The following is a 57,671-nucleotide window of genomic DNA, read 5'->3' on the forward strand; positions in this document are numbered from 1 at the left end:
GCAATTCGTCTCCCGAAAACGCGATCCCGTTGTCTGGAAGGCTGTCGCAGTAGAACAGGCAGAGATCGAATGGCACCCGTTTCAGGTTCGGCGGTGTTTCAAGGGCTGTGACCGAAATGTCGATCTCCGGCAACTTCTCGCGTAGCTGCGGCAGTCTGGGGGCCAGCCAAAGCTGCGCCAGCGCCGGCAGGGCCGCGATGTGTATCCTGCCGGGTGCAGCATCACGCCTCAGGTCGCGCACCGCAGATCCTAGCTGGTCGAATGCGGCGACAAAACCCGGCAGTGCCCTCTGACCTGTGGCCGTCAGGCGGACCCCCTTGGCATGCCGCACGAACAGGGCCGCACCGACCTCCTGTTCCAGCGCCTTGATCTGCGCCGCCACGGCTCCGGGTGTAACCTGCAGTTCCGCCGCGGCCTGTGCAAACCCGCCGAGGCGCGCGGACGCTTCGAACGCTCTCAGTGCGTTCAGCGAAGGCAGTCTGGGAACAGGAGGAGCTACCGACATCTTTAAGGCCTATTTTTTCTAGCCCTTGAATTTCTAAAATCTGATTTGCGCGAACACAAGCGGAGATGGACACTTTGTCCAAATAGAACCGGAGTTCCGACATGACCGCGCAAGACAAATGCCCTTGGCTCCCCGCTGTGGCTGCCACCCGTATCGACGAGATCACCCAGGTAACTTCGCCTCTCGGATCCGAAGCAATTGCCGCGCGCATCGAAGCGCTGGCCGAGGCCAACAGGACCATCCACGAGAAAGACTGTTTCAACCTCAACCCCGCGACCAACGTGATGAACCCGCGCGCCGAAGCCTTGCTGGCAAGCGGCATGGGGTCCCGCCCCTCGCTCGGCTACCCGGGTGACAAACATGAGATGGGCCTCGAAGCCATCGAGGAAATCGAGGTGATTGCAGCTAACCTTGCCTGCGAGATCTTCCAGTCGGCTTATGCGGAAATCCGGGTCGCCTCGGGCGCGCTGGCAAATCTTTATGCGTTCATGGCGACCACAAGGCCGGGCGACGCCATCATCGCACCGCCCGCGTCCGTCGGTGGCCACGTCACTCACCATGCTCCTGGCTGTGCCGGTCTTTATGGCCTGGATATCCACGAAGCACCGGTCGATGCCGACGGCTACACGATCGATCTGGAAGGTCTGCGCGCCCTGGCCCTGAAGGTCCGGCCGAAGCTGATTACCATCGGCATGAGCCTCAACCTGTTCCCGCACCCGGTGAAAGAAATTCGGGCCATTGCCGATGAAGTCGGCGCCTTTGTCCTGTTCGATGCAGCCCATCAGTGCGGCATGATTGCCGGTGGCGTCTTTTCCGACCCGCTGTCGGAAGGCGCACATCTCATGACCATGAGCACCTACAAGAGCCTGGGTGGTCCCGCTGGCGGGCTGATCGTCAGCAATGATCAGGATCTTGCCCGCAAGCTCGACAAGATTGCCTTTCCGGGACTGACGGCCAATTTTGACGTTGCAAAGTCTGCAGCGCTCGCCATCACCCTTCTGGATTGGCGCGATTTCGGCAAGGCCTACGCTGCCGAAATGGCCGCCAGCGCCGGTGCGCTCGCCGCTGCTCTCGAAGCAGAGGGAATGCCGGTGTTCTCAACCGCCAAGGGAACAACCGCTTCACATCAGTTTGCCCTGGAAGCGGCAGCCCTCGGCGGCGGTCAGGCAGCTTCAAAGAAGCTTCGCCAGGCAGGGTTTCTGGCATGCGGAATCGGACTGCCGATAGCGCCCGTCGCCGGTGACATGAACGGCCTGAGGTTCGGAACACCGGAACTGGTCCGTTGGGGCATGACGACAGTCGACATGCCAGAACTGGCCACCCTGATAGCCGAAGCGCTGCGATCGAACGATCCGGCAGCGATGGCTGGACGCGTGGCCAAATGGCGCCAGAGTTTCAACACGCTCCACTTCATCCGCTCGTAACATAAGGGCTACAGCCTGCAGCGAGCCTCAACAGCCGGTCTCCTGTTCCCCTCAGGAACCGGCTGTTCCTTTGCCCCCGCTGACAATGTCAGCACGTGTCTCCTGACATAGAGGAAATCACTTCCTTCAGTTGCAATTTTGAGAACTTCCCGCACTTTCCAGACTGTTTTTCAGGTCTTCGGTTCAAGGGAATTTCCAATCATGCAGTTATCGCCATCCAATATTCATGCAGCGCTTCTTTGTGAACAAGACGGCAAGACGCTGGCGACAGGATGCATGCACTGCACCTTCTATTTTCGATATGCGCCCTATGAAGGTTTGAAAGACTTTATCGACCGGTCCCGGGAAGCGCTTGGAGACTTGTTGAGCCATTTGAGCTGGGGCGCGCGTTACACAAAAATCACCGCTCGAACCGAAACAAAGATCCAGCGGATGTTCGAGAACATTTCCTTCGAAAAGCACCCTACGCACTATTTCAGCATGCGGAGCCATAACCAGGACAAGGGGTGTTCCGCTGCGCGCTTAACACTCGTATTTAATCCTAAGGAAAACTGGGCAGTTACCGAACAAGATCGCGAACTGAGGCGGTCTCGTAGAATGGCGCTAGAAAAAACAGACATCGCCTTCTCGCCTCCAATCAGCATTGTAACGGCGACCTTTCCACTCGACCATCCCATTGCCAAACCGGCACGTTTCAAGGACTGGGTTCTCGGCCTTAAGTGTGTCCGCGACGGCTCTTTTGTCGGTGGGCATGCAGGGTACCGGCTGGAAACATATTCGGAAGTTTATGATTCCAGACACCAGAAAACGATGGAATGTCATGTAGCAAAGTTAATTCTCAACCACCCAGGTCTTGATTACGACGGCATCCCCGGTCTTGGAGTGCAACTGTTGTGCTACAGGCATGGCGACTACGACATGACCGCTATGATGAAGCGTGTCCAATGGCTGAATTTCTTGCGTGCAGACACATTGCAGCTTGCCGGCAACCGGGACGAAATCTGCGCGCGATTGGAAGCAGCCCCCCTGGTTAAGGTCTTGCCTGTCGGTGACGGGCTAATGGTTCAAGCCGGAAGATGTCCCGGCATTGGCAATGTTTCGGAAGGCGACATGCTGCCAGCTTACAGAGCTGCTGCGAAGATCCTCAGTGCTGCGCGTTTCCGGCACAGGCGCTCCAGAAACACCTTGTCGCCGCTGCAGACAGACTGGCTTGAAGCCCTGGATAGCTGAACAGGATCAGTTGCTTCGACGCCCCAGAACAAGTCCGGTGATGAAAGGCAGCAGCAGCACCATTCCGGTAAAGCGGGCGATCTGGTGCGCAGCCACAAAGGCCGGGTCGAGATCCAGCATGAATGCGAGCAGCGTCATCACCTCAAGTCCGCCCGGCGCATAGGCAAGCAGGGCCTGGCCAAAGGGAATATCCACCAGTTCGGCAACGATCCACGCCCCGGCGAGCGAGGTCAGGAACGCTGCCGCAAAGGCGGCCATCGATGCGCCGAGCACGCTGAGAAACTGGCGCAGTGTCATGGACGCAAAGCGGCAACCGATGTGAGCGCCCATCATGACAAAACACGGCAGCACGATGTAGCCCGGCAGCACAAGGACCAAGAGGCCGGACGCATTGAGGCCCGCACTCATGAAAAACGCACCCGTCAGGCCGCCCCCCGGCACTCTGACCTTGATGGCAAGCCAGCTTGCCGCGAGGCAGAGCGGTATCCCGATCAGGAAGTCCTTGAGACCGGAGACATAAATCGTGCCGCTGCCACCGCCCGCCGGTTCTGCGGAGGACACAACGGCGAATGGCAGCACCGCCACCAGAACGAACAGGCGCAAGGACTGGCTGGAAGCGATGCGGGGAAGGTCTGCCCCTCGTTCGGTGGCAAGGGCTATGACATAGGAAAGCGCACCGGGAATGGCGCCGAAATAGGCCGTTTCCCTCGACCATTTTGCCCCGTAGTGCAGAACCGCGTAGCCCGCGAACGTGACGGCCACCATGACAGCGATCAGCATGGCCATGGACACCGGCCACTCCGCCACCCGGTCAACGATATCGGGATGAACACCCGCCCCCATGGAGATGCCGATCATGACGAAGAGCGCGTCTCGCAGCGGGACCGGCATGAGCGTCGGCACTTGCGCCAGCGTCGCGATGGCAACAAAGACCATGGCGCCCGACAGCCAGGCCGCGGGAAGCCCGAACAGGTTGAATGTTGCTCCTCCGGCAGCGGCAATGAGAAGTGTGACCGCAAGTCTTCCGGCGGTAGATTGAAACGAATTGGCAGGCATCGGGAACCGTTGAGCTTGGAATGGCTCCTTGAGCTATAAATGGATTGATCGGCCAGCGCATGGTTGATTGCATGGATCAACATGTACGGCCTGTATTTTATCAGGCGGTTGTCCCCGGCAACTGAACAGGACGGGGCTCTGTGAAAGGTTTACCCTCAATTCCTTCCAGTTCACAGGCCCTGTGTATTGCCGGGCGCATTTCCAGCCGTTCGCACAGGGCGCGCAGGTGGGGCGTCGCCGCCAGGGACCACTTGCCCTCATTACGATAGATCTGCGCCCACCTGGCACAGGCAGCAAGATAGTGGTCGAGGATGGAAAGGTCCTGCCCCAGAAGAAATGGTCCGCTCCAACTGGCAAGTTCAGTTTCCAGATGTGCGAAACTGCCGGCAATCCGGCGGGTCAGTCCAGCGTGAAGGCTCAAGGCCGTCTCCGGTTCGCGAACATATCTTTCCGGCTTGAAGGAGATCCGAAGATCGGAATGCAGGGTGTTTGAGAGAAAAAACAGCCATTTCAGGAAGCGGCCGCGCTGTGGAGAGGCGGGCGTCGGAGCCAGACAGCCGTGCGCATCTGCCAGATGCAAGGCGATCGCGGCGGTTTCGAACATGGGGGCATCCTGACCCGGCACTTCCAGAACCGGGATCAAACCTTGGGGATTGAGCCGCCGATATGCTTCCGAATTCTGTTCGGAGATCAACCTGTCAACAGCCACGTAGTCATAGGGCAGGCCCAGTTCTTCCAGTATCATCCTGACAATGAAATTGGCGCTGTCAGGCGAACCGTGCAGGCGATAGCACTCCAGCCCCTCAGGTTTCCGGGTCGGTTCAGTTGCAACAAGCAAATCGGTCACCCCAAAGCTCTCCATCGAATTGCGTGCCTTTCAAACGGCTGGACTTGAGCGATATCAAGGCACGACCGGGCGAAGGACGGATAGATCGACACATGATGAAAGATCCGCTCTCCTACGCCATGCGCAACGTACCGCGTTATACAAGTTATCCGACAGCACCGCATTTTCATGACGGCGTAACGGCCGGAGTTTATGCGGACTGGCTCAAGGCGCTTTCGCCGCAGGATTCGCTTTCGCTGTACCTGCATGTCCCTTATTGCCGTGAGCTCTGCCATTATTGCGGCTGCCATACCAAGGCGACCCGTCAGGATGCGCCGCTCAAGGCCTATGCAGCGACACTCGGCCAGGAAATCAATCTGGTTGCCGGGCACATGCCGAATGCCGGTCCTGTCCGCCACATTCACTGGGGTGGCGGTACGCCCAGCCTTCTGCCACGGCAGAGCCTGATCGACCTCACCGGCCTGATGCGTGTCGCTTTCGACCTTGCACCGGACCTGGAACATGCCATCGAACTCGATCCGAGGCTTGTTACGGAACAGCTCGCCGAGACGCTGGCCATCATCGGAGTGAACCGGGCCAGCCTTGGCGTTCAGGACTTTGATCCCGACGTTCAAAAGGCCATCGGCCGTCTTCAGCCCTACAGGGTCGTCAAACAGGCCGTAGAGTTTCTGACAGCAGCCGGTGTCACCGCGCTCAATTTCGACCTGATGTACGGATTGCCCGGCCAGTCGCCGGAGACGATACTCGATACGGTGGAAAAAACGCTGTCGCTGGCGCCCGGGCGCATTGCCCTTTTCGGCTATGCCCATGTGCCCTGGATGCGCAAGCACCAGCGCCTGATTGACGAAAGCACCTTGCCGAACGCCGCCGAACGGCTGGCCCTTGCGGACCTCGCCCGCGCGGAACTGCTCAAGGCCGGTTATGTCGCCATCGGGCTTGATCATTTTGCCCGGCCGGACGACAGCATGGCCATCGCACTTTCGGACGGCTCCCTGAAGCGGAATTTCCAGGGTTATACGACGGACCAGGGCGAACAACTCGTTGGCTTCGGCGTCTCCTCCATCGGACGTCTGTCTGCCGGTTATGTTCAGAACATGTCTGATGTCGGCAACTGGCGCCGGGCAATCATGGCGAGCGAATTGCCGGTATCCAAAGGTTTGGCGCTTTCTGCCGACGACCGTTTGCGGGCGCGGATCATCGAAGAACTGATGACCAACTATGCCTGCGATCTCGTACCGGCCTGCCGCGCTTTCGGCCTGCCGACAAGCCACTTGAACGATGCCTTCGATGCCTTGCAGGATCTGGCCGCCGACGGCCTGGTCCATCTGGAAGTGGGCAATGAAACTGCAAGGGTTGAAGTGACTGAGGCCGGACGGCCTTACGTACGTCTCGCAGCGGCCGCCTTTGACGCCTACCTGGCGGCGAGCCAGGCAAGTGGCAAGGCCCGGCATTCTGCCGCGGTTTGAAGAAATTGCCCCGAGGCGAAACCTCGGATGGTTTTCCGTACTTGCCAAGTTACGGATCACCGAAGACCGACAACAAAAATGGGCCGCGAAAATCGCAGCCCTTTCCAGGTCGACTATCAAGCAACGGATCAGTGCATACCTGTCATCTGACAGAGGCTGCAGACCTTGTTGAGATGGATCTGGTCGGCGCGGTCGACGCGAATAACGCCCCGGCGTTTCAGATCGGACACAACGCGGCTGACAGTCTCGATGGTCAGACCCAGATAGTCGGCGATTTCCTGCCGGGTCATGTGCAGTCTCAAGTCGAAACCGTCGTTGCTGTCGTCAATCGGCCCAACGCAGCCGACACCACCCCGGTCCGGAACGAGATGCATCAGAAAGCTTGCAACCCGTTCGACGGCGGACTTGCGGCCAAGCAGAACCGCATGCTCGTGCAGCACGCGCATCTGGTTGGTCAGGCATCTGGTGAGCGTGCGCTGAAGCGCATCGGAACGTTCGACCTGCTTCAGATCGATTTCCTGAATTTCGGCATTGGTGAGCGTTTCGGCGGTGCAGTCATTCTCGTCACTGCCGGCAAGACCGAAAATGTCACCGGGACGAAGGACTTCGACAACCTGGCGGCGTCCGTCCGGCAGCAGCTTGTAAAGCATCACCGAGCCCTTCACCAACTCATAGAGCCGCTTTGCGGGATCGCCTTCGTAATAGATCACCGCATGGGTGTCGTATTGGACTGCCTTGCCGCCAAATTCCGAAAACGATGTCTTGCTGGGTGTGCAGATGGGAGCACCTGTCATTCTTGGTGCTGCGCCCTGGCCGGGGGTACCCGCGTCGAAATAAGCCATATGTCCCTCCTTCGTGCCTGTGGCACGGCCTTCATTTGCTACGTCAGCGGGTGATCTCCATTCCTTGGTGCTTCCATTTCCGCACCGCTCGAAAAATCGACCACTGCTTGCAGGTGTCCCGTCCGACACCCCGCAGCTTGCAGGATGCACTCTAAAACGCGGAGTGCACACAACGTAATTCGGTCGACTGCGTAAGATAAACTACATATGAGCCGTAACGACGCAGCCGACTAAGGTCTAATCAGGCAAGAACCGCATGCGCGTTTCGCGCGCGTGAAGCCAACGGCCGCCAAAATTGGCAGCGCCTCAATCTGGAACACTCAATTTTCTGAAATTGCTTCAGGGGGAGGAGAGATCAGACGATCGCCTTCTGAGCCATGGCCGCCGTCAGCATGTCTATCGACAGCGGTTTCCTCAGGATCTTGAGCCCCGGGAGCTCACGAATTTGCTGCAACAGGTTCACTCTAGACTTGCCGGAAATGGCAAGGATGCTCGGAGGCGTTGGCAGACCCATGAGTTCACGAACGACATCCGTACCGCATCTGTCGGGAAGGCCGATGTCCACGATCACCCAATCGTCCGACGAGGGGATTCCGCCGGCGAAAAAACTCTCAGCATCTTTGTATGTTATCGGATGATGATCGAGATCTTCGAGCGCAATCGCCAATGCATCGGCGACTGCTTCATCATCTTCAACAATGTGAACAACCACGAATGTAGATCCTCAAAGCCTGCCCCCAACGCAGACGATCAATCATACATACGCGATATTTTGCTTGCCGGATGTACGCAGAAATACGTTTCGGCATGCCGGTCATCCGGAAATGCATTCCAGCCGTTCACTTGAACCCGGTTTATCCCGAGGCGGAGTGGCCCAGAACAATGCGAACGAGATCCGCCGCATTGCGTGCACCCAGTTTTTCCATGATCCGCGCCCGGTGCACTTCCACCGTTCTCGGACTGATTCCAAGAGTGCGGCCGGCTTCCTTGTTGGAAGCTCCGTCGGTGATTTCCTTCAGGACTTCCAGCTCACGGCGGGTCAGCAGATCTGCTCCCTGGAAGGAGGCTGTGACGACCTCGTCCTGACGCTGCTTGGTGATGGCGATGCTTTCCTTCACCCGCTCCAGCACGGTTTCAGCGGAAAACGGTTTCTCCACGAAGTCAAAGGCGCCGTTGCGGATGGCTTCAACAGCCATCGGAATGTCGCCCTGGCCGGAAATGATGAAGATCGGCGCCGGATAGTGTTCGGCATTCAATGCCTTGAGAATCTCGATGCCGGAGCGCCCAGGCATATGGACATCCAGCATGACACAGGCAGGAACAGCCTTGCTTGCAGACTGCACGAAAGTGTCGCCATCCGAGAAGGTTTCGACCACATAGCCTTCCATATTGAAAAGCACCGACAGCGCGTCGCGCACCGCCGGATCATCATCAACGATGTATATGGCCTCCGCGTCAGCTTTCATGTCCATCACTTCCTCAGCTCATTTCTTTCGAACCGTTGGTGTCGGCTCTTTCTGCAAAATCTTCTTCGGGCGGGTCTATTGGCAAGGACAACACGAAGGAGGCGCCTCGTCCGTTTGCCCCCTTCTCCAAACGCAAATCACCACCGTGGTTTTGAGCAATCGAACGGGATATCGCCAAGCCCAGGCCAACACCCTTGTGCTTGGCACCCGTAAAGGCCCGGAACAGGTTGTCAACCAGCTCTTCGGGAACGCCCGGGCCGTTGTCCGTAACCCGAAATTCCAGTCGATCTCCATTCCGGCATACGGCCAGCACCACCTTGCGGTCGGCCTGTTCGCAGACCGCTTCGCGCGCATTGCGCAGCAGGTTGATGAGAATCTGCCGAATCTGCACCGGGTCGGCCATCAGTGGCGGCAGTCCTCTTGCGATCTCGGCCTTCATGATCGATCTGCCATTGCCGCTGCCGAGTTCCGCCATTTCCAGGCAGCTGGTGACAAAGTCCCGCACTTCGATCGTCTGGCGATTGGGTGTTTTCTTTTCCACCAGTTGACGCATGCGCTGGATGATTTCTCCCGCCCGCTCGGCTTCGCGTACCGCCTTGTCGATAACCTCGATGATGAAGGGATCCAGGGATTTGTCGGCACGGGTCTTGCGCGATACGGATTGCAGGTAGAGCAGTACTGCGGTCAGCGGCTGGTTGAGCTCATGCGCAATCGCCGCGCCCATTTCGTCCAGTGCGCTGATCCGCGTCATGTGAAGAAGCTGTGCCTGGGTCTTGGCCAACCGGTCTTCCATCTGTCTGCGCGAGCGCAGGTCGCGCAGGATGCCGATGAATTGTCGTCCGGCCGGTGTCCATGCCTCACCGACAGACAGCTCGATGGGAAAGACCGTGCCGTCCTTGTGGCGGGCCTGGACCTCGCGGCCGATACCGATGATCTTCTTATGACCGGTGGTGAGATAGTTGTTCACGTAGTGATCATGCGCGTTGGCATATTCCGCAGGCATGATCCTGTTGACATTGCGCCCCAGAAGGTCCGCGGCTTCATAGCCGAAAAGACGTTCGCAGGCCTTGTTGAAGGCCAGCACCTGCGCACGGTCATTGATCACGACAATGCCGTCGGCCGCGGTATCGAAAACACTGGCAAGACGCGCTTCCGTTACGGCTGCATTGTCATCATCGTGATCTAAAACGTCGTCGCCCACCGTCCCCGCACCCAAATGGAATTCTCGTCCCGTCTAGGTTTAAGGGTTTTCCCGTAGGCCAGCAACCCGTCAGGGCTCTAAATCTCTGGTATCCAAGTGCTAATTCGACGCACTGCTTCTTCCAGGTGATCCTCGCGCCGGGCATAGCATAACCTTAGGTGATGTTCACCGCCCTTGCCGAACGCAGTGCCCGGTGCAAGACCCACACCTGTCTGGCGAACAAGGTCCAGCGCAAAGTTGCGTGTGTCCGTGACGCCCTCAATGGAAAAGAAGAGATAGAACGCGCCGTCGGGCGGCAGCACCTTCACGCGGTTAAGACCCTGCAATCCCTTGAGAACACAGTCGCGCCCCTTGCGAGCACGTGCGACCTGCTCCTGCAGGAACGTGCGTCCTTCGGTCAGGGCGGCAACGGCGCCCCATTGCGAAAAGGACGGAACACCCGACGTGGAATACTGGATCAGGTTTTCAAACACCTGGCCGAGTTCCGGCGGTGCCGAGATCCAGCCGACCCGCCACCCGGTCATTGCCCAGTTCTTGGACATGGAATTCACGAAGATGATGCGGTCGTCTTCCTCGGCGATATCGTAGAAGGAGGGCGAGCGCTCCCCTTCCCCGTAATAGAACAGCGCATAGATTTCGTCCGCGATAATCCAAAGGTCATGCTTTCGCGCAAGCTCCAGAAAAGCCTTCAAGAGGTCTTCGCTTGCAACCCATCCGGTCGGATTGCAGGGCGAGTTCAGGAAGAGCGCGGTCGTCTTCGGCGTGATCGCTGCTTCGACGTCCTCAATTGCCAGTCGCCAGCCGTCGTCCTCCTCCCGCATCGGCACACTGACCGAACGCGCGCCGTGAATTTCGATGGCAGCCGATATGTTCGGCCAGGACGGCGTCGGCACGATCACTTCGCGCCCGGCTCCTGCAACCGCCTGCACGGCGAGCTGAATGGACTGCATGCCCGATCCGGTCACATAGAATCGTTCCGGCGAAAAAGGCTTGCCGTAAAGATCCTGATGATAGGCCGCCAGTGCCTCGCGCAGCTGCGGGATACCCCGCTGGTAGGTGTAGAACGTCTCGCCCCGGTCGAGTGACGCTTTTGCGGCTGTGCGGATGAACTCTGGCGTCGGCAGATCACCTTCGCCTGCCCAGAGCGGGATCAGATCTTTCCGGTCACGACCGGCATTGAAAACTTCGACGATACCGCTTTCAGGTGCGGTTCTGGCTTCCGGGCTCAATCGCTCGATCAGGCTGGTCACGTGGCAGGTCCTTCATTGTCAATTGGCGCCACCTTATCGGGTTTGCTTGCCAATGTTCCATGAAAGGATGTGAAGAAGACTTCACCGAAGGTGATCAATTCACATACCTTGGGAAAGCCTTGAAAGCAGATCAGTCGCAAGGCGAATAGACAGATCGATTTGGCTGTGGTCGGATCGGACAAGGCAGCGTAAGGGGTTGCCGGGAAACAGGTCCGAGCCGGCCCGACAAGAGGCCGACGGAACCCATGCCGCTCGGGAGGACGGTTACCAGATCATGCTGCATGGATGGCTCGTGATACTGGCCGCAACGGCCTACATCCTGTGCTTGTTCGCCATCGCCAGCTTCGGCGACCGGATGCCGCGCCGGTATTCGTCGCGTACGGGCGGCCGCCCCTTCATCTACGCCCTGTCGCTCTCGGTCTATTGTACTTCCTGGACCTTCTACGGCTCAGTCGGCAACGCCAGCCGGACGGGCATCGAATTCCTGACCATCTATATCGGCCCCTTGATTGTTTTCGCGCTCGGTTATCCGCTGCTGCAGCGGATTATCCAGATCTCCAAGACAGAAAGCATCACGTCGATCGCCGATTTCATCGGCGCACGATACGGCAAGAGCCAGTCGGTCGCAGCACTTGCCACGTTGATTGCGGTCATTGGCGTCATTCCCTACATCGCCCTGCAGCTGAAAGCGGTGTCGCTGTCGATCACCACCATGATCGGCCCGCTGATTTCCCCTGGTGACATCTTCACGCCGGTGTTCGATGACGTCACCCTGCTGATTGCCCTCGGCATGGCCATCTTCAGCTGGGCGTTCGGGACAAGACACATTGATGCGACGGAGCACCAGGAAGGGCTGATGCTGGCGATTGCAGCCGAGGCGGTGGTCAAGCTTATTGCCTTTCTCGCGGTCGGCTTCTGGGTCACCTACTCGCTTTTCGACGGCCCGGTCGACCTGATCCGTTCCATCTCGGAAGCGCCTGAAGTCGCGCAGATTTTCGAAAAACCGCTGAACATCGGCAACTGGCTCGTCATGTCGTGCCTGTCGGCCTTTGCGGTGCTGTTGTTGCCGCGCCAGTTCCACGTCACGGTGACGGAGAACAATTCAGACGCCGAGCTGCGCCGCGCGACCTGGATGTTTCCGCTCTATCTGGTGCTGATCAACCTGTTCGTGATCCCGATTGCGGCTGCCGGCCTGCTGCGCTTCGGCCAGGACGTCAATCCGGATACCTTCGTTCTGGCCCTGCCCATAGACGCCGGACACCCGTGGCTTGCCCTCTTCGCCTTCATCGGAGGCCTTTCGGCGGCAACGGCCATGGTCATCGTGGCGACGGTTGCGCTGGCCATCATGATTTCCAACGACATCGTTGTGCCGCTCCTGCTGCGCCGGCACAGCGAGGACGACATCGTCAACATCGGCGGCCAGGACATGAGCGACCGGCTGCTTACGATCCGCCGCCTCGCCATCTTCGGCATCCTGCTGCTGGCCTATGCCTACTACAAGGCGGCCGGCAATACCGCGGCGCTCGTCTCCATCGGGCTTCTGTCCTTCGCCGCAATCGCGCAATTCGCTCCCGCTTTCGTCGGCGCCCTCTTCTGGCGTCGGGCCACGTCTTTGGGCGCCATCGCCGGGCTGAGCGGCGGGTTTGTCTTCTGGGCCTATACACTGCTGCTACCGACCTTCGCCAAATCCGGCCTGATTTCCGACGGTTTCTTGGAAACCGGCCCGTTCGGCATTAGCGAACTGAACCCGCAAGCCCTGCTCGGGATCACCATGGATCCGTTCATCCATGGCACCCTGTGGAGCCTATTCGTCAACATCGTCCTGTTTGTAGGCGGCTCCTTCCTGAGAAAGCCTCTGCCCGCGGAAACCCTTCAGGCAAACGTCTTCGTACCGGCCGAGTTCGCGCCTTCCCCCAGCCTGCGTTACTGGCGTACGTCCGTTACCGCCGGAGACTTGCAGGCAACCGTCGCGCGCTATCTCGGCGAAGAACGTACGGCCCGTTCGTTCCGCCGTTTTGCGAGCGAACGAGGTATCGAACTCGATCCGAAAACACTGGCCGACGCCAACCTGCTGCGCTTTTCCGAGCAGCTTCTGGCAAGTGCCATTGGCGCGGCCTCGTCGCGCCTTGTGCTGACCTTGATGCTCAAGAGGCACGACCCGTCGACCAAGGGCGCAGTGAAGCTGCTCGACGACGCCTCCATCGCCATTCAGTACAACCGCGACCTGCTGCAGACGGCACTTGATCAGGTGCGTCAGGGCATCGGAGTGTTCGACCGGGATCTGCGTCTGATCTGTTGGAACAGGCAGTTCCGCGATCTCCTGGGCCTGCCTGCCGAATATGGTCAGGTCGGCACGACACTGGATGCGATCCTGCGTTTCAACGCGGAACGGGGCGAGCATGGCCCCGGACCTGTGGAGGCGATCGTCGCCGACCGGATCGAGAAGCTGGTGCTGATCCAGGAGACCTTTCAGGAAAAACTGGAATCAAGCGGAACGGTGTTCGAAGTCCGCATCAGTCCGATGCCCGACGGCGGCATCGTGACCACCTATACAGACATCACCGAGCGGGTTCTGGCGGAAGAAGCTCTCGCCCGCGCCAACGAAACACTGGAACGCCGGGTCAGGGAACGCACGGAAGAGCTCACCCACGTCAACGAACGGCTGGTGGAGGCCACGCACGCCGCGGAAGAAGCCAACATCGGCAAGACCCGTTTCCTGGCAGCGGCCGGTCATGACATTCTGCAGCCTCTGAATGCCGCCCGTCTTTACGCCTCGGTTCTGGTCGACAAGCTAAAGGACGGCGACGACGGCTCGCTGGTCCGCAATGTGGAAATGGCACTGGAATCGGTCGAGGACATTCTCGGCGCCGTCCTCGATATTTCCAGGCTCGACACCGGTGCCCTGAAACCGGAACCGACTGTCTTCCGGCTGGACGAACTGCTGCGCGGAATCGATCTCGATTTCCAGCCTGTCGCCAAGGAAAAGGGGTTGGAACTGCGGATCGTGCCGACGTCCCTTTCGGTGCGGACAGATAGACGCCTTATGCGGCGCCTGCTGCAGAACCTCGTTTCAAACGCCTTGAAATACACTCAGTCGGGCCGCGTCCTTGTGGGATGCCGCCGACGCGGCAATCGGGTGGTCGTGGAAATTCACGACACCGGCATGGGCATCCCGAAAGGCAAGCAGAAGGCGATTTTCCAGGAGTTTCACCGGCTGGATGACGGCATGCGCGTTGCCAAGGGATTGGGGCTCGGGTTGTCCATCGTCGAGCGCATCAGCCACGTTCTGAACCACCCGGTGCAACTCCGCTCGGAAGCCAACAAGGGCTCGTGCTTCTCGGTCGAATTGCCTCGTTCCGCAGACATGCCCGATCTCCTTCCCATTCCGCAGGCCCCAACCATGGCTGGCCAGCTGGATGGTCTTTGCGTTGTGGCCATCGACAACGAGCCGGACATCCTGAGCGGCATGCGCCACCTGCTGACGAACTGGAACTGCAAGGTGATTGCAGCTGCCGATGACGTGGAAGCAGCGAACGAGCTCAGCAAAGCCGGCCTGACGCCGGACGTCATACTGGCGGACTATCACCTCGACAATGGCACCGGCATCGAGGCGATCTTGAAACTGAGATGGAAATTCGGTCGCCAGATCCCTGCGATCCTGATCACCGCGGACCGGAGCCGGCCTGTGCGCACGGAAGCCGAGGAAAAGGACATCGCCTTCTTCAACAAGCCCCTGAAACCGGCTGCCCTGCGTGCCCATCTGGCCCGCTGCCAGGCAGGCCAGGCGGCCGAATAAGCCGGCTTGGAGCCGAGGTCCGGACGTTGTCAGCATCAATGCATCAGGAAACTGAGCGTAGCGCTCCAGGGTTCTTAGGCGCGGTGCTTGGCGAACGATCCTGCCAGTCTTCCCTGCGGATCTGGGCGACCCGCATCGGATTGGGATCCGGCTTGCCGAAGTAATAGCCTTGCATGGTGTCGCAGCCGAGCGTGCGCAAAGCATCCACCTGAAACTGCCGTTCCACGCCTTCTGCCGTGACTTCCAGACCAAGGTTATGCGCAAGCGCAATGACTGCGGAGATGATCGCCAGACCGTCGCTGCGTTCGCCGATTTCATCGACGAAGGATTTGTCGATCTTGATCTTGTCGAACTTGTAGTGCCGCAGATACGAAAGAGACGAATAGCCCGTGCCAAAGTCGTCCAGCGCGATGCGGATACCAAGGTCTCGCAGTTTCTGAAGCTTGATCGATGCTGTGCCGAAGTCGCGCAGGAACACGGATTCGGTGATTTCCAGGACAAGGCGTTCCGGCGGGAACCCCGTTTCCTGCAGCACGGTCAGGATCTGTTCCACCAGATTCGGATCCATGAACTGGATCGGCGACAGGTTGACCGCAACGCTCTCCAGTTCGGGACATTGGGCTGCCGCTGCACAGGCTTTCCTCAGAACCCAACTGCCGAGCGGCAGTATCAGACCGGCGTGTTCGGCAATCGGAATGAACACGTCCGGCGGCACCTCACCGCGCTCGGGATGCAGCCAGCGGAGCAGGACCTCACTGGACACCACCTTGCCGGACCGGGCATCCACGATCGGCTGAAAATCGACATTGAGCTTGCCGTATTCGAATGCTTCGCGCAGATCCGATTCCAGTTCGCGGCGCTCGCGGACCTCACGCTCCATGTCCTGCTCGAAGGCGAGCGACCGTCCCCGGCCGCCTTCCTTTGCCTTGTAAAGCGCAATGTCAGCCTTGCGCATCAGATCGTCGACAGTGTCCTTGCTGTCGCACAGACGGGTGAACCCGACGGTGGCGCCAATGGCGAAGTCGCGACGGCCAATCCGGAAAGGCTTGCGTGTCACGGCAACCAGTTCCTCGGCAAATGCAAGAGCCGCCTGATCGCTGACGAAACGGCCGAGCGCCGCGAATTCGTCGCCACCGAAACGCGCAAGCATCGTTCTGCCTTCGCCAAGGGCGGTAAACCGGCTTGCGACCTGCCTCAGAAGTTCATCCCCTGCCGGGTGGCCGCTGGTGTCGTTCACGACCTTGAAATTATCGAGGTCAATGAGGAAGAGCGTCAGCGTGTTCTGACCATTCTGGTTTTGCTCTTCCAGTTGCGCCTCGGCCTGTTTCAGGAACCAGCTCCGATTGCCGATCCCCGTCAGGGAATCGTGCTCGGCCAGGTGAGAAACAAGGACGCTTGCCCTGCGGGCTTCGGTGATGTCGGACGCAACACCGCGGTAACCGGTAAAGGAACCATGGTCGTCGTAGACCGGACGTGCTGCCAGGGACCACCAGCGTTCCTCGCCGTTCACGTCCACCCCGATGACGATTTCGCGGAAGGCCTGCTGACGCTTCATGGCGTTTTCCAACCTGGTTACGGCAGACCGCGCATCGTTCTCGTCAAGCGAATAGGCCAGATCGACCATACGCATGGTTTCCAGTTCCGCCCGGTCCCGGCCACTGGCATGTAAGAACCGGTCGGAAATGGAATGCAGATTACCGTGGCTATCCGATTTCCAGAGCCAGTCGCTGGACTTTTCCTCGAACTCGTTCAGCAGCAGGGCGATCAGTTCACCACGCTGTTCCAGCTCGGCTTCGGCAAGGAAATGGGAGGCAAACAGCCAGCCTGCCGAAGCAACGCTGCCGACCACCACCAGCGTGTAGCTGCTCAACAGGAAGACCAGCGGCCACAGCTCCGCGCTGCGTCCGATTGCGAAGGACACGAGCGATGCAAGGAAAAGGATCGCGACCCAGCGAAAGGCTGCCTGCGGCACGGTTGCCAGAGTAAAACCGCCACCGCACAGCATGCCGGTGGTGACGCAGGAGGCAATCCAGATGCCGTCCGGATCGCCATAACCGAATGCGGCAATTGGAACGACCGCCCAAAGACCACTGAAAATCGTCGCGTGCAAGACCGCCTTGTTCAGAGATCGCCGCGAGGCAAGATGAATTGGCGACCTGTTCGCTTTCAGCCACTTGTACAGGGTGTAGGCAAGAAAAGCTCCAATGGCCGCAATCCAGACGGCAATGAAGCTGAACGGCATGAAGTTCTGAAACGCGAGCGTAATGACGATTACGTTGACGACGTTTGCCAGCACGATAAAGGGTGTCAGGCGCGCGATGCTTGCGATCTGCGCTGCTCGTACCTTGCGGGCCAGGAGCTCGTCGACCACCGGGTGTCCGAACGCGAGCATGAAGGCGCGAACAGGATTGCTTTCCTGCTGTCCGGTTTGCGTGTCCGCGTCAGACTGGAAGTCCACCTTGAGCTGACGACCGGGCAACACGAAGGCCATGCCGATCGTCTTGAAGATCAGTCGCCAATTGAAGCTGGACCGCATTTTCTCTCCGGGTGGCTACTCGCACTCTGCGTGGCAGCGCCCCGCAGCAATGAGGGTTACAGCCATTCCCTGAAATTACGGTAAAAACGTTGGTCTGGATTTCGCTATGTTTTTGCAATCCTGACTGGAAAGCTCACCCTGAAGGCCTACAGAAATTGCATTCGGGCAGGTCGATTTCAGCACGCAAAGCAGAAAACGGTCTCCTGCATTGGAGACCGTTTCCAAGTGGAGCAGCCAGAAAGTAACGTCGCGCGTGTGCTTGGCGTCACTGTGCCTGGGCAGCCTCGGCGGTTTCGCCGCCAACCTGCCATTGCCCGGCCTCGATCTTGGACGCTGCAATAACGGCCTGGGTTCTGCTTTCCACGCCAAGCTTTTGCAGGATCGCGGAAACATGAGCCTTTACGGTCGCTTCCGAAACGGACAGTTCGTAGGCAATCTGCTTGTTCAGAAGACCTTCGGACAGCATCATCAGAACACGAACCTGCTGGGGGGTAAGCGTTGCAAGGCGCTGCACCAGATCGCCGCTGCCGTCGTCGGCGGCAAGGTCGACATCCGGCGGGGTCCACATGTTGCCGGACATGACCTCCGAAATCGCCTCGCGAATGACATCGATCCCGTGAGACTTCGGAATGAAGCCGGAAGCTCCGAATTCAACCGCGCGCCGGATGGCCTGCGGATCTTCATTGGCCGAGACCACCACCACCGGAACGCCGGAATATTGGGCCCGCAGGTACATCAGGCCGGAAAAACCGCGCATGCCGGGCATGGACAGATCAAGCAGGATGAGATCGACTTCGCCATCCTGTTCCAGCTTGGCCGTAACGTCCTCCAACGCACCGGCTTCCTCGATCACAGCATCGGGGTATTGTGTTTCGAGCGTTTGACGCAGAGCACCCCGGAACAGGGGATGATCATCCGCGATGATGAACCGATACGATGTCGCCGACACGTTGTTATTCCTCCCTCAACGGTCCGTTTGGCCCGCAGGTTCCGCCAGAGCCATGCGTCGCAGTCATCCTGCACCCGCTCGCTTCTTGATTTTATGGCGAAGCCCCGTTGTTGCGGCCATTGTGAAGTATGTTTGCAACATGGGTTACGCGCAAGTCAAACCATGCTTTTGACCAACACGCCATGTTCACGCGATGCGCATTCGCTGCTGTCATGGCAAATAGGCTGCCTTCAGGCGCAAGAAAAATAGTTAAGTTAGAGCCACCAACAAAAACAACCTAAAGTTTAAATCACCTCGCCGCAGTTGATCTTTTCATTTTACCGGCTTCCTCAACGTTGCCTGAACTAATTTTCCAGAATCTACATTTCTTGTTGATAATCAATGCAAAGACAGCAACAAATGACCTGTCCAATACACATCACATAATCAAAAATCACTGAGTGCACGAAGCAATTATGACAATTCAGGCAACGCTGTTTTCATTTGTGAACCGTTGGGAATGTGACGAAAACGATCATCTGAACGTCCAGTTCTACTTCAGCCGCTTCGAGGAAGCAGATCGCCAGTTCCGGCTGATGACCGGCTTGAGCGAAACCGTCGTGGGGGCTCGCCGGGTGCGCCACGTGCGCTACCACAAGGAGATGCGCACGGGAGACCTGATCACGGTTCACTCCAGCATCGCCTTCGACGGCCCGCATATGCTCACCGTCATTCATGAAATGCGGGACGCCGCCACCGGAACGCTATCGGCAACAGCTCTCGACGGATATGAGCCAAGCGCCAGCGCCGCGAAGACCTTGCGCCAGCGCTTCCGCGACTTCCAGACGCCAATGATTGCAGAGGCCGGACCAAGGGGGATTTCCGCCGGACCGGCAAATGCACGTGCGACGCTTGCGGCCCTGCAGTCTAAAGGCGCCCAGATCGTCTACCGGGGAACCGTTTTGCCACGCGATATCGGTCCGGACGGCAAGGCCGACGACAGATTTGCCCTGTCCTGCTGCACGGACGGCGTAGCCCATGTCTGGCAGCGTACGCCAATGACACACGCCTATCTGACGGAAAACGGTTTCGGCCGGGTGGCCGTTGAAATGAAGCTGACCTGGATCACACCGCTGAAGACCGGCGACGCAATGCTGGTGATTTCCGGCTTTACCGGCGTCAATCCAAAGACCTTCTCGATGCGCCATCACCTGTTTGAAACACGGACGAACCGTCTCGCCGCCGTTCTGGATGTTGTCGCACTGACGATGGATCTGACCAGGCGTGTTGCCGTGGAACAGCCGGATGAAGCCTATCAAAGCATCAACAAGATGCTGATCGACTGACCAATCCCCGGACAAGAAGCATTGCCGGACACAGCGTGCCCCTGGCAGGGACACGCTGTTTTTTCATCTGACTTCAGGCGATCAGTTGGCCTCGCCCTCGAAGTCCTTCTGCAGATCGCGAACCATGCCAAAGAACCGGCGCATGGCGCTTTCTGTGAAAGTCAGAACCTTTTCCAGTTCCTCATCTTCCTCGGTTGTCGATGGGCTGCGTCCGCCCTGACTGGAGCCGGGTGCCTTTGGGCGATCAAGTGCGGAACCGGGCGGCAATTGCTTGTCGGACTTTACGCCATTGCCTTCCAGCTCTTCCACACGGGCGGTCAGGCGATCCACTTCACCGGCCAGCTCGTTGATTTCTGCAAGATAGGCATCTTCTGCCAGCGGCACCGGATTGCAGCGCCAGGCGTCGCTCTGCTCCTTGCAAATGGAGACGGTCCCGTTCTGCCGGTCCACCCTGAGGATATCCTCATCCACCCTGACCAGGGAAAAGCGGTCTGCCTGTCCCTTTGTCACTGCGTCTGCGGTTTCAGGGGCGACACTGTCCTGGGCGACAGCTGCCGGAGCCAGAAGAACGGCCACGGCCAGCCCGCGGAACATAGGAGCCAGATATTTGTTGCGGATCGTCATATTGCCTCTCCGGTTGCCGGCCTCGCGCTATTGGCCCCAAGCATTTCAGTTGAAACAGGGGTACAAGCGTCTGGCCGTTTGTATCTTGTCATGGGTGCCATATTTCCATGGCCAAAGCACGACTTAAGGGCGGGTTTTCAAAAGCGAGTTGTCGAACACCGAATTACCCTTCTTCGCCTGGCAACATTGCCTGAAGCGTTTCCAGCCTGTCGGCTTCGGCTGCCGGCTTGTCCCAGCGCAGTCTGGAAATGCGAGGAAAGCGCATGGCTACACCGGACTTGTGCCGGGTGGACCGGTTGAGCCCTTCAAAGGCGACCTCCAGCACAAGCCCCTTTTCAGCGCCGTGAACAACTTCCCTCACCGGTCCGAACCGGTTGATGGTGTTGTTGCGCACATAGCGGTCGATTTCACGCAATTCCTCATCGGTAAAGCCGAAATATGCCTTGCCGACCGGAACCAGCTCGGCTCCCGCCTCCCCGTCACGCCAGACACCGAAGGTATAGTCGGAATAAAAGGATGAGCGTTTTCCATGGCCGCGCTGCGCATACATCAGCACGGCATCGATCAGGTAGGGTTCCCGTTTCCACTTGAACCACAATCCCTTCGGCCGGCCGGTGACATAGGGCGCATCCCACCGCTTCAGCATCAAGCCTTCAACGGCATCGGCGTCGGCAGGAGGCAGATGGGCATGGGGATCGGCGCGCGCGGAGGTGATTTCCTCCCATCCGGTTACCTTCACCATGGGCGACAGATCGATACTGCCCTCCGGCAATCCGGTGATAAAGGTTTCAAGCGCCTTGCGCCGTTCTGCAAACGGCAGCTCCCTCAAATCGGTTCCGCCGACACTGAGCAGGTCGTAGGCACGGATCGCTGCCGGGAATTCGCGGATCAGCTTTGGCCCGGTGGTCTTGCGGTTGAGGCGTTTTTGCAGATCTGCAAAAGGACGCACCTGACCGTCCGACACCACCAGCAATTCGCCATCAATGCAGGCATCGAATGTCAGCAAATCCAGAATATCGGGAAAGGCCCTGGATATGTCTTCACCGGTCCGGCTGAACAGGCGGCGTACGCGGTCGCCACGCTCTGTCAGACCGGCTGCCGCCTGAACGCGAATGCCGTCCCACTTCCACTCGACCGCAAAGTCCTCCGCGTTCAGCAGCTCCGTGTCCTTGTCCTCGTCCAGGGAGTGCGCCAGCATTACCGGCCGGAATGGTGCGGGATCGGATGTTTGCGGTTGTCCGCTCAGTCCTTCTGCCCAGGCGAACAATGCTTCATAGGGTGGCTCCAGCCCGTGCCAGACCTCCTCCACTGAAGCAACATCCAGTCCACCGAGCTTCGCCACGGCCGTTTTCGCAAGGCGCGCAGATACCCCGACGCGCAAACCACCCGTCACCAGTTTCAAAAGGGCCCATCTGCCGGTCTCATCCAGCGTGTCCAGCCAGTCGGTCAGCAAACCGGGCACTTCGCTCTTTCCGGCCCCTTCCAGCCGCTTGACCACTTCGGACAGGCTGGGGGCAGCTTCTTTCAGGGCAACCTCTCCGTTTGCAGCCTGCGGCCACATCAGCGCAATGGTCTCGGACAGGTCACCAACAAAATCATAGGAAAGCGCGAACAGCTCCTGGTCCGTCCGCTCGCCGATCAAAGCCCTGAGCAGGGCCGGTTTGGCGTGTTTGAAACTCAGCCCGCCAGTCAGTGCGGCCAGGGCAAATCCCCGATCCGGATCCGCGACCTCCTGGAAATAACGGATCAGGAGCGCTTCCTTGGCGAGGCGCCTGGGTTCCAGCGAAAGCCGGTCGAGCAGATGGGAAAAAGCCAGCATAAGCGCTATACGAACCGCGAAAGCGCCCGGACTGCAAGCCCTTACGTCATAGACAAAAAATTCAGCTCACCATCTCAATGCGGGCTGAAAGCTAACACCGGCTCTAGGCCGAGTTCATTTCAGCTACGGCAGAAGAGAATTGGTCAACGCCCCACAAGATGACCGGGTACGAGGAACAATAGTTTGCTTGTGTCATCGCTCGGGACCTAGCGCAATGTGTAAAATCACTGCAGTTTTTGCCAGTGCACCACTTTCACGCCTGAAAAATGCGGGATGGACGGCAAGGCAAAATGCCTGTATAAGCCGCGGCCATCCATGGGCCGATGACTGGATGGCCCTATCCGGTAGACTGCTGACTGGCATGCAGAAGATCCGGAGCAGTTGAAAGATTTCTATGACCGATTTGACTTCTCTCGCCCCGGCGCTGAAGGCCGCGCTGGCGAAACGTGGCTATGAAAACCTCACCTCCGTGCAGGAAAGCGTTCTAAGCGACGCTCCGCCGGAAGCCGACCTTCTGGTGTCAGCGCAGACCGGGTCCGGCAAGACCGTTGCCTTTGGCCTCGCACTCGCCCCGACGCTGCTTGACGGCCAGGACAGTCTCGGCCAGGCAGGCGCTCCCATTGCGCTGGCCATTGCCCCGACCCGCGAACTTGCCCTTCAGGTGAAGGAAGAACTGACCTGGCTTTATAATGAAGCCGGCGCCGTAACGGCCTCTTGTGTCGGCGGCATGGACCCGCGCACCGAACGGCGGACACTGGAACGCGGTGTTCATATTGTCGTGGGAACGCCTGGCCGCCTGCGCGATCATATCGAACGTGGCGCACTGGACCTGTCGGAAATCAAGGCTGTCGTGCTCGACGAAGCCGACGAGATGCTCGACATGGGCTTCCGCGAAGACCTGGAATTCATTCTGGATACCGCGCCGCAGGACCGGCGCACGCTGATGTTCTCAGCAACGGTTCCAAAGCCGATTGCAGAACTCGCCAAGCGCTTCCAGAAGGATGCCGTTCGCCTGTCGACCATCAACGCTCGCGAACAGCACGGCGATATCGACTACGTCGCGCATCCGGTTGCCCCGAACGAGCGCGAAAACGCCATCATCAACGTGCTGCGCCAGCATGAAGCGGAAAAGGCAATCGTCTTCTGCTCGACGCGTGAAGCCGTCAGCCGGCTGACATCGCGCCTTGCGAACCGCGGTTTCTCCATCGTGTCCCTTTCCGGCGAACTCAGCCAGGAGCAGCGCTCCAGCGCACTGGCCGCGATGAAGGACGGCCGCGCCCGTGTGTGTGTGGCAACCGACGTTGCCGCACGCGGTATCGACCTGCCGAACCTCGATCTGGTGATCCACGCCGACCTGCCGACAGGCAAGGCCGCCCTGCTGCACCGCTCCGGCCGTACGGGCCGTGCCGGCCGCAAGGGCACCTGTGTGCTCATGGTTCCCTTCCCGCGCCGCCGCCAGGCAGAGCGCGTGCTGCATTTTGCCGGCATCACGGCGACCTGGAAGGGGGCTCCGACCGCAGACGACATCCGAGCCAAGGACAAGGAACGGCTTCTGGCCGATCCCGCACTCAAGGTGGAACTGGAAGAAGAAGAACTGGCGATCGCGAACGAGCTGCTTGCGCTTCACAGCCCGGAACAGCTTGCAGCCGCCTTCGTCAAGCTGCGTCAGTCGCGTCTGCCCGCTCCGGAAGAAGTCTCCGATCTCGATGAGACGTCGCTCCGAGGCAGGGATGCCGGCTCGCGCGGTGGCCGCAATGCGGAAATCACCGGCAAGTTCGATGACGGCATCTGGTTCTCGCTGTCGCTCGGCCACCGCCAGCGCGCAGAACCGCGCTGGATCCTTCCGATGATCTGTCGTGCCGGTCACGTCACCAAGAAGGAAGTCGGCGCGATCAAGATCTTCCAGAACGAGCTCTACTTCGAAATCGCCGGCAGTCATGGCCAGCGCTTCGCCGATGTGGTCAAGCGCGAAGGCACGGGCGAGGAAAATGCCACCATCACACTGCTTGATGCACGTGGCGGCAAGATCCCTGCCCCGCCGAAGGAAGACGGCTTCCGCCGTGACCGGTCCGACCGTTCCGGCCCGCCCAAGCGCCGTCCGCGTGGTGCAGATGCACCGGACTATGAAAGCCTCGGTGCCGAAGACAGCATGAAATCCGGCCGGCCGAAGCGCGAAGGCAGAGGCAAGTTCGACGGTCCCAAAGGCAAATTCGACGGGCCGCGCGGCAAGTTTGACGGACCTCGTGGCAAATCCCGCCGCCGGTCCGGTGACGACGATTTTGTGCCGCACCACCCTGCCTACGAGCCTCTGAACACCAAGGAACTGGCTCGCGACCTCGACGGCGGCGACCGCGCTCCCAAGCGCAAGGAACGTGCCGCTGATGGCCCGGACGGCGATCGGCGCAAGCCGCGGACCCGGTCTGCCGCCAACTCCGCGCCGCCCAAGAAAAAGGCCGCAAAGAAAAACAAGCCGTCGCGCGCCGAGCGCAAGGCCTCGAAAACAAAGCCCTGACAGAAAGCCGGTAACCTGTGTCACCGGCAAAGACGATGAACCAGACTTGCCTCGCCTGTCGTCATCCCGGCCAAGCGTAGCGCGAGCCGGGACCGGGGAGGCGCAAGCCTTTCTGTTTTCAGGTTTTTCTTAAAGTCATCGGTACCCCGATCCCGGATCCTCGCTTCGCTGCGTCCGGGATGACAAACAGAAGGGCCTGTGAACAACAACAGCCGGTGACCCGTGTTACCGGCTTTTTTCATTTGAACCGGTCTAGGTCTGTCCCGTCTTGCAGGTATCCGGCGCAGGCACGGATGAACCAACATCGGGCTGGACGATGACAGTGTCCGTGTGCTCGTCATCGGCCAGAAAGCTGTTCTGCAGGAAGCTTCGCGACGAGGGCGAGGCATTCTTGTTGCCTTCTATCACTGTTCCCTCTATCGGCCGGTTCAGCATTTTTGCCCGGAACGGACTGCCGAGATAAAGGTATTCGAAGTCTCCCACAAACAGATTGTCCCGGACCGTGTTGCCGTCGTCCTCGATCCGGATGCCCGTGACAAGGTTCTCGAAGCAGTTGTCCTGGTACGTGTTGTCTTCGGCGAAATCCTCGTAAAGGTGCAGCTCCATCGGAAACGGCCATCTGGGAGCAAGCGCGTTCTTGTCGACAAAACCGGCGATGAGTTCCGGGTTGAAGTGATATCCCAGAAAACTGTCGGACTGCCCCCATGGGCGGTCACCCATCATCGGGGCCAGTGAAACCGGACTGTCGTAAGGGCTCTTGTCGCCGCAGTCCCACATCACCAGATCGCGCGCCTGGCGCGAGGCAACCCAGATGCCGATGTCCATGTTCCGAAAGACGTTGCCGCGGATGACATTGCCGTCCGATCCTTGCAGGCGCGGTCGGCTTTCCGGGTTGGTGGTGTGGAACTCCCAACAGTTCTTGTAGTGAAAGATGCCGCCGAAAGCGTTGCTGTCGAAGATGTTGTTTTCGATCAGGTTGTACGCGGATCCATCCACGGACAGGCCTTCTCGGCGGGTCGGGCCGATGCGCCGGATGCCCTTGTTGGTGAAGAGGCCATTGTTGCGGATCAGATTGCCGGAAACGACGTTCTTCTGCGACCCATGCTCCAGATAGATGCCAACATGATGACCATCGGCAACGATGGAATTACGGATCGTTGCGCCGACAACGTAGTGATCGACAAAGACACCTGTCATGTAGGACTTGGTGATGGTCAGATGGTCGAGCACGACCCCTTGGGACGAATTTGCCCGCGCCTCGTCCCGCGCCGCCGCGTCATCCGACGGCGTTTGACCTTCAATCAGGATGCCGCCGGTATCGTCGAGGCGACAATCGCGAATGGTGATGTTTTTCAGGCCTGGCCGAATGGTAATGCCGCGCCGGTGCATGCCCGTGATCGTGCCACCGCGGCAATCCAGCAGGATGTTGTCGGCAGAAATTACGACCGGTTCCGTATAACGGCAATCGGTCTCCAGCAACACCTTGCCAGGCGTCATCTCCGGAAGTGTGCAGGCTCGCAAGGTTTCCGATGCTGGCGTCAATGCCCCATAGATAGCCTGCGTTTCGCCCGCTGCGGTTCCCGACAGGACCGAAAGCAGGCAAAGGATCGGCAGGGCAAGGCACCCTGCCCTCCGGCCTGTCGTTCTATTCATTGACGATGCAGGCAATAACCCAATCCGCTCCGTCCTGGATAAGCTGATAATGGCAGGTGAACTCGAACACGGCTTCGCCGTCCGCCGTTTCCTGGCTCCAGTCGAGGGTCACCAGTGCGACCGAGCCGCTCACGTGGCTGGATACGACGTGAAAGTCCGAATGGGACACGCCTTCCTTTTCCAATGCCTGAAGGAGCGCTTCGATGTTCTCGATCAACTCCTCGTCGTCGTTGAAGACATGCCCCTTCTCGTGCTGCCAGATGATGGTCGGCAGGGCGAAGCAGTCGCAGATCCTGTCGATGTCATAATCGTTGAAGCCGGCCTGATAGTCGTCAAAGAGCTGTGCAATCGCCTCTTCGGCTTCGCCGTTGGCACCAGCCCCGGCGCCGTTTGTCTGGCCGTTGCCGGCACCTGCAAATTCACCGTCGTCCGCCATGACTGCCTCTCCCCAAAAGGAAATAAATGCCGCAATTTCGCGTGAGCCGGATCAGCCTTGTGCGGCCCGCGCAACGTCGGCGTCCTCGCCGTCGTCATAGCCTATCATATTGAGCGGGCGGGCGTTTCGTCCATTCAATTCGCACCAGTGGACAAGTGCCTCCTCCGCGCCATGGGTCACCCAGATCTGCTCGGCACCCGTTTCCAGAATGGTGCGGCAAAGGTCGTCCCAGTCGGCATGGTCGGACAGGATCAGAGGCAACTCTGCCCCTCTTTGACGCGCCCGCGCCCGAACACGCATCCACCCCGAGGCCATCGCCGCGACCGGATCACCGAACCGGCGGGACCAACGGTCCGAAAGCTGGCCGGGCGGACACATGACGATTTCACCGGCAAGCTCCTTGCCGCGCTGGCCGACAGGTTCGACATCGCCAAGTTCGATCCCCTGGCTTCGGTAATAGGCCGTCAGCTTCTCCAATGCGCCGTGAAGGTAGACCGTCTTTTCGTAACCGGCCGCCCGCAATTCTGCGAGAACACGTTGCGCCTTGCCGAGCGCATAGGCACCGACCAGATGGGTCTGCTCCGGAAACAGCTCCAGCGACGACAGCAGCTTGGCAATCTCCTCTCGCGCCGGGGGATGACGAAACACCGGCAGGCCGAAGGTCGCCTCGGTAACGAAGGTATCGCAGGGCACCACTTCGAAAGGCGCGCAGGTCGGGTCTGCCTGCCGTTTGTAGTCTCCCGATACGACGGTTCGCCGCCCGGCAGATGACAGCAGAACCTGTGCAGAGCCAAGTACATGACCTGCAGGGTGCAGTGAGATCTCGACATCCCGAAGCTTCAATGCCTCGCCATATCCGATCGCCTGTGCCGATCCGCAGAAGTTCTCGCCATAGCGGATTGCCATGATGTCGAGCGTCTGGCCCGTTGCCAGCACCGCGCCATGGCCCGAACGCGCATGATCTGCGTGGCCATGCGTGATGACTGCCCTTTCGACCGGGCGGACGGGGTCGATATGTACACCTGCTTCAGGACAATAAAGGCCTTCGGGTGTCAGCGTCAGTAGATCGGACATCCGTCGCTAGATAGGTCTGATTTGCGGATGTGCCATGGCCATGCGTCGAAAAGGTCGCATGGCCATGGCGTCGTGGTTCACTAGCAAGTGGCTCACTGGCAATAGGAATACTCGATACGGCAGCCGCTTGCGCCGCTGTTCGAGCACCAGCCCATGGCAAAGTTCATCGCTGCCTGCTCGCTGTCGCCAGCGCCAATACCGTTGCTGGAAGGCGAAACAGCCAATGCATGGCACCTTGCCTGGGTGGCGTCCGCAATCCGGCATTGATTGTTGCCGCAATATTGCATGGCGAATTGTTCCGCGGCTGCCCTGGTGGGGGCAGCACCATGACCAAAGGCTCCGCCAGGAGCCAGGGCAAACGCCATCCAGCCACCACCGAGTTGCTGAGCCACTTTCGTGGCCGGCTGCGCAGACGCCTGCGCACCACAAGCTTGATAGACACCGGCAATCTTCGAGCCGTTGGAGCACATGATCCCGCCCCACTGGAAACCGCGCAATCCGCTGTCGGTCACGACTTCAAACCAGTCGTAGCCGTCCATTCGAACACCACTGTTTTTCAGGATGGTGACCCAGTTCCCCTCCGAAAGGCTGCCGACCTGCGCGAAATTCGTTCCCGGACCTGCGCGCAACTTGCCCCCTCGAGATTGGCCCTGGAGATTCAATTGCGTTTCATTCTTTCCAACAGCGTTGCTTGCCTGGCTCTGGCCGATGGAATCTGACGCCGCTATTTCGCAGTTATGCGACACGTCTCCAAGCCAGAGTTCAGGAACGGCTTTAGCCCGCTCAAAAGAGATTTCCTCGTCATCGTTGAAGTAACCACCCCGCCCGTCCGGCACCAGGATTGTCTTGCCGTTGATATCCTCGAGAATTGCGCGCCCCTCTTCCGGGATCGTTTCAATGAAGACGAACTGATTGCCGAGCTTGCAACGGTAATTGAGGCTTTCCGAAGCATTTGCGCTTCCACCTGCACAAAGAACGGTTACTGACAAAAGTCCCATAAATACCAATGTTTTCAAAAGAACCTCCCCTAGGTCATATTCGCGCAGAATTGACCATAGGTCACCTGAACACAAGCTGAACAATCAAGGAACATTCCCCCTCGCCTTTCACCCATCCCTGGCCTAAAACCAAAGCCATGGACGTGCAGTTGCTACCAAACAGATTCCAAAGCTGGTTTGCCTCGCGGGGATGGGCTCCAAGGCCCCATCAGCTGCAACTGATCGATCATCTGCAACAGGGCCATTCCACCCTGCTGATTGCGCCAACGGGCGCCGGGAAGACCCTGGCCGGGTTCCTGCCAAGCCTGGTGGAACTGGAAGCACAGGGCAAAAGAAAACCCGGTTCCGCGGGCAATGGCATCCACACACTTTACATCTCGCCGCTGAAGGCACTTGCGGTCGATATTGCCCGCAACCTGGAGGCTCCGGTTTCGGAAATGGATCTTGCCGTCCGGCTGGAAACCCGCACCGGTGACACGCCCTCTCACAAGCGCCAGCGGCAAAAGCTCAATCCACCGGACATTCTGCTGACCACGCCGGAACAGATTGCCCTGCTTCTGTCGGATCCTGCCTCGGCACGGATGTTTGCCTCGCTTCGAACCGTTATTCTGGACGAGTTGCATGCGCTGGTGACCTCCAAGCGTGGCGACCTCTTGGCACTTGGCCTGGCACGGCTGAGGCGTCTTGCCCCGAACCTCAGGACCATAGGCCTGTCGGCAACTGTCGCCGAACCGGATGACCTGCGCGCCTATCTTGTCGATCAGCCCGACCCGAATGGCCGGGCGCTGTCTCATGTCGTTGAGGTTGCCGGTGGCGCCAAGCCCGACATCTCGATCCTGGAGAGCGAAGAACGCGTTCCCTGGTCCGGCCACTCGTCGCGCTATGCCATTGCCGACATCTACAAGCTGATCAAGGCGCACAACGTATCGCTGCTGTTCGTCAACACGCGCAGCCAGGCCGAAATGGTGTTTCAGGAACTCTGGCGCATAAACGAAGACACGCTGCCGATCGCGCTGCATCATGGCTCTCTTGATGTCGGCCAGCGGCGGAAAGTCGAAACGGCCATGGCCTCCGGTGCGCTGAAGGCCGTGGTTGCCACCTCCTCGCTGGATATGGGCATCGACTGGGGCGATATCGATCTGGTGGTCAACATCGGTGCGCCAAAAGGGGCCAGCCGCCTTGCCCAGCGGATCGGCCGTGCCAACCACCGCATGGACGAACCGTCGAAGGCGATCCTCATCCCCTCCAACCGGTTCGAGGTGCTCGAGTGTCAGGCGGCCCTTGCCGCGTCGATGCGCGGCGATCAGGACACGCCGCCGCTGCGCCAGGGCGCGCTGGACGTGCTTGCCCAACATCTGCTCGGCCTTGCCTGCGCAGACCCGTTGGATGCGTTGGATGTCTTTAATGAAATACGGTCCTCTGAAACCTACAGGCATCTCGACTGGGAGACGTTCGAGCGGGTGCTCGATTTCGTCGCTACCGGCGGCTACGCACTCAAAAGCTACGATCAATATGCCAAGCTGCGGAAAGGCCAGGACGGGCTTTGGCGGATTTCCCACCCGAAGATCGCACAGCAATACCGGCTGAACGTCGGCACCATTGTCGAAGCCCCGATGCTGAAGGTGCGGCTGGTGCGCTCCAAGGCCGCGGGGCGAAGAACACCCGTCGGCCGCGGCGGGCGTGTTCTGGGTGAGATGGAAGAGTATTTTCTGGAGCAGATGGCGCCGGGCGACACGTTTCTTTTCGGCGGCGAGGTGGTGCGTTTCGAGGGCATCCGCGAAAACGAGGCCTATGTTTCGCGCACCACATCGGACAATCCGATGATCCCGTCCTACATGGGCGGAAAGTTTCCGCTCTCCACCTATCTCGCTGAAGGCGTCCGCACGATGCTGGCGACACCCGAGAGCTGGAAGGCGCTGCCCGAACAGGTGCGCGACTGGCTGAACATCCAGAGGGAGAAATCCGTCCTGCCTGCAAGGGACGGCTTGCTGGTGGAGACGTTTCCGCGCGCCAACAAGCACTACATGGTCTGTTATCCGTTCGAGGGACGACTGGCACACCAGACACTTGGCATGCTGCTGACCAAGCGTCTGGAGCGGCTGGGTGCGAACCCGCTCGGCTTCGTCGCCAACGACTATGCCCTTGCCGTCTGGGGCCTCGGAGACCTGTCTCTGCTGTTTTCTTCCGGCAGAATTCCTCTCGACCGATTGTTCGAGGAAGACATCCTCGGCGACGATCTGGATGCCTGGCTCGCCGAATCCAGCCTCATGAAACGTACGTTTCGTAATTGTGCCGTCATTGCCGGTCTGATCGAACGCCGCCATCCGGGGCTGGAGAAGTCGGGCCGGCAGGTAACCGTATCCTCGGACCTGATCTATGACGTGCTGCGAGCCCATGAACCAGACCACATATTACTCAAGGCAACCTGGAACGACGCCGCCGAAGGACTTTTGGATATCTCGCGTTTGGGGGAACTTCTTGCCCGGATCCGAGGACGAATCACGCATACTGAACTCCCGCACGTCTCTCCCCTCGCCGTGCCAATTCTCCTGGAAATAGGGAAGGAACCGGTCTACGGGGAGGCCATGGACACGCTGTTGGCAGAGGCAGCCGAAGAACTCGTACTGGAGGCTATGGAATGAGTGCCCTGACATCCCATTTGCGCAAATATGCTGCTGCGCCGGTATGTCATGACATTCAGATCAATGGCCAGCTGGTCGGTCTGCACGACAGCGGGATCTTGTGGTGGCCGGACGAGTCCACCCTGATCGTCGCGGATCTCCATCTTGAAAAAGGGTCCAGCTACGCCCGGCGCGGCGTGATGCTTCCGCCCTATGACACCGGAGCAACGCTGGAGAAGCTTGCCGGCGTAATCGATGCCTTCGATCCGGCTTGCGTCATTTGCCTTGGCGACAGTTTCCACGATCCCGACGGCTCCGACCGGTTGCCAGCCCCCTATCGCGCGATGCTGACGACCCTTCAGCTCGGCCGTGAATGGATCTGGGTCACGGGAAACCACGATCCGATTGCACCGGTACGCCTGTGCGGTGTAACGGTCGACGAAATCACCATCGGCCCGCTGACCTTCCGGCACGAACCAATCGAGAAGGTCGGTTCCACGTCGACCGCAGGAGAAATCTGCGGACATCTGCATCCGGCCGCCCGCGTGCGCCGCTTCGGCCGCTCGATCCGGCGGGCCTGCTTCGTTACCGACGGCACCCGTCTTGTCCTGCCCGCCTTTGGCGCGTTGACCGGCGGGCTCAATGTCACAGATGAAGCCTATGGCATGCTCTTCCGGCGACGGCAGTTTTCCGTTTTCATGCTTGGTAATGACCGCCTGTTCCCCTTCACTGCCAGCCGTCTGGTCGGGGACTGACGCTTCATCTGCCGCTTGTGCTCATGGCTGCCGTTGGCTAAGCCAGAGCTATGCTGACGAATTCTCCCGTACAAGCTTGCCACTCCGTCTATACCGACAGTGCTTCACCAGCAATCGCTGCACTGAGTGATGCCGTTCGGAAGTTTGCGAAAACGGAAGGGGTCACTCCGTCCCCTCTCGGCTCCGTCTGGGCTCTGAAACTGTCGGAATGCCTTCCCTATCACCGTGGCCGGAACAAGGGACTTTCCGTCGCCGTTGCCGTCTCCGGGCTGAAACGCGTTTGCCTGGGTGACGAGCAGATCGTCAATGACCCTAGCCAGGTTATCGCGTTTCATGGTGACGCTTCTTACAGCGCAGTTGTCGAGGGCACACCGGCAAAGCCCTATCTGGCCCTCAAACTGCAATTGTCACCTGAGCTGATTGCTCAAACACTGGTTCGCCTTGCCGAAACCGATGCCCATGCGTCTTCCCCGGCCAAAGGCGCGCTTATCTCCTGTGAACCACTGGACGATGAACTTGCCGGTTCGCTGCTGCGCCTCGTCACCTCTTTTCGGGATCCAGCCGACTGCCATGTGCTGGCACCGCTGTGCCTGCAGGAAATCTGTTACCGGATCCTGCGGTCCGACGCCTTTGGCGTCTTGAGGACCCTGGTCAGTGCAAGGGATGAAAGGCTGGTCAAGGCCTTGCGCTATATCGAGACCCACGCGGCACGTCCGGACCTGACGATTGCCGAAATCGCAGCCGAAGTTGCCATGAGCCCCTCCCATTTCGCACATGGTTTCACTGCTCTGTTCGGTCAGTCGCCGCTTCAATACCGCAAGCAGGTACGCCTCGACCGCGCCCGGCAACACCTACTGACGTCAAACGCCAGCGTGGCCCGTGCAGCCGAGGCTGCCGGCTATGCAAGCACGTCCCAGTTCACGCGCGATTTCAAATCCTCTTTCGGCATGGCTCCGCGCCAATATGCCGAAACGCTGGCCCCACCTCGCCAGAACGATACTTGAGGAAAGTTCCGCAGGATCGGGCAGCCGTTCAGCAGGAATGGATCTGCCGCCAGCTGTCTTGGCTGTTTATCCCATTCCGGCAACATACAGCCGACGCGGAAAGGATCCCCCATGGCCATAAAAGTTGTCGTTCAATTCAAGGCGCTCAAGGACCGGCAAGAGGCGTTTGAAGCCATCATGCACTCGGTTTCGGCCGATCTTCCGCGCGTGTCCGGATGTCAGGGTGTCGAGGTTCTGAAAGACATGGATGATGCATGCCGCTTCACGCTTGTCGAAAGCTGGGAAAACAAAGCAATCCACAAGGCACATATCGACGGACTGATTGCTGACGGAACCTGGGCCATGATTTCCGGCCATCTCGCCGAAGATCCGGTAAGTGGCTATTTTCAGACGCTCTAGCGATCGGGCAAGGTCGTCGCTTCAGGCGGCCTTTTCTCGCCTGCCTTCACCCAAGCAATGGTCAGTTCGTAGAACACCGCCAGGATGACAGGTCCGAGGAAGAGACCGATCAAGCCATAGGCAATGGTGCCGCCGAGAACGCCGATCAGGATCACCAGCATCGGCACGTTGAGGCCACGGGACATCAGAATTGGCCGCAGGACATTGTCGATGAGCATCACCGGAACCATCAGCACGGTGAACAGGAGTGCCGGCACCAGGTCCCAGGAGCTCCAGGCCCAGATGATCGTGGGAACAATCACCAGTGCCGGGCCGATCTGGATGATGCACAGGATCAGCGCCACGAAGGTCAGGACGCCGGCAAGCGGCACGGAAAACGCAATCAGCACGATCCCCGTCAGCAGCCCCTGGACGACAGCAACCCCAATGACACCGCGCGAGACGTTGCGGATGGTTGCACCGGCCAGATCGACAAATTCAGATCCGCGCGGTGCGATGATGCGGTCTGCAAACAGCTTGGTGCCCTTTGCCAGGGACGGGGCGGGCACAAACAGGCAGCCTGCGAGAATGATGGACACGATGAAGAACAGCACGCTGCCACTGAGCGTAGCCAGAACTCCGAGGATGCGGCTGCCGGCCGGAACCAGCGTCGGCCCGACCTTGGCCAGGAGTTGTTCCAGCCCCTGACCGGCGAGTTGCCAGATTTCGGAAATCTTGGCACCGACGACCGGCACCCCGGCGAGTTTCTCAGGCAGGGGCGGCAGCTTGAGGACGCCGTTCGCCATGCCGTGGTACCAGCCCTGAAGCGTGTCCACGAGACTGACGATCAAGACGGCAACCGGACCGATCACGATTGCAAGACAGAAGAGCGTGATCAGGACTGCGGCAAGAACCTTTCGTCCACCAAGCCTGGCGGCAAGCCAGTCAAAGACCGGATAGAGTGCGACCGTCAGCACCACCGCCCAGACCAGGAACAGAAAGAACGGTGCGACGAGCTGAAGTGAAAAATAGGCAAAGAGCCCCAGAACGCCCAGGCGGATGGCGATATCGATGACCTTGGCATCCAGCGTCGGGTCCGGTTTCACAACTGTTTCCACCCGTGGTGTGGATGAGGGTTCTTCTGTCATATCCGCCTGCCCCAACAGTCTGAAAATTCTGTGGACTTGAGAATAGCCGCGGCGGCGGCAAGCGCCAGCGGAAAGTGCGCAAACATGCGGTTTCCGACGATACCAATCGGCGTTTGGTCAGATGGGTAAGCCGGGGAGGACACGATCGGCTCGAGAAGACAAGATCGGGAGGGCCGAGATCGGGACTGCCTAGTCCTTGCGGAAGATCACACCGGCGAGCCAGCCTGTGAAAATGGCCAGTGACACCGCGAGGAGGCCATAGAAGAACGGATAGGACTGCGCCAGTTCAAAGGTGACCTGTTCGAAACCGCTTTTGGCAACAGCCAGCGTCTGCTCCGTCTGGGCCACCACCTCGCCATGGAGGAAGAGGAAGCTTTTGACCTTGTAGTCTCCCACCGGGATGTTGGCCGGCAGGGGAATATTTGTTCGGAACATCGTATCTGTCAGAAAGGTGATCGAAGTTTGCTGTTCCGAGTAAAGACCCATCTGCTCCCGCAGCCGGACGAAGGCACGGCGAAAATCATCCCTGTCTGACAGTGCGACATTGGAAACGCCCGAGACAGCCAGGTTGATGTGGTTGAGGCCGATGCCAAGGTCGTCAAGAACCGTGCGGTTCGCAAGGTTGCCGATATTGATGGTGCTGGCGACCGCGTAGTAGGAGGGAACGTTCTGGAACCGCTCGGCCTCACGGTTCACCCAAACACCCAGAAAACGGCCCTTGCGCCGCGTAGTGATGTCCTGCGGTGGCCCCTCCACGACGATGGCCAGTTCATAGCCGCTCGGATCGTTGGGTTGGCGCTCGATGTTGCTGGCCTGCCCGAAGATGACGATTTCCGTGCCCGTGAAATTGGACTGGATCGAGATCAGATCCGAGGACAGGGACGTCACCAGTTCCTGGTTCGGCCGGCTCTGGGCAGCAGCGCCGGTTGCCAAGCCAACGACAATCGACAGAAGCAGGATCAGCCGGCTCATGCCCCTGCCCCCTTCCGGATCGCGATGGAATAGAAATCGTCCGGTGTCAGCAGCAGGTCGACCGCAAAGCGCAAGCCGACAGCCAGGACCAGAAGCGCAAGCAGCAGACGCAATTGATCGCCGCGCAGGTTCTGGCCCATGCGGGCCCCGAACTGGGCTCCGATCACACCGCCGACCATCAACGTCATGGCCAGAACGATGTCGACAGTCTTCGTGCCCATGGCATGGAACACGGTTGCAGCTGCCATCGTGAAAAGGATCTGGAACAGGGATGTGCCGATGACGATGCTGGTGGGCACGCGCAGCAGGTAGATCAGCGCAGGCACCATCATGAAGCCGCCGCCGATCCCCAGGATCGTGCCGAGAAAGCCGATGATCGCGCCAAGGCCGACAACCGGGATGATGCTAACATAAAGCTTGGAGCGCCGGAAACGGACTTTCAGCGGCAGCCCGTGGATCCAGTTATGCTGACCGGGTTTGCGGGCTTTGGGCGCAACGCCGGACTTGCGCCGACGGATGGCACGGATGGATTCGAACAGCATCAGGCCGCCAATGGCGCCCAGGAACGTCACATAGGACAGCGAAATCACGACATCCAGCTGACCGATGGACTGCAGAACCTCAAACAATATGACGCCGATAAACGACCCTATGACACCGCCGCAGAGCAGGATTGTGCCGAGTTTCAGGTCAATGGCCTTTCGTCGCCAATAGGTGACGACGGCCGATGACGAAGAGGCAACCACCTGCGTGGTGACAGTGGCAACGGAAACCGCGGGCGGGATACCGGAGAAGATCAAAAGCGGCGTCAGCAGAAAGCCACCGCCAATACCGAACAGCCCCGACAGAAAACCCACGGCGCCGCCCATGCCGAATATCACGAAGATATTCACCGGAATCTCGGCTATGGGCAGGTATAATTGCACGGGATCAACCGGAAAACTGCAGAAATGACTGCGTAAAGATTACGATGAAATGGTTAAAGACCTGTACAGTCCGGCATGTCAACCGGCCAGCAGGTCGGTTTGGTTCGGTTCGCCGATTTTAGACAAGTGCCAGGCGGAATTCGACCATTGCGTTGCGGATATATCCCGCGTTTCGGTCTGTTTTTGAAACCACGCCTATAGTGCTTCGCATTCGAATATCTGACTGCATTCAGGGTCTGCCTGTTCCATCGGCGAATAGGCAGTAGCGCCGTTGGCGAAGAATTTTCCATTTCGTGTCACCGTGAACAAACGATGCGGGCCGCAATGTGAGAACACCCAGCCGGGCATCTAGCCCGGCTGGGTGTTCGTTTCATCAGGTCGCCGTTTGTCGCGCCCATCCCCGGATGCCTGAAGGGATGGTTTAAATCGCCTGGCTCTTCAACTCGTCCAGCAGACGGTTGTCGACTTCTCCGGTTTCCGGCATTCCGATGCTCCGCTGGAAGGCGCGGATCGCGCTGCGGGTGCGCGGGCCCATCTGGCCGTCCGGGGTACCGGTGTCAAAACCGAGGTAGTTGAGCTTGTCCTGGGCTTCCTTGACCATGGCCGTGTTGTCGGGCGCCTGGATCGACACCTTTTCCGCCGGCAATGTAGCGCTGTCCACCCAACCCGGCTCCATCGTCACCTTGTTGGCCGCCGCGTTCGGTGTCTTCAGCTTGAAGTTTTCGACCGCGAGCCGGGCATTGGCCAGGGTTTCCTGGTCCATCATGTTGGCGACATCGTCGCGGCGCTTGGCTGCTTCCGGATCGCCCTGATCGGCTGCAATCGCGAACCATTTGTAGCTGGCGACAAGGTCCTTATCGACGCCGATGCCGCCGGCATAGAGGATGCCCAAGTTGAAGAGGCTGTCCTTGACGCCGAAATTGGCGGCTTCTTCGAACCACTTGGCAGCAGCTGCATAGTCAGGCTGTTCACCACCTCCCTCGGCATAAAGAACCGCGAGGTTATGCATGGCCTTCGCATTACCGGCTTCGGCTGCCTTGGAATACCAGGCCTTTGCCTTCGGCAGGTCCTTGTCGACACCACGGCCCTTTTCGTAGAGGCTTGCGAGCCTGTACTGGGCAGGCGCGAGCCCCTTGTCGGCCGCTTTCTGATACCAGACTGCTGCCTTGGACAGATCCGCCGATACACCGCTGCCTTCGGTGAATTTCACACCCACCAGGAATTCTGCGGCCGCATTGCCGCTGGCAGCAGCGCTACGCAGCGCCATCGGGCCAACGCCTTCCGGCGGCAGATTTGCAAGGAGGCTTGCCGGAGCACCCGCTTCGCTTGCCGGTTGGAACCCGGACACAGTGCTTTCACCTGCTTTGCCAAAGCTGCTTGCAACGCCTGCGGGCGGCGCGAACGCCAGTTCGGTTTCAGGGGCAAGCGGACCGGACGCGGAAGCAGCCTCAACATTATTGCTTTCGGTAACCGGTGTCGTTTGCGGCGGCGCGGACTGCGCTGATGCAACGGCCGGGGCCTGTTCTGGCATCGTGTCGGCTGTCTCGTCCGGCATCGCACTGACAGCCCCGGTTTCTGCGCCTTCAGCCGCAGATCCGACGCCGCGGCTCTCTGCAAGAGCGACCTCGCTGGTAACCTCAACGTCCGGCTGAACGTCGGCTTGTACCGGAGCAGCGTCTGCCATTTCCGGCGCAGGAACAGCTTCAACGGTTTCCGGCGTGTTCGCGGCAAGCTGATCGGCCTCTTCCGGGCCACCGGTTGCCAGGCGGAACACCTGCAGTGTTCCGATCAACAGGACAACGGCGGCAGCCGTATAGAGAATGGCCCGACGACGGCCGCTGGAGGCCTGCGGAGCTTCCGGTGCCGGGCGATCACCCGGCAGAACGGTAGCATCCTGGGTTTCAAACGCCTGGTCGGCAACGTCCTCGGCATTCAGCTCCAGATCTCCGACCGGTTCGGCCTTGTCTTCCTTCGCAGCGGACTTGTCGCGCTTGAGAACGTTGCGCAGCCAGCCGACACGGGCCTTGCCGCGTTCCTCATCGGCAGCTTCAGGTTCTTCCGTTACCTTCTGCCGCTTTTCCAGCTGTGCAGCTTCCGCGGAAGCTGCCTGTGCTGCGCGGCGGGCTGCTGCGATGAAGTCTGCCTTGCGATCACGGGTCCGGTCATCGGCACGCGGTGCATCAGCGGTCTGCTGCTCGCCTTCCGTCTTCCTGGCCTGGGGGGCCTTGGAGAACAACGGGGCCGGTTCGTCAACCTTGATCGGCGAGAAGCTGGAGGCCGGCGTTTCACCGAAGTGGTCGGCACGTTCCAGGTTGTCAAGGCGCTCGGTCAGCGAGCCCAGCACGGACTTGACCCCGTCAAAGGTGTTCCGCGTCCGTTCGTCAGTGCCTTCAGCAGCGTCAAGCAACCGCTTCAGATCGGACTGAAGTTCCGTGATGGCCTGATCGTACTGGCCGCTTCCTGGTGCCGGTGCGCTTTCGATCGCTTCCCTTGCCGCTTCGCGGGCGATGCCCACAACGTCCGAGCGGGTTTTTTCCAGGCCCTTCTCGATCCGCTCCAGGAACGGCGAGAACTGCTCCATGCTGAACGCCTGCGTAGACGTGCTTTCGATCTGTTCCGCAAGCGCGGCAACCTTGGCTCCGAGCTGTTCGAAACGGCTGTCGTCGGTAACATCGGCACCCTTCGACACGATCTGCGCCAGATCGGCAATCCGCTGCTCGAGCGCTTCTGTCGATGCCGGTGCGGACACGCTGGCACGCATGGATCCGATCTCCGCGCGCAGCTTGTCGAGGTCGGATGTCGTGACCGTGTCTTTCGGCTGATCCAGACGTGCAGTCAGATCGTTCAACCGCTCCTGAAGCTGGGCCATGAACTTGGTGTCCGGCGCATTGCCGCCGGACCGCATCGCGGCCGCATCCAGAACCGGCACGGGGCGCGCGGACTTCTTTTCGATCGCATCGATCTTGCCGGAGATCGTTTCCAGACGCTGTTCCAGCGCTGCAAAGGCGCCCGTGTCGGTCGACGGAAGCGGACCTGCCTGCTCCATCCGCTCGAGACGGTCCACGATCTCATCGAGACGCCGGTCAACCTGACCCAGATGCTGAGTGTCCACCGGAGCTGCGCGGTCGTCGGCCATCATGCCGACGATGTCTTCCAGGCGGCCCTGCAGCCTGGAGATCGTTTCCGGCTCGGGCATGCGCTGTTCCATGGCGGACAGGCGGCTGTCCAGGCCGCGCTGTTCCCGGGCCAGGACTTCCAGATCGTCGAGGCGGCCGGACACGAACTTCATCCGGTCATCGATACCCTCGACAAGACCCTTGATATCGATCTGTTCGACAAAGCCGCGCACTTCTCGCAGTTCCGCGCGAAGCGGTTCGATATCGGCATGGCCCTTGCGCTGCAGGAGCTCTTCCATGCGTTCGGCAATGCTGACGACCCGGTCTTCCAGCACCATCATGTGCTCGGACCGCGGCAGCGCGGCAAAGGCGTCCTCGATTTCATTGAGGCGCGCAGTCACACCGCGCAGGACGCGGGGATCCACAGACGCACGGGACAATTCATCGAGGCGCTGCAGGATATGGGCATACCCGTGCTCGAGGGTCTGGAGTGCCCCTTCCACGTTCGTGCGGCCGACCATGTCCTTCAGGTCGGCGACTTCCTTGCGGATCTCGCGGGCAAGCTGGTCGTTCTTCTTGTCGGCGCGCAGACGCTCGACCATGTCGGACAGGCGACGCAGTTCCGCATTCTGCCGGCTCACGGTTTCATTGGTGCCGCGCGACAGGCCGCCAAGTGCCTCGCGCAACGAACCAAGCTCATCGCGAACCTGATTGAAGGCCTGTTCCTGCGGCGCTCTCAACGCGTCGATGCGGCGGCCGAGGTCCTTGTAGATATGCATGGACGCTTCGCTTCTGGAGCGTACGTCCCGATCGCGCTGGCGGGAGGGCTGCGGCGCATATTGCGCTTCGTAGGCATCGTCCTCGTCATAATAGGGTTCGTCAGCCGGCAGATTGTCGATGGCATAGCTTCCCGGGCGAGGACGTGGCGTCGGCGCTGGCCGAAGCGACTCATCCCGGTAGTCCGCGCGATGCTCCTGGCGATAGTCTTCCCTTGGGTCCGGTCTCGCAAGCCCCTGCACCTGTTCGTCCAATCGGTCGAGCGCACCCATGACTTCATCAATGCCCGGCTCGCGCCGAGACACCCTGCGGCGCGGTGCAGACTGGTGAGGCTCCGGCCGACGCACTTCGGTCCGGCGTGGTTCCGCCTGGTCGGCCAGTAGCCGGTCCAACTCGTCGGCCACGGCGTCGAGATCCTCGTCACGTTCCTCGGAGGGATAACGGTCATTTTTGCCAAGCGCCGTTGCAGTGCGCGTCAACCGTTCTATCCGGTTTCGCGCCGGCTCGCGGCGTGGTGCATCGTAAAAGTCGTCGCCTTCATACGCATCACGGCCGCGGCGTCCTGCCTCGTTTTTCTTCCAAGCCGGCATCTCTTGACCCTGGGCTGACGGTCATTCAGACCGCTGATGAAACAGGCTGCGCCATGATTCCGTCGAGGACGGGACAGGCACAGCGTTTTGAAAGACTTTGTCGTTTTAGGGTAAACAGGCCGTTAATTGGCCTTGCTAAATGCAAAAACAGACTGTTTTCGAATGAAAATCCGATGTTCACGCGATCAGGGTGACGCGAATCGGCAAACGCTGCGTTAACGAATTTTTCCCCTGCGACCTTCCGTGACTGGACCTTAACGCAAACGTAAGCTAAACAGTGCGCAAGAAACCGGCTGAGCCACTGTGCACACAACCGCATCGCCTGAGAACGCACTGGAGATCATGTCTTCGGAGCGGGTTTCGAAAACTGCAAAACATCAACGATGAGCCGGACAACGGCTGAAAAACGAGAACAAACTGCTATGAGCGAAGCGCTTTCGATCCTCAATGAAGACGATCTTGTGGACGTTGTGTCCGCAAACGACGACAGCACGAAGAAAACCCAGTTCACAATCGGCGACCTGGCGAAAGAATTCGACTGCACCCTGCGCACGCTGCGCTTTTACGAAGACAAGGGGTTGCTCAACCCCAAGCGCGACGGCCTGAACCGCGTCTATAACCGCCGCGACCGTGCCCGCCTGAAACTGGTACTGATGGGCAAACGCGTTGGCTTCTCCCTGTCCGAGATCCGCGACATGCTCGACCTTTACGACCTGCGCGACGGTCAGGTGACGCAGCTCCGCGTCGCCCTGTCCAAGTTCAACGAGCAGATCGCCGTTCTGGAAGATCAGCGCAAGGACATCGAACAGGCCATCGAGGAACTGTCGCGCACTGTCGAGATCGTTTCCGGCATGCTGAAGCACAAGGAAGCGGAAGAGGCATAAGTCCCTTTCCTTTCGACCTCAGAGTTTTGAAACCGCTGGCGGCAACGCCGGCGGTTTTTGTTTGTGCGGACGTCAACTTGCAATTTCTGCGAGAACAGACGCCCTTTTTCCAAAAACTGTGAAATTCCCCAAAAACGACACCTCGCAACACGATTTCGCGTACGGGACCTTCGGAAATCATTCCCATCAGCATGTTTTAGGCGTATTTTTTTGACAACCCTTCCGTTGGGACACCACTTGCCGGGCAATAACAACACGCGTATATAGGCCTCAAGGTGACGTTTACGGAAACGTAAGGTCGAGACATAAACGGCAGATCTGGGAGGATTTCCATGCCGAGCTATACCGCTCCCGTCGATGACACGCTTTTCCTGTTGAAGGACGTGTTCGGCTATGACCGATATTCCAACCTGCCAGGTTTTTCCGATGCGCCTCTCGACCTTGTGGAAGCGATCTTGCGCGAAGGTGGCAAGTTCGCGGAAGAAGTTCTCCAGCCGCTGAACCAGACCGGCGACAGCGAAGGCTGCACGCGCAACGACGACGGCACGGTCACGACACCAAAAGGCTTTCTGAAAGCCTACAAGGCGTTTTGCGAAAACGGCTGGGGCACCTTGTCGGCGGACGCGAATTACGGCGGACAGGGCCTGCCGCATACTCTGACCACTGTCTTCAATGAATTTGCCTCTTCGGCAAACATGGCTTTCTCGATGTACCCGGGGCTGACTGCAGGGGCCGTTGCGGCCCTGACGATCCACGGCACGGATGATCAGAAGCAAACCTACCTTCCCAACATGATCGCCGGAACCTGGACCGGCACCATGAACCTGACCGAACCGCACTGCGGAACGGATCTCGGCCTCATCCGCACCAAGGCGGTGCCGCAAGCCGACGGCTCCTACAAGATTACCGGTACCAAGATCTTTATCTCAGCCGGTCAACACGACATGGCGGAAAACATCATCCACCTGGTGCTGGCCCGCATCGAGGGTGCCCCGGACGGCACCAAGGGCATTTCGCTGTTTGTCGTGCCCCGCAACGCGATCGGCGACGATGGCTCCGTGGGAGACAACAATGGCGTTTCCTGCGGCTCGATCGAGCACAAGATGGGCATTCACGGCAACGCCACCTGCGTGATGAACTACGACGATGCCACCGGCTGGCTGGTCGGGGAAGAGAACAAGGGCCTGCGCGCCATGTTCACCATGATGAACGAGGCCCGCCTCGGCGTTGCGGTTCAGGGGCTCTCCCAGTCGGAGGTCGCCTATCAGAATGCCGTCATCTACGCCAAGGATCGCATCCAGGGCCGCGCCCTCACCGGACCGAAAAACCCGGACAAGCCCGCCGACCCGATCATCGTGCATCCGGACGTGCGCCGCACCTTGATGCAAATCCGCTCGTTCAACGAAGCCGCTCGTGCTCTCGTCATCTGGACCGCGCTACATGGCGATGTCTCGCACAGGTCCGACGACGAGAAGTCCAAGCAGTTTTCCGACGACATGATGGGACTGATGACACCTGTGCTCAAAGGCGTTCTGACCGACACCGGCTTTGCCAACGCGGTCAATGCCCAGCAGCTTTACGGTGGCCATGGCTACATCAGCGAGTGGGGCATGGAGCAGTTCGTTCGCGATGCCCGTATTGCCATGATTTACGAAGGCGCCAACGGCATCCAGGCACTGGACCTCGTCGGCCGCAAGCTGCCCGCGAACGGCGGTCGGGCAGTCATGAGCTTCTTCAACGAGGTCAATACCTTCCTGAAGGAGAACAAGGACAACGAAGCCCTTGCCGCCTTCACCGGGCCATTGAAGAAGGGCATGGACGATCTTCAGGCCGCGACCATGTGGTTCATGAACAACGCCATGAAGAATCCGGACAATGCCGGAGCCGGCTCCGTCGACTACATGCATCTCTTCGGACTTGTTGCCCTTGGCTACATGTGGGCGAAGATCGCAAAGGCCATTCAGGAAAAGGTCGCGGAAGGTGCAGGCGACAAGGCCGAATGGCTGGAAACCAAGCTGACCTTCGGGCGTTTCTTCATGGAACGCACCTTGCCGGAAACCGGTGCCCATCTTGCCCGAATCTCGTCCGGGTCCGAAACCATGATGTCGGTTGCCGCGGACGCTTTTTAAGGCGTCCGCGGGCCAGCTCGCTGATGGCGGAAATTTGAGCCCGCAAATCGAAACCGGCGGCTATAGTCGCGTTCCAATTTGATTTGCGAGGGGAATTTCAAGTTATGGCTGAATACGTTCTTCACTGCATGGCCCAGTCGGGACACTCCTACAAGGTGGCCCTGATGCTGGAGCTGTGCGGCGCCGACTGGAAGCCGGAGTGGGTGGATTTCTTCAACGGGGCCACCCGCACCGAAGAATTCCGGGACACGCTGAACGAGATGGGTGAAGTGCCGGTGCTTGTGCATGGTGACGACATCCTGACCCAGTCCGCCGTCATCATGGACGACCTGTCCGAGAAGTTCGGCGCCTTTGGCTGGGAAAACGATGAAGAGCGGCGGGAAATCCTGCGCTGGACGATCTTCGACAACCAGAAGGTTTCCGGCTTGCTCGGTCCGCTGCGCTTCCTGCGCACATTGATGAAGACCGGCGAGACGGACGTCGTCAAATGGCTCGACGGGCGGTCGAAATCCGCCCTTGCCATCCTGGACAAGCATTTCGCGAAGAATGACTTCGCCATCGGCAAGAAGCCGACAAGCGCTGATTTCTCGCTGTGCAGCTACCTCTTTTACGAAGGTGAGCTCGGGATTGATCTCGAGGCTTATCCGAATGTCACCAAGTGGCTGGGGCGGATCAAGGCTCTGCCCGGCTGGAAACATCCTTACGACCTCATGCCCGGCCATCCCTTGCCGGATAAGACCTGAGGCCAATCCGATCTAGAGGAGGATCTGATGCCCGAAGCCTATATCTACGACCACGTGCGCACTCCGCGCGGACGCGGCAAGAAGGACGGTTCGCTGCACGAAGTGCCCGCCGTCCGGCTTGCGGCCACCGCGCTGGAAGCGATCCGCGACCGGAACGGTCTCGACACGACCCGGGTGGACGACGTCGTCCTGGGCTGTGTCGACCCGGTCGGGGAAGCCGGAGGCGACATTGCCCGTGCGGCGGTGTTTGCGGCCGGTTACGACAAGTCGGTTCCGGGCATGCAGATCAACCGCTTCTGCGCCTCCGGTCTCGACGCGGTCAACATGGCTTCGGCCCAGGTCATGGCAGGCCAGCACAAGCTGGTGATTGCCGGCGGCGTGGAAAGCATGAGCCGTGTCGGCCTTGGCGCCTCCGGCGGCGCCTGGCCGATCGAGCCGCAGGTGGCCATCCCCTCCTATTTCATGCCCCAGGGCGTCTCGGCTGATCTGATTGCCACCAAATACGGTTTTTCGCGCGATGACTGCGATGCCTATGCGGTGGAAAGCCAGAAGCGCGCCGGCAAGTCCTGGGAAGATGGCCGGTTCTCCAAATCCGTCGTGCCGGTGAAGGACGTGAACGGCATCACCATTCTGGACCGGGACGAGCACATGCGGCCGGAAACCGACATGCAGTCGCTCGCCTCGCTCAACCCCTCCTTCGAAATGATGGGCAACATGGGCGGTTTCGATGCGGTCGGCATCCAGGCCCACCCGGAAATCGAAAAGATCACCCACGTGCACCACGCCGGCAACTCCTCCGGCATTGTCGATGGCGCTGCCGCCGTTCTGATCGGTTCCAGCACCGCAGGCCGTTCCTCCGGCCTGAAGCCGCGTGCCCGCATCAAGGCTTTCGCCAATATCGGTTCCGAACCGGCCCTGATGCTGACCGGTCCGGTGGATGTTACAGAAAAGCTTCTGAAAAACGCCAAGATGGACATCAAGGACATTGATCTCATCGAGATCAACGAAGCCTTTGCCTCCGTCGTCCTGCGTTACCAGCAAGCCTTCGATCTTGATCCGGCAACGGTCAACGTCAACGGCGGTGCGATTGCCATGGGCCATCCTCTTGGAGCCACCGGCGCCATGATCCTTGGCACCGTGCTCGACGAACTGGAACGCCGCGATCTCAACACCGCCCTCGTCACGCTGTGTATCGGCGCGGGCATGGGAACAGCGACCATCATCGAGCGGGTCTGATCATGATCAGCAACATCGACAGGGAATTCGCCCAGATCACCGACTACTGGTCGCCGCGTGTGGTGGCCGACGTCAACGACCAGAGCGTCAAGCTTGCGAAGCTGAAAGGCGAGTTCGTCTGGCACGACCACCAGGACGAGGACGAGCTCTTCTTCATCATCAAGGGCAGCCTCACCATCCGCTACCGCGACCGGGACGATGTCGTCCTGAACGCCGGCGACATGCACGTCGTGCCCAAGGGCGTCGAGCACAATCCGCTCGCAGAAGACGAATGCTGGGTGATGCTGTTCGAACCCGCAGAGACCAAACACACCGGCGACGTTGTCGTCGACGGCACGAAGACGGCTGCGCAACAGCGCGCCCATCTGCAGTCGACCGGCGCCTGACCCGAGGAGGACCATCAAATGAGCTACAAGAATTTCACCGTTGAAACCGATGAGGACGGTTTTGCCCTGATCACCTGGGACATGCCGGAAAAATCGATGAACGTCATCGATCTGTCGGTCATGGACGAGCTGGATGCCCTGGTCGACCAGGTGGCAAGTGACGACGCCATCAAGGGGGCCGTGATCACGTCCGGCAAGTCCACCTTTTCCGGTGGTGCCGACCTGACCATGCTGGAAGGCCTTCTGAAGGACTTTCACATCAAGCGCGGTAACGATGCGGAAGCTGCGGCCAAGGCTCTGTTCGAAGGATCGCGCAAGCTGTCTCAGGTCTACCGCAAGCTGGAAACCTGCGGCAAACCCTTCGTCGCCGCCGTTGCCGGCACCTGCATGGGCGGCGGTACCGAACTGGCGCTGGCCTGTCATGGCCGCGTCGTTGACGAAGGCCTGAAAATGGGTCTGCCGGAAGTCAAGGTAGGCCTCTTTCCGGGCGCCGGTGGCACCCAGCGTGTCATGCGCATGACGGACGGACAGCAGGGCATGCAGTTTCTGCTCCAGGGCCGCACCCTGCGGGCACCGCAGGCCAAACAGATGAAACTGGTGGATGAAGTCGCCCCGACCAGGAAACTGGTCGCCGCCGCCAAGAAGATGCTGAAGGCAGGCCTCGACCCGGTCAAGGACTGGGACAAGAAGGGTTACAAGCTGCCGAACGGCAAGGTCTATTCCCCCGCCGGTTTCCAGTTCTGGCCGGCCGCCAATGCGATCTACCGCCGCGAGACCTATGACAACTATCCGGGTGCCCGCTACCTGCTGCGCTCCGTCGTCGAAGGTCTGCAGCTGCCGATGGATCTCGCGCTTCAGGTGGAAAGCCGCTACTTCGCCAAGGTGCTTCAGGCTCCGGAAGCCGCCAACATGATCCGCTCGCTGTTCGTCTCCATGCAGGAGCTGAACAAGCTGGCCCGCCGCCCGGTGGACCAGCGCCCGAACAAGATCCGCAAGATAGGCATTCTCGGCGCAGGCTTCATGGGTGCAGGCATTGCCTATGTCACGGCACAGGCGGGCATCGACGTCGTCCTGATCGACCGCGACCAGGAAGCCGCCGACAAGGGCAAGGCTCATTCCGAAGAGCTGATCACCAAGGCGATCAAGCGTGGCCGGGCGAGCGAGGAGCAGAAGGATAAGCTTCTGTCGAAGATCACCGCCACCGTCGATTATGAAGCCCTGGCAGATTGCGATCTGGTGATCGAAGCCGTCTTCGAAGATCGCGATATCAAGAAGGCGGTGACGGAGAAGGCCGAGGCGGTGATGAAGTCTCGTGCCATCTATGCTTCCAACACCTCGACCCTGCCGATCACCTCTCTGGCGCAGGCGTCCAAGCGGCCGAAGAACTTCATCGGCATTCACTTCTTCTCGCCCGTCGACAAGATGATGCTGGTGGAAGTGATCCTCGGCAAGCGTACGTCCGACCGCGCACTTGCCGTGGCGCTCGACTATATCAAGGCCATCAAGAAGACCCCGATCGTCGTCAATGACAGCCGTGGCTTCTACACCTCGCGCGTGGTCATGACCTATATCCGCGAAGGCCTGATGATGCTGGCGGACGGCGTTCCGGCGGCGATGATCGAGAATGCGGGCAAGATGGCCGGCATGCCGGTCGGACCGCTGTCGCTTGGCGATGAAGTGGCGCTGGATCTTGCCTGGAAGATCGTCTCTGCAACTCGCAAGGACCTCGGCGTCAAATACGTCGAAGGCCCGCTCGACAACATCCTGGAAGAGATGGTGGTGAAGCAGGAACGTTTCGGCCGCAAGAACGGCAAGGGCTTCTACGACTACAAGGGCAAGGACAAGAGCCTGTGGCCCGGCATTCCGGAAGTCACCGGACAGCCGAAGCCTGCAGAGAGCTTCAACATCGAAGAACTCAAGCAGCGTCTCCTGGTGATGCAGGCGCTCGAAACCGCCCGCATCTTCGAGGAAAAGTGCCTAACGGATGTGCGTGAAGCCGATGTCGGCTCCATCCTTGGTTTCGGCTTCGCGCCCTATACCGGCGGTACGCTCAGCTATATCGACATGATGGGCACTCCGGCCTTTGTCGACTTGTGCAAGAAGTTCACCCGCAAGTGGGGACCGCGTTTCAAGCCAAACAAGCTGCTGAAGGACATGGCGAAGGAAAACGAGACGTTCTACGGCAAATTCCCGCCGAAGGCGGAGGCCAAGGTCAAGGACGCAGCCTGATCGACAACCGATGCCGCTTCCGGACGGGAGCGGCATCGCCCTGTCGCATTCGCCAGCAATTGTTAGCATTTTACGACAAAACTTGATCCGGCGTGACTTGTCATGCACAGTTCTGCCTGGAATTAAGCATGGGCAGGCTGGAGATACGAATGCCGCTAGATGGCGAATGGGCGCGCTCGGATGTCTTCCGCGTTCTGCGCGACATTTGTTCGAACGCCAATCTGGACTGGCCTCAAATGGCCAGGGACTATGAATTCGATCTCGCCAGCCTGGACGACCCGCAAGGTACCGTGCCGATAGCCGCCTGGCATGCCGTTTTTGAACATATCGCCGATGTCCTGGGCGATGACGCCGTCATGTTCGATCTGTTCAACACGATCGACATCGGCTGCTTTTCAATCTTCGACTATCTGTTTGCCTGCGCTCCTTCACTCAGGGAAGCCTGTCAGGCCTGGGCGAAGTTCAGTCCGATCAGAACCAATGCCTATCGGGTAATTTTCGAGGAAGACGAGACCGGCGGCTTCGTGGAATGGCCTATCCTTGAAGGACGCGGTGAATGGCGACAGAACGTGTTCGGACGCATCGGCTGGGCGACCCAGCAGATTGAACATGCACTCGACATGAAAGCGCCGCCAATCCTTATCGAGCTCGCGACCTCACAACCAAATTGCACGTCCAATTTTCAGAAAAAATATCAGGGCCGGATCAAGTTCGGCGCGACCCGCAACAGGATTTCGTTTCCGAAAACGTTGCTCTCCCGCCCGCTCCGGCGCCACGACGCCCACCTTTACGAGATCATCCTGACGTCGGCGAATTCGGAACTGGAAAGGTTCGGCCAGTTTGAATCTCCGCTGTCGCGCATTGCCAACGAAGTTTCCGCCAGTCTGTCGACCGGGACATGCACCCTGCCGCTCATTTCAGCGAAACTTGGCATGTCGCAGCGCGCGGTGCAGAGGCTTCTGGAAAAGGAAGGCACCAGCTTTCGTCAGCTAAGCGAGGAAGTTCGGCGTTCCGCAGCCGAACGATATCTTCTGGGAACGGATCTTCCCATGAAGGAAATCGCCTATCTCCTCGGCTTTTCGGAGTTGAGCACCTTTTCGCGCGCCGTGAAAACGTGGTTTGGCGTCTCCCCCAAGAAGGTTCGGGATGCGCCGCGCTCCAGGTCTCAAGCTTCAGGTACGTCTGCGACGGGCAGCAAACAGCCCCTGCCACGTGCCAGGGTCACTGTGGCAACCTCCTCGACACTTCGCCCATCCGCCGCCACGAAGTGACGCCGATACCGGCCCTTGCAAATGTCTGGACCACGGAGAACCTGTAGTGTCTGGAGAATTGCGGCACGGCGGTTACGGGCTTGTCACCACCGTGCCAGAGATCATTCTTGTTGCCGGCGGTTCCGCCGAGAACACTCGACTGAACCCGCCAATACCGCTATCGGCTGCTCTTTCATTTGCATGAAGAACAGGACGGGTCGATGGCGGCTGGCCCATCCTGCAGTGTGCGCGCCTTTTCTGCCGGTTCAGCACTTGTGCAAGTCCGGCGGCTGTCTTTCACCGCAGGTAGAGGAAGGCAGACCGTCGCGGTTGTGGGTGGCCGCAAACGATCTAGATGCACATTCCTGAAAGTTTAATACGCCAACCTGGCCGCTGCGTCTTTGGCAGGAAGCGAACAGAACTTTACGAATTACGACACCAAACTTAATTAATTAGAAATTTTACAAACTGCCTTCGCAAGAGCTGGAGTTGCTGCCCAGCTTGCCAGGCCTCATTGTAATCGACACCGAATATTCCTAACTTCTGGCCAAGAATGCTAGCAACGACATGCAGGAGACACATATGTCCGACACCGGCCTGAGCCGTTTTCTGGGAGGTTCACCAGCCCAGGTGCTTTTGCGGCTTGTGTTCCTGTCCTTCGTTGTCGGCATTATCCTGTCCGCGCTGAACCTCGACCCGCTCGACCTGATCACCATGTCGATCGATTTTGTCGAGCGCCTGTGGAACATGGGTTTCAACGCCCTTGGACGCCTGGGCAAGTATCTGGTTATCGGCGCAATGGTTGTTGTCCCGATCTGGCTGGTTACTCGCATTCTGGCCATGGGTCGAAACCGCTAGGAGCGGCAGAGGCCTGCAATTGGCACTTAAGGCAAGCACGCAACCCTTGCGGGAAATTAACTCTTTCTTAATCATAATTAACTGAAACTGGCGGAACCTCCCCGAGCCTTAAGGGGCCCTTGCATGTCCGCGATCGCAACATCGAAATTTGCCGCCTCCTACCAGGCCTACGCCCGCGCGGGTTCTGGTGCGGGCAATCGCTCAGGTTCGCTTGCTGCCGCACAAACGCTCACCACGTTTCTGGGGGCCAACGGGTCGGCCGACGACGAGGACAAGGCAAAATCCCTCTTCGAAACCTACAAGGATTCTGTTGAGCTCAGCGACGGCCTCGCCCGGTCGGTAGAGAACAACAAGGATGCGATGCGCAGGCAAAAGATCGAGATGGTCCAGAAGCGCATCGAACGGCTCAAGGAAATGCTGCGGTTCGCAACGCCGGAGCAGGCCAAGCGTCTGCTCAAGGAGCTGAAACAGATCTCCAAGGAGTTCAAGTCCGCCTCCCAGGACCTAAAGGCGGCAGGCCAGGGCTTGAGCGGTGGAGGCGTCGGCACGGGTGTTCTTTCAGGCGCTTCAAACGTCGCCGCCACAGCAGAAATCATAACCGGTGCCGGGGCGCAGGTTAATGCATCCTCCGCTTTGGTCGAGACTGTGTCTGCGGCAGCGAGCAGTCCCGAGACACAAATTCCGGTATCCGGATCTGAAACGGGTGCCACGACTTCGGGACCGGAGAGCCAGACGACAGGTCAGGCTCAGTCCGGAGTGGAGCAGGAAGGTTCATCCGCAGGTGCACAGGATCCGGATAGCTGGCGGGAAGACCTGAAAGCGGCTGTCCTGACCTACACGGAACAGCAACAGGAAACGAACAAGGCACTCGCCGCAAGCCGCAGGTCCGGGCTGCAGGGCGACAAGGAAGCCCTCGCCAAGATGGCTGAGGACATCAAGTCTCTTGCCCAACAGATAGAACGCCTGCTCAAGCGCGAAGAACGCGAAACAAAAAACGATCTGAAAGACGTCCGTGCAGATCTCAAGGACGGCATCAAGGCACTGAGGGCCTCAGACTTCGGCGCGCAGCCAGACCCGGCTTCCACCGCGAGCCCTGCGGGTACGGACAGGGTTTCGACCGCAACCGGTTCGACATCGGTCTCCCTGCAGGTGTCCAATATCCTGGTGTGAACCGGCTTGCTTTAGCCGGCCACCTGTTCATGCGCGGCAATGATAGTGATTTCTTCAGCCAGCACAGCCTTGGCTGTTCGATGCAGTGTCACATGGCGATCGGCCAGTTCGTCGATATCCGTCGAATAGCCTCCGCCCAGAACGCCTGCCAATGGAACGCCCGCCTTTCGCACCGTTTCGATGACATAGCGGTCACGCCTGCAAAGACCGTCGCGTGACAGCGACAGTCTGCCGAGGCGATCGCCGGAATAGGGATCGACACCGGCATTGAAGAAGACGATGTCCCAGGGCCCCTGGCGCAGCAGATCAGGCAGAACCTCTTCCAGAACAGCAAGATAGACTTCGTCACCCGTCCCATCGGCAAGACCGATATCGAGATGGGAGGGAACCTTGCGCACGGGATAGTTCTTTTCCGAGTGAAGCGAGAACGTGAAGACATCCGGGTCGCCCTGAAAGATATCCGCGGTGCCGTCTCCCTGGTGCACGTCCAGGTCGACCACCAGCGCCTTGCGGATGGCGCCATCCGCCTGCAACACCTTGATGGCAACTGCGACGTCGTTGAAGACGCAGAACCCGGCTCCGTGTGCACGCCGGGCATGATGACTGCCGCCGGCGGTGTTGCAGGCAATGCCGTGTTCCAGCGCCAGATATCCCGTCAACACGGTCCCGCCCGTTGCACAGCGCGCCCGAAGGGCGATGTCCTCGCGCATCGGAAAACCGATTTCCCGCGCCACCTTTTCCGGCACCCGGGCATTGAAGACCTGATCCACATAGGCCGGCTCATGTGCGAGTGCGACCCACTCGAAGGGGGCCGGACGAGGCCTGAAAAAGGCGCTGTCGCCGAGAACCCCTTCCTGCCGTATCAACTCGGCAACGGCACGGAACTTGTCCATCGGAAACCGGTGATTGGCGGGAAGATCGGCGCAGTAGGCCGGATGGTGAACGATAGGCAGGGTCATCTGTGCGCAATATAAGGCGCGCCGGCGCCACGGGCACCCCTTTGAACGACACAGCAGATCCGAATTTTACGGCTCGGTGCAAATTCGTCAGCCATGCCCCTGAATACCCGGTATGCGCCGAAAAGAATTGACGCGCCAAGGCAAGGCAGACATGAAGGTCTTCCTCTCGAAGCGAGCCATCGATGTCCCAACTTTCAGCAACCGGCGAGCGGCCGAAACTGGCCTTTGCGGTTACCCACCGCACTGTTCTTGCCATCGCCATTCCGATGACGCTTGCCTATCTGTCGACACCCCTGCTCGGCATCGTCGACATGGCCGTGATCGGCCGCCTTGGCGATCCGGCTCTGCTTGGTGGGATCGCCATAGGCGGGATCATCTTCGACCTGGTGTTCACGACCTTCAATTTCTTGAGGTCCGGTACGACAGGCCTGACAGCCCAGGCTTTCGGTGCCCGGAACGAGGAAGAAGTCAGGGCGACACTTCTGCGCGCCTTCGTGATTGCGGCCATCGGTGGTCTTCTGGTCATCCTTTTGCAAGCCCCATTGCGGGAAATCGGGCTCTGGTTCCTGGGGGGCAGTGCGGAGGTGCAGGCCGCAACGAGCCGCTACTTTGACATCCGTGTCTACAGTGCCCCTTTTCTCCTTGCCAACTATGCCATGCTCGGCTGGTTCATCGGCCTCGGGCGCGCAGGAACAGGGCTGGTGCTTCAGCTTGTTCTGAACGGGCTCAACATCGGCCTCAGCGTCTGGTTCGTCATCGGTTTCGGCTGGAGCGTGGAAGGTGTCGCACTGGCAACTGTCCTGAGTGAAATCGCAGCAACGGCACTGGGCGTCTGCCTGGTTGTCTTCACCACCGGCAAGACGTCCTGGCCGGCTCTTCAGGTGATTTTCGACCGCCGCCTGCTGGTGCGCATGATGGCCGTCAACCGGGACATCATGATCCGCTCCTTCACCCTGCTCTTCGCCTTCGCGTTTTTCACGGCGCGTTCGGCAGATCAGGGTGACACCGTATTGGCCGCAAACGCGTTGCTTGAGAAATTCATCATGCTGGCTGCATTCTTTCTGGATGGCTTGGCAACCGCGGCGGAACAGCTTGCCGGCCGGGCGGTCGGGGCAAGATACCGGCCCGCCTTCGACCGCGCATTGAAACTGACAGCACTGTGGAGCTTCGCCCTGGCAGGAATTCTGTCGACGCTGTTCTGGTTTTTCGGGCAGTACATGATCGATTTCATGACAACGGCAGAAGATGTCCGTCAGGTAACGTCGACCTATCTTGTGTGGGCGATACTGACCCCAGTCTTCGGCGTGCTGGCATTCCAGATGGACGGGGTCTTTATCGGCGCCACGTGGTCATCGACCATGCGCAACATGATGCTGTTGTCGCTCGTCGTTTACCTGGCTGCCTATTACCTTCTGTTCCCCATCCTGGGGAACCACGGTCTTTGGCTCGCCTTCCTGCTGTTCTTCGGAACACGTGGCCTGACATTGCTGGCGGCGTGCAGAAAGCGGGCAGCCGAGACGTTCGGCAACGCATAAGAACAGCAGTATCTAGGCCGTTTCCGATGCCCAGGCATCGACATTGGCATCCCGCGCGTCGCGCAGCGACGCAATCCCGTGCTGGTCCAGTTTTGCAGAAAGGCCGCTCAGGATCTCGTCAATCAGCCCCGCACCCTTGAACACAAGGGCAGAATAGAGCTGCAAGAGGTCGGCACCCGCCGTGATCTTGGTCCAGGCGGTTTCCGCACTGTCGATACCGCCGACACCGATGATCGGCAGGTCCGGTCCTGCCAGTTTGCGTGCGCGCGCCAGCATGATGGTCGATTTCCGGAACAGGGGCTTGCCCGACAAGCCTCCGGTTTCCTGTGCCGGCCCCTTGCCGCTCAGGCCGTCTCGTCCGATCGTCGTGTTGGAGACGATCAGGCCGTCGACGCTCTTGGCGAGCACTTCCTCGACGATATCCTGCAGGTCCTCATCAGCAACGTCCGGCGCGATCTTCAAGAGCACAGGAACCTGGCGCCCAAACGTCTGCGTGCACTCGTCCCGCGCCGTGATCACGGCAGTCAGCAGATCGGCAAGTGCGGACCGGGCCTGCAGGTCGCGCAGTCCCGGTGTGTTGGGCGAAGAAATGTTGACGGTAAAATAAGACGCCATATCGGCGAATGCGGTGATGCCGGCCACGTAGTCGGCAATCCGGTCGGTTGCATCCTTGTTGGCACCGACATTGATCCCGACAATTCCTGTCAACCGCCGGCGGGCTTCAAGCCGCTGGCGCAGGGCTGCGTGGCCTTCGTTGTTGAATCCATAGCGGTTGATCACGCCTTCGTCTGCGGGCAAGCGGAACACCCTCGGCCGCGGATTGCCGGGCTGCGGCTTCGGGGTGACCGATCCGGCTTCCGTATATCCGAACCCCAGCTTCAGCAGCGCATCGGGCACTTCGCCGTTCTTGTCGAACCCTGCAGCCATTCCGAGCGGATTGGGAAAGGTCAGATCCCAGAGCTTCACTGCAAGGCGCGGGTCAGACACTTTCCGGCGTGGCGGCATCAGACCGGATTTCAAAGCCACAATAGTCGCACGGTGCGCAGTTTCGGCGTCCAGGCACTGCAGGCCTCTCAGCGCGACGTTTTCAAGGAAAGGCGGTATCATCGATCCAGCTCCGGAAAGTCATGTGACCCGTCCGGTGAAAGCGGCAGTTCCTTCACCCAGAGTGCGGCCTTCGGGTCCAGCGAGCCATAGAGATGGGGAAACAGGGCCCCGCCCCGGGAAGTTTCCCATTTCAACAAGTCGCCAAACCCATCAGCATCAAAGGCGGCCAGCAACAGATCGTGCTGGCCCGCGAAATGCTTTGCAGCAGTTTCCCGGACCTGATCCTCGGCGGAAAAATGAATGAAACCGTCCTGAAGGTCCACCGGCGCGCCTTTGAAGACGCCTTGGTCGGTTGCCTCCTGCCACATGGATTTCGGAACGATCTTGAAAATCAGGGTCATCTGTCTGCCTTGCATCTTGCCGGTGACGGCATGGCAGGCAAAGACCCGGCGCATGCTCAGCCGGTCGGGACACTACTCATCCGAACCGTAGCGAACAAGCCGCACAAGTGGCTCCAGCCTGTTTCTTTTGAATTTTGGTCGGGATAACCCATATGAGCGAAAGGTATTTATTCCTGTCGCGCCAATACGGAGAAACGGCAGCCGTGCTCTCACATGAAAAGGTCTGGGCGGCCATTGATGCCCTCGCCTCGCAGAACGGGCTTTCGCCGTCCGGCCTGGCTCGGCGTGCCGGACTGGATCCGACCGCTTTCAACCCGTCGAAACGCGTTGCAGGCGACGGACGCCCACGGTGGCCATCGACAGAATCGCTTGCCAAGGTGCTGGCCGCCACCGGCGAAGCCTTGAACACATTTGCCGCCAGGGTCGAAACCCCGGGCGGGCCAACCGACGCCGCGCCAGCTTTGGTACCTCTTGCCGGATTGGATGCTGCCTCGGACCGAAATGCCTTCGACAGTGCCGGCCGGCCGGCCGGCGCGAACTGGCAAAGTTTCAGCTTTCCCCAAATCGGCGCTGCTTTTGCGCTGCAGGTCAGCAACGAAGACTTCCATCCCCTTTACAGGAACGGCGACATCGTCGTAGTTGCTCCCGGCGCCCCCCTTCGCACCGGTGACAAGCTTGCCATCAAGCTCAACAGTGGCCGGCTGTCGCTTTACACGTTGCAGGAGACAGGTGACGAAGACCTGGCAGTTTGCACAATCGGGGACAATTCACAGTCAGTGCGCTTTCAGCACTCGGCAATCGAGTGGACTGCCCGTATTATCTGGGCGAGCCAATAACCTGCGAGCACACATTTGATGAAGCTTCGGCCTCTCATAACGCCTGCAATCGTGCTGACCACCGCAGGTGGTCTGCTCGCCTGGCTGCTCCTGGCAGACCCGCCGTCCGTACAGGACGAGCAGGTGGCTGCAGGCAGCATCCCCAGCGCCGCCGAGGAAACAAGTGAGCCGGCAAAGACGTCCGAGCCCGCGCCACAATCGTCCACTACCCAAGCCCAGACGCAGAAACCGGCACAGACTCAAAGTGACCCCGTCGTTGTTGCCGCTGCACCGCTGCCGAACGACATTCGCAACGTTTCGCCGGAGGGGGTGTCGGCACCGCAGGTACAAGGTGACCTGAAACGTATTGAACCTTCCAAACGCTACCTGGAACTCAAGGATCCGCCGATTGAACCGGTTCCGGATGGCCCACTGGAGCTGATGCGCGTGCAGGTTCTAGACGGCGGACGCATCAAGTCAGACCGGTTGACAGTAACGCTTGCCCATATCGTTCCGCTGAAATCGGACGAAACCTGTGTTTCCCGTCTCGGAGGCACCTGGCCTTGCGGCGCAAGGGCGCGCACTTTCCTGAGAGGACTGGTGCGGCAATTGAAGGTGGTTTGCGAAAAGATCGAGGAGACCGGACCGCAACAGATTCTGGCAACCTGCACCCGCGGATCGATGGACCTCAGCAAGCGTCTTGTCCGCTATGGGTGGGCGGATCCGGCGCCGG

At 59.6% G+C, this 57,671-nt stretch carries 45 protein-coding genes (2 of these 45 cut by a window edge); 22 read left to right on the plus strand and 23 right to left on the minus strand.

Features of this window, described 5'->3' with window-relative positions; genetic code table 11:
- Positions 1–505 carry the 5' portion of a LysR family transcriptional regulator gene (locus FIV03_RS27150; RefSeq protein WP_152511661.1) on the minus strand. 377 nt of this gene lie to the left of the window's left edge, so 505 of the gene's 882 nt are visible here — the first part of the coding sequence; its start codon is at positions 503–505; its stop codon lies off the left edge, out of view.
- 101 nt (positions 506–606) lie between these two features.
- On the opposite strand from FIV03_RS27150, the gene FIV03_RS27155 reads away from it, so the two are divergent.
- Positions 607–1,929: an aminotransferase class I/II-fold pyridoxal phosphate-dependent enzyme gene (locus tag FIV03_RS27155; RefSeq protein WP_152511662.1), complete on the plus strand. Its 1,323-nt coding sequence runs from the start codon at positions 607–609 to the stop codon at positions 1,927–1,929.
- 201 nt (positions 1,930–2,130) lie between these two features.
- Complete coding sequence (locus FIV03_RS27160) at positions 2,131–3,159, plus strand: type VI immunity family protein (RefSeq protein WP_152511663.1); 1,029 nt, start codon at positions 2,131–2,133, stop codon at positions 3,157–3,159.
- 6 nt (positions 3,160–3,165) lie between these two features.
- Here the strand turns inward: FIV03_RS27160 and FIV03_RS27165 are convergent, their stop codons facing one another.
- Complete coding sequence (locus FIV03_RS27165) at positions 3,166–4,215, minus strand: AbrB family transcriptional regulator (RefSeq protein ID WP_152511664.1); 1,050 nt, start codon at positions 4,213–4,215, stop codon at positions 3,166–3,168.
- A gap of 100 nt (positions 4,216–4,315) precedes the next feature.
- Positions 4,316–5,062: a glutathione S-transferase family protein gene (locus tag FIV03_RS27170; RefSeq protein ID WP_209009804.1), complete on the minus strand. Its 747-nt coding sequence runs from the start codon at positions 5,060–5,062 to the stop codon at positions 4,316–4,318.
- Between the two features lie 92 nt (positions 5,063–5,154).
- On the opposite strand from FIV03_RS27170, the gene hemN reads away from it, so the two are divergent.
- Positions 5,155–6,528, plus strand: coding sequence for an oxygen-independent coproporphyrinogen III oxidase (gene hemN, locus FIV03_RS27175; protein WP_152511666.1), 1,374 nt, complete (start codon positions 5,155–5,157; stop codon positions 6,526–6,528).
- 128 nt (positions 6,529–6,656) lie between these two features.
- Here hemN and FIV03_RS27180 read toward each other — a convergent pair whose 3' ends face one another.
- The 5 genes from FIV03_RS27180 to FIV03_RS27200 all read right to left on the minus strand — a co-directional run bounded on the left by FIV03_RS27180 (position 6,657) and on the right by FIV03_RS27200 (position 11,287).
- Positions 6,657–7,370 (minus strand): helix-turn-helix domain-containing protein, encoded by a 714-nt coding sequence (locus tag FIV03_RS27180; protein WP_209009805.1) that lies wholly within the window; start codon positions 7,368–7,370, stop codon positions 6,657–6,659.
- 355 nt (positions 7,371–7,725) lie between these two features.
- Positions 7,726–8,082 (minus strand): response regulator, encoded by a 357-nt coding sequence (locus tag FIV03_RS27185; RefSeq protein ID WP_152511667.1) that lies wholly within the window; start codon positions 8,080–8,082, stop codon positions 7,726–7,728.
- Between the two features lie 142 nt (positions 8,083–8,224).
- A complete protein-coding gene (locus FIV03_RS27190) occupies positions 8,225–8,842 on the minus strand; it encodes a response regulator (RefSeq protein ID WP_023001753.1) in 618 nt (205 codons plus the stop codon).
- A 7-nt stretch (positions 8,843–8,849) separates the two neighbouring features.
- On the minus strand, positions 8,850–10,037 hold the full coding sequence (locus FIV03_RS27195; protein ID WP_152511668.1) for a PAS domain S-box protein: 1,188 nt from the start codon (positions 10,035–10,037) through the stop codon (positions 8,850–8,852).
- A 77-nt stretch (positions 10,038–10,114) separates the two neighbouring features.
- Positions 10,115–11,287 carry a pyridoxal phosphate-dependent aminotransferase gene (locus FIV03_RS27200; RefSeq protein WP_152511669.1) on the minus strand — a complete coding sequence of 391 codons (1,173 nt, stop codon included), beginning with the start codon at positions 11,285–11,287 and terminating at the stop codon, positions 10,115–10,117.
- A 274-nt stretch (positions 11,288–11,561) separates the two neighbouring features.
- Here FIV03_RS27200 and FIV03_RS27205 point away from each other — a divergent pair, with 274 nt between their 5' ends.
- Positions 11,562–15,083: a PAS domain-containing hybrid sensor histidine kinase/response regulator gene (locus FIV03_RS27205; protein WP_152511670.1), complete on the plus strand. Its 3,522-nt coding sequence runs from the start codon at positions 11,562–11,564 to the stop codon at positions 15,081–15,083.
- Positions 15,084–15,126: 43 nt separating this feature from the next.
- Here the strand turns inward: FIV03_RS27205 and FIV03_RS27210 are convergent, their stop codons facing one another.
- Positions 15,127–17,619, minus strand: coding sequence for an EAL domain-containing protein (locus FIV03_RS27210; protein WP_152511671.1), 2,493 nt, complete (start codon positions 17,617–17,619; stop codon positions 15,127–15,129).
- Between the two features lie 265 nt (positions 17,620–17,884).
- Positions 17,885–18,568, minus strand: coding sequence for a response regulator transcription factor (locus FIV03_RS27215; RefSeq protein ID WP_023001759.1), 684 nt, complete (start codon positions 18,566–18,568; stop codon positions 17,885–17,887).
- A gap of 455 nt (positions 18,569–19,023) precedes the next feature.
- Between FIV03_RS27215 and FIV03_RS27220 the strand changes: the two genes are divergently transcribed.
- Positions 19,024–19,893, plus strand: a complete 870-nt coding sequence (locus FIV03_RS27220; RefSeq protein WP_152511672.1) for a thioesterase family protein — start codon at positions 19,024–19,026, stop codon at positions 19,891–19,893.
- Positions 19,894–19,974: 81 nt separating this feature from the next.
- Here the strand turns inward: FIV03_RS27220 and FIV03_RS27225 are convergent, their stop codons facing one another.
- Entirely contained in the window at positions 19,975–20,517 is a 543-nt protein-coding gene (locus tag FIV03_RS27225) for a hypothetical protein (protein WP_209009806.1), read from the minus strand.
- Between the two features lie 163 nt (positions 20,518–20,680).
- Positions 20,681–22,336, minus strand: coding sequence for a cisplatin damage response ATP-dependent DNA ligase (locus tag FIV03_RS27230; RefSeq protein ID WP_152511673.1), 1,656 nt, complete (start codon positions 22,334–22,336; stop codon positions 20,681–20,683).
- A 394-nt stretch (positions 22,337–22,730) separates the two neighbouring features.
- Here FIV03_RS27230 and FIV03_RS27235 point away from each other — a divergent pair, with 394 nt between their 5' ends.
- Positions 22,731–24,848 (plus strand): DEAD/DEAH box helicase, encoded by a 2,118-nt coding sequence (locus FIV03_RS27235; protein ID WP_152511674.1) that lies wholly within the window; start codon positions 22,731–22,733, stop codon positions 24,846–24,848.
- A gap of 252 nt (positions 24,849–25,100) precedes the next feature.
- Here the strand turns inward: FIV03_RS27235 and FIV03_RS27240 are convergent, their stop codons facing one another.
- From FIV03_RS27240 to FIV03_RS27255, 4 genes are all read right to left on the minus strand, one after another.
- Complete coding sequence (locus FIV03_RS27240) at positions 25,101–26,501, minus strand: right-handed parallel beta-helix repeat-containing protein (protein ID WP_152511675.1); 1,401 nt, start codon at positions 26,499–26,501, stop codon at positions 25,101–25,103.
- Complete coding sequence (locus FIV03_RS27245) at positions 26,494–26,937, minus strand: DUF4440 domain-containing protein (protein ID WP_023001766.1); 444 nt, start codon at positions 26,935–26,937, stop codon at positions 26,494–26,496. Before FIV03_RS27245 ends, FIV03_RS27240 begins: the two co-directional genes overlap by 8 nt.
- Before the next feature lie 51 nt (positions 26,938–26,988).
- Positions 26,989–28,011 (minus strand): ligase-associated DNA damage response exonuclease, encoded by a 1,023-nt coding sequence (locus FIV03_RS27250; RefSeq protein WP_152511676.1) that lies wholly within the window; start codon positions 28,009–28,011, stop codon positions 26,989–26,991.
- 92 nt (positions 28,012–28,103) lie between these two features.
- Positions 28,104–29,009 carry a DUF4189 domain-containing protein gene (locus tag FIV03_RS27255; RefSeq protein ID WP_152511677.1) on the minus strand — a complete coding sequence of 302 codons (906 nt, stop codon included), beginning with the start codon at positions 29,007–29,009 and terminating at the stop codon, positions 28,104–28,106.
- Between the two features lie 137 nt (positions 29,010–29,146).
- On the opposite strand from FIV03_RS27255, the gene FIV03_RS27260 reads away from it, so the two are divergent.
- The 4 genes from FIV03_RS27260 to FIV03_RS27275 all read left to right on the plus strand — a co-directional run bounded on the left by FIV03_RS27260 (position 29,147) and on the right by FIV03_RS27275 (position 33,788).
- Positions 29,147–31,651, plus strand: coding sequence for a ligase-associated DNA damage response DEXH box helicase (locus tag FIV03_RS27260; protein ID WP_152511678.1), 2,505 nt, complete (start codon positions 29,147–29,149; stop codon positions 31,649–31,651).
- Positions 31,648–32,385 (plus strand): ligase-associated DNA damage response endonuclease PdeM, encoded by a 738-nt coding sequence (gene pdeM, locus FIV03_RS27265; protein WP_023001770.1) that lies wholly within the window; start codon positions 31,648–31,650, stop codon positions 32,383–32,385. The genes FIV03_RS27260 and pdeM overlap by 4 nt, the downstream gene beginning before the upstream one ends.
- A 50-nt stretch (positions 32,386–32,435) precedes the next feature.
- On the plus strand, positions 32,436–33,389 hold the full coding sequence (locus FIV03_RS27270; protein WP_152511679.1) for an AraC family transcriptional regulator: 954 nt from the start codon (positions 32,436–32,438) through the stop codon (positions 33,387–33,389).
- 111 nt (positions 33,390–33,500) lie between these two features.
- Complete coding sequence (locus tag FIV03_RS27275) at positions 33,501–33,788, plus strand: antibiotic biosynthesis monooxygenase family protein (RefSeq protein WP_152511680.1); 288 nt, start codon at positions 33,501–33,503, stop codon at positions 33,786–33,788.
- Here FIV03_RS27275 and FIV03_RS27280 read toward each other — a convergent pair.
- The 4 genes from FIV03_RS27280 to FIV03_RS27295 all read right to left on the minus strand — a co-directional run bounded on the left by FIV03_RS27280 (position 33,785) and on the right by FIV03_RS27295 (position 41,296).
- Positions 33,785–34,915 carry an AI-2E family transporter gene (locus FIV03_RS27280; RefSeq protein ID WP_152511681.1) on the minus strand — a complete coding sequence of 377 codons (1,131 nt, stop codon included), beginning with the start codon at positions 34,913–34,915 and terminating at the stop codon, positions 33,785–33,787. The genes FIV03_RS27275 and FIV03_RS27280 overlap by 4 nt on opposite strands.
- A 189-nt stretch (positions 34,916–35,104) precedes the next feature.
- A complete protein-coding gene (locus FIV03_RS27285) occupies positions 35,105–35,887 on the minus strand; it encodes a TIGR02186 family protein (RefSeq protein ID WP_152511682.1) in 783 nt (260 codons plus the stop codon).
- Positions 35,884–36,813, minus strand: coding sequence for a sulfite exporter TauE/SafE family protein (locus FIV03_RS27290; RefSeq protein ID WP_031269647.1), 930 nt, complete (start codon positions 36,811–36,813; stop codon positions 35,884–35,886). Before FIV03_RS27290 ends, FIV03_RS27285 begins: the two co-directional genes overlap by 4 nt.
- Before the next feature lie 421 nt (positions 36,814–37,234).
- Entirely contained in the window at positions 37,235–41,296 is a 4,062-nt protein-coding gene (locus tag FIV03_RS27295; RefSeq protein ID WP_152511683.1) for a peptidoglycan-binding protein, read from the minus strand.
- A gap of 422 nt (positions 41,297–41,718) precedes the next feature.
- Here FIV03_RS27295 and FIV03_RS27300 point away from each other — a divergent pair, with 422 nt between their 5' ends.
- The 9 genes from FIV03_RS27300 to FIV03_RS27340 all read left to right on the plus strand — a co-directional run bounded on the left by FIV03_RS27300 (position 41,719) and on the right by FIV03_RS27340 (position 52,181).
- Entirely contained in the window at positions 41,719–42,180 is a 462-nt protein-coding gene (locus tag FIV03_RS27300; RefSeq protein ID WP_023001777.1) for a MerR family DNA-binding transcriptional regulator, read from the plus strand.
- Positions 42,181–42,512: 332 nt separating this feature from the next.
- Positions 42,513–44,309, plus strand: coding sequence for an acyl-CoA dehydrogenase C-terminal domain-containing protein (locus FIV03_RS27305; protein ID WP_152511684.1), 1,797 nt, complete (start codon positions 42,513–42,515; stop codon positions 44,307–44,309).
- A gap of 104 nt (positions 44,310–44,413) precedes the next feature.
- Positions 44,414–45,052, plus strand: a complete 639-nt coding sequence (locus FIV03_RS27310) for a glutathione S-transferase (RefSeq protein WP_023001779.1) — start codon at positions 44,414–44,416, stop codon at positions 45,050–45,052.
- A 27-nt stretch (positions 45,053–45,079) separates the two neighbouring features.
- A complete protein-coding gene (locus tag FIV03_RS27315; protein ID WP_152511685.1) occupies positions 45,080–46,288 on the plus strand; it encodes an acetyl-CoA C-acetyltransferase in 1,209 nt (402 codons plus the stop codon).
- A 2-nt stretch (positions 46,289–46,290) separates the two neighbouring features.
- Positions 46,291–46,674 carry a cupin domain-containing protein gene (locus FIV03_RS27320; protein ID WP_023001781.1) on the plus strand — a complete coding sequence of 128 codons (384 nt, stop codon included), beginning with the start codon at positions 46,291–46,293 and terminating at the stop codon, positions 46,672–46,674.
- Positions 46,675–46,692: 18 nt separating this feature from the next.
- Positions 46,693–48,903, plus strand: a complete 2,211-nt coding sequence (locus tag FIV03_RS27325; RefSeq protein WP_152511686.1) for a 3-hydroxyacyl-CoA dehydrogenase NAD-binding domain-containing protein — start codon at positions 46,693–46,695, stop codon at positions 48,901–48,903.
- A 149-nt stretch (positions 48,904–49,052) separates the two neighbouring features.
- A complete protein-coding gene (locus FIV03_RS27330; RefSeq protein WP_152511687.1) occupies positions 49,053–50,174 on the plus strand; it encodes an AraC family transcriptional regulator in 1,122 nt (373 codons plus the stop codon).
- A gap of 561 nt (positions 50,175–50,735) precedes the next feature.
- Positions 50,736–51,011 (plus strand): DUF6460 domain-containing protein, encoded by a 276-nt coding sequence (locus tag FIV03_RS27335; RefSeq protein ID WP_031269649.1) that lies wholly within the window; start codon positions 50,736–50,738, stop codon positions 51,009–51,011.
- 123 nt (positions 51,012–51,134) lie between these two features.
- Positions 51,135–52,181: a hypothetical protein gene (locus tag FIV03_RS27340; protein ID WP_152511688.1), complete on the plus strand. Its 1,047-nt coding sequence runs from the start codon at positions 51,135–51,137 to the stop codon at positions 52,179–52,181.
- 11 nt (positions 52,182–52,192) lie between these two features.
- Here FIV03_RS27340 and FIV03_RS27345 read toward each other — a convergent pair whose 3' ends face one another.
- Positions 52,193–53,140 (minus strand): histone deacetylase, encoded by a 948-nt coding sequence (locus tag FIV03_RS27345; protein ID WP_152511689.1) that lies wholly within the window; start codon positions 53,138–53,140, stop codon positions 52,193–52,195.
- Between the two features lie 182 nt (positions 53,141–53,322).
- Here FIV03_RS27345 and FIV03_RS27350 point away from each other — a divergent pair, with 182 nt between their 5' ends.
- On the plus strand, positions 53,323–54,675 hold the full coding sequence (locus FIV03_RS27350; RefSeq protein WP_152511690.1) for an MATE family efflux transporter: 1,353 nt from the start codon (positions 53,323–53,325) through the stop codon (positions 54,673–54,675).
- A 12-nt stretch (positions 54,676–54,687) separates the two neighbouring features.
- Here the strand turns inward: FIV03_RS27350 and FIV03_RS27355 are convergent, their stop codons facing one another.
- Together FIV03_RS27355 and FIV03_RS27360 are read right to left on the minus strand one after the other, a co-directional pair.
- Positions 54,688–55,782 (minus strand): quinone-dependent dihydroorotate dehydrogenase, encoded by a 1,095-nt coding sequence (locus tag FIV03_RS27355; protein ID WP_152511691.1) that lies wholly within the window; start codon positions 55,780–55,782, stop codon positions 54,688–54,690.
- Positions 55,779–56,123 carry a DUF952 domain-containing protein gene (locus FIV03_RS27360; protein WP_173013963.1) on the minus strand — a complete coding sequence of 115 codons (345 nt, stop codon included), beginning with the start codon at positions 56,121–56,123 and terminating at the stop codon, positions 55,779–55,781. The genes FIV03_RS27355 and FIV03_RS27360 overlap by 4 nt, the downstream gene beginning before the upstream one ends.
- A 152-nt stretch (positions 56,124–56,275) precedes the next feature.
- Here FIV03_RS27360 and FIV03_RS27365 point away from each other — a divergent pair, with 152 nt between their 5' ends.
- Entirely contained in the window at positions 56,276–56,959 is a 684-nt protein-coding gene (locus tag FIV03_RS27365; protein WP_152511693.1) for a helix-turn-helix transcriptional regulator, read from the plus strand.
- 18 nt (positions 56,960–56,977) lie between these two features.
- On the plus strand, positions 56,978–57,671 hold the 5' portion of the coding sequence (locus FIV03_RS27370) for a thermonuclease family protein (RefSeq protein WP_152511694.1). The gene runs 248 nt beyond the window's last position; 694 of the gene's 942 nt are visible here — the first part of the coding sequence; its start codon is at positions 56,978–56,980; its stop codon lies beyond the right edge, outside the window.

The sequence above is a fragment of the Labrenzia sp. THAF187b genome (genome assembly GCF_009363375.1).
In the GTDB taxonomy this organism is placed as follows: Bacteria; Pseudomonadota; Alphaproteobacteria; order Rhizobiales; family Stappiaceae; genus Roseibium; species Roseibium algicola.

Excerpts from the sequence above, each read along its gene's own strand:
- FIV03_RS27300 (WP_023001777.1), top strand. The coding sequence starts at position 41,719 with ATGAGCGAAGCGCTTTCGATCCTCAATGAAGACGATCTTGTGGACGTT.
- FIV03_RS27245 (WP_023001766.1), bottom strand. The coding sequence starts at position 26,937 with ATGGCGGACGACGGTGAATTTGCAGGTGCCGGCAACGGCCAGACAAAC.
- FIV03_RS27325 (WP_152511686.1), top strand. The coding sequence starts at position 46,693 with ATGAGCTACAAGAATTTCACCGTTGAAACCGATGAGGACGGTTTTGCC.
- FIV03_RS27365 (WP_152511693.1), top strand. The coding sequence starts at position 56,276 with ATGAGCGAAAGGTATTTATTCCTGTCGCGCCAATACGGAGAAACGGCA.
- FIV03_RS27240 (WP_152511675.1), bottom strand. The coding sequence starts at position 26,501 with ATGAATAGAACGACAGGCCGGAGGGCAGGGTGCCTTGCCCTGCCGATC.
- FIV03_RS27345 (WP_152511689.1), bottom strand. The coding sequence starts at position 53,140 with ATGACCCTGCCTATCGTTCACCATCCGGCCTACTGCGCCGATCTTCCC.
- FIV03_RS27335 (WP_031269649.1), top strand. The coding sequence starts at position 50,736 with ATGTCCGACACCGGCCTGAGCCGTTTTCTGGGAGGTTCACCAGCCCAG.
- FIV03_RS27315 (WP_152511685.1), top strand. The coding sequence starts at position 45,080 with ATGCCCGAAGCCTATATCTACGACCACGTGCGCACTCCGCGCGGACGC.
- hemN (WP_152511666.1), top strand. The coding sequence starts at position 5,155 with ATGATGAAAGATCCGCTCTCCTACGCCATGCGCAACGTACCGCGTTAT.
- FIV03_RS27250 (WP_152511676.1), bottom strand. The coding sequence starts at position 28,011 with ATGTCCGATCTACTGACGCTGACACCCGAAGGCCTTTATTGTCCTGAA.
- FIV03_RS27205 (WP_152511670.1), top strand. The coding sequence starts at position 11,562 with ATGCTGCATGGATGGCTCGTGATACTGGCCGCAACGGCCTACATCCTG.
- FIV03_RS27230 (WP_152511673.1), bottom strand. The coding sequence starts at position 22,336 with ATGCTGGCTTTTTCCCATCTGCTCGACCGGCTTTCGCTGGAACCCAGG.
- pdeM (WP_023001770.1), top strand. The coding sequence starts at position 31,648 with ATGAGTGCCCTGACATCCCATTTGCGCAAATATGCTGCTGCGCCGGTA.
- FIV03_RS27275 (WP_152511680.1), top strand. The coding sequence starts at position 33,501 with ATGGCCATAAAAGTTGTCGTTCAATTCAAGGCGCTCAAGGACCGGCAA.
- FIV03_RS27305 (WP_152511684.1), top strand. The coding sequence starts at position 42,513 with ATGCCGAGCTATACCGCTCCCGTCGATGACACGCTTTTCCTGTTGAAG.
- FIV03_RS27165 (WP_152511664.1), bottom strand. The coding sequence starts at position 4,215 with ATGCCTGCCAATTCGTTTCAATCTACCGCCGGAAGACTTGCGGTCACA.
- FIV03_RS27280 (WP_152511681.1), bottom strand. The coding sequence starts at position 34,915 with ATGACAGAAGAACCCTCATCCACACCACGGGTGGAAACAGTTGTGAAA.
- FIV03_RS27235 (WP_152511674.1), top strand. The coding sequence starts at position 22,731 with ATGACCGATTTGACTTCTCTCGCCCCGGCGCTGAAGGCCGCGCTGGCG.
- FIV03_RS27260 (WP_152511678.1), top strand. The coding sequence starts at position 29,147 with ATGGACGTGCAGTTGCTACCAAACAGATTCCAAAGCTGGTTTGCCTCG.
- FIV03_RS27285 (WP_152511682.1), bottom strand. The coding sequence starts at position 35,887 with ATGAGCCGGCTGATCCTGCTTCTGTCGATTGTCGTTGGCTTGGCAACC.
- FIV03_RS27190 (WP_023001753.1), bottom strand. The coding sequence starts at position 8,842 with ATGGACATGAAAGCTGACGCGGAGGCCATATACATCGTTGATGATGAT.
- FIV03_RS27330 (WP_152511687.1), top strand. The coding sequence starts at position 49,053 with ATGCCGCTAGATGGCGAATGGGCGCGCTCGGATGTCTTCCGCGTTCTG.
- FIV03_RS27360 (WP_173013963.1), bottom strand. The coding sequence starts at position 56,123 with ATGACCCTGATTTTCAAGATCGTTCCGAAATCCATGTGGCAGGAGGCA.
- FIV03_RS27295 (WP_152511683.1), bottom strand. The coding sequence starts at position 41,296 with ATGCCGGCTTGGAAGAAAAACGAGGCAGGACGCCGCGGCCGTGATGCG.
- FIV03_RS27180 (WP_209009805.1), bottom strand. The coding sequence starts at position 7,370 with ATGGCTTATTTCGACGCGGGTACCCCCGGCCAGGGCGCAGCACCAAGA.
- FIV03_RS27160 (WP_152511663.1), top strand. The coding sequence starts at position 2,131 with ATGCAGTTATCGCCATCCAATATTCATGCAGCGCTTCTTTGTGAACAA.
- FIV03_RS27210 (WP_152511671.1), bottom strand. The coding sequence starts at position 17,619 with ATGCGGTCCAGCTTCAATTGGCGACTGATCTTCAAGACGATCGGCATG.
- FIV03_RS27340 (WP_152511688.1), top strand. The coding sequence starts at position 51,135 with ATGTCCGCGATCGCAACATCGAAATTTGCCGCCTCCTACCAGGCCTAC.
- FIV03_RS27220 (WP_152511672.1), top strand. The coding sequence starts at position 19,024 with ATGACAATTCAGGCAACGCTGTTTTCATTTGTGAACCGTTGGGAATGT.
- FIV03_RS27155 (WP_152511662.1), top strand. The coding sequence starts at position 607 with ATGACCGCGCAAGACAAATGCCCTTGGCTCCCCGCTGTGGCTGCCACC.
- FIV03_RS27320 (WP_023001781.1), top strand. The coding sequence starts at position 46,291 with ATGATCAGCAACATCGACAGGGAATTCGCCCAGATCACCGACTACTGG.
- FIV03_RS27255 (WP_152511677.1), bottom strand. The coding sequence starts at position 29,009 with ATGGGACTTTTGTCAGTAACCGTTCTTTGTGCAGGTGGAAGCGCAAAT.
- FIV03_RS27270 (WP_152511679.1), top strand. The coding sequence starts at position 32,436 with ATGCTGACGAATTCTCCCGTACAAGCTTGCCACTCCGTCTATACCGAC.
- FIV03_RS27355 (WP_152511691.1), bottom strand. The coding sequence starts at position 55,782 with ATGATACCGCCTTTCCTTGAAAACGTCGCGCTGAGAGGCCTGCAGTGC.
- FIV03_RS27310 (WP_023001779.1), top strand. The coding sequence starts at position 44,414 with ATGGCTGAATACGTTCTTCACTGCATGGCCCAGTCGGGACACTCCTAC.
- FIV03_RS27225 (WP_209009806.1), bottom strand. The coding sequence starts at position 20,517 with ATGACGATCCGCAACAAATATCTGGCTCCTATGTTCCGCGGGCTGGCC.
- FIV03_RS27350 (WP_152511690.1), top strand. The coding sequence starts at position 53,323 with ATGTCCCAACTTTCAGCAACCGGCGAGCGGCCGAAACTGGCCTTTGCG.